Below are 57,671 nucleotides of genomic sequence, written 5' to 3' on the forward strand. Positions count from 1 at the left end.
CTATAAAATAATTAAGAAAGGGTTTATACTGGCGGAAGCTACCCGCTAATATAAATATAAGGGGGATACTGTATGACAAAATGGACTGAACATCAAAACTCGCCGTATAATGTTAGTGACGTTTTAGACGATAAAGGAGTAAAACTTTACAAACGCGGATTTCGTTTGTTGGAAGAGCAACTGGCAACTTACATTAAAGAGCACTATTCAGGAGTCAGTAAAATAGAATTTTCACCTATACTAGTTCGAGGAGGTGACGGACGATATATGTTTCATGCCAATATTGTTCCGATAGTTTATGATGAATATGGAGATAAGGCGTATTTAGGTAAAAAAATTAGAAATCAAACATTTGCTCATTATGATGATTTTAGTAGTATTAGACTCGATTTTGATGTATTGGATGAAGAAATCATTGAAATAAGAGTTGGTAGTGAATTTATTGATATATCTGATAGTAAATGTTTACCTGAAAATGCAAAACTTAATTCTGTTAAAGAAATTGATGAAAATATTGAAGCGCTTGTCAATGCTGGTCACCTAAAAGATGTGGTAAAAAGTGAAAAAGGTAGTCAAAAAGTGGAAATTCTCTATAATACAGAAATTAGGAAAGGAGACCATTTGGAATGGCGTTGACAGATGAAAAAATGCAAGAGCTACAAGTCAATGTGCTTGATATAATAAAAGAAAGCGATGCTGGAAAAGACTATACAATCCCCAGAACTAATCATAAGTATAGGTTAATCAATGAGGTCAACGAAACAACCCAAGCCATTGCTTTTGCTGGAACTTAAGTTTTTGGCGGAGCCATTAATAATCATGTTATAGAGTCTGGATTTAATGCAGCAACAGCAAGAGTTTAATTAATAGAACAGACAAAAGCAACACCGAAATCAAAATGGAAAGTTAATAAAATGGTATTTATGTTATAATTCAGGTATATAGTTGCTGTTACACAGTTTTCACGAAATATAAAAGGAGGAGACTGATGAAGAAAAAAATTTTTGTAATCGGCGCAGTTCTTATAGTTTTAATTTCGGGAGGAGTATATTGTATGACAAAATGGATTGAACATCAAAATTCGCCATATAATGTTAGTGACGTTTTAGACGATAAAGGAGTGAAACTTTACAAACGAGGATTTCGTTTGTTGGAAGAACAACTGGCGACTTACATCAAAGAACACTATTCAGGAGTTAGTAAAATAGAGTTTTCACCAATTTTTGTTCAAGGTGGGGATGGACAGACTATGTTCGATGTTAATATCGTTCCCGTAATTTATGACAATTATGGGAATAAGGCTTATTTAGGGCGGAAGGTTGGCAAGCATGGATATGCAAGCTACGGTCTTTTAGGAGATCTACGGTTAGATTTTAATGGATTTGATGAGGAAGTGATTGAAATTGATGTAGATGGTAAATTTCTTGACATAACGAATTACAAAAGTTTTCCTCCAAAAGCTAAATTAACAATCAACCCCTCAATGGATGAAAATATTGAAGCGCTTGTTAAAGATGGACAACTAAAAGATGTGGTTAAAAGTGAAAAAGGCAGTCTAAAAGCAGAAGTTGCCTATAATACAGAAATTAGGAAAGGAAATGAGTGGGAATGGCGTTGATAGAATGACATTGTTTATATTAAATAGCACTTAGTAAGGCTAAAAGATGTTAAGAAATCAGATGTAGGAAGTCCGAATGATGAAATAGACTACAACTTAGAAATTAAAAGAGGGAGCTACTCAGAATGGGAATAATCTTTGATTAAACAGGGAAATTTCTGTTTATGGATAATATGGCAGGAAAAATCGTCAAGAATATAAATATTGTTATATACTATAAACAGGGAAAATGGATTCGTTTTCATTTAGATATAGAGGTGACAGTTAATGAAGAAAAAACAACTTGTAATTATAGCTGTATTAAGTACCTTAGTTTCAGGAGGGGGATACTGTATGACAAAATGGATTGAACATCAAAACTCACCGTATAATGTTAGTGATGTTTTAGACGATAAAGGAGTGAAACTTTACAAACGCGGATTTCGTTTGTTGGAAGAACAACTAGCGACTTACATTAAAGAACACTATTCAGGAGTTAGTAAAATTGAGTTTTCACCAATTTTTGTTCAAGGTGGGGATGGGCAGTATATGTTTCATGCCAATGTTGTTCCTGTCATTTATGATACTCATGGTAATAAAGTCTATTTAGGTCGAACAGTTCAAAATTTCGGTTATGCTAGTTATGGAGATTATGGTGATGTCAGATTGGATTTTAATGGATTTGATGAAGAAATAATTGAGCTAAGAGTAGGAGATGATTTTATTGATATTGCAGGCAATAAAAAACTCCCTGAGGAAGTCAAATTATCATCTAAACCCAAGATGGATGAAAACATTGAAGCGCTTGTTAAAGATGGACAGCTGAAGGACGTGGTTAAAAGTGAAGAAGGCAGTCCAAGAGCAGAGGTTATTTATAATACAGAAATCAAGAAAGGATATCATTGGGAATGGCATTAAATGATGAACAGGTACAGGAATTACAAGTTGATGTGTTAAAAATAATAAAAGAAAAAAATGTCAATGAACAATTTCGTCTTGAAAGAAGCGGAAAGAAATATCAATTAATCAACGAAGTCAACGAAACCACCCAAGCCATTGCCGTTGCGCCTCTTAATAAGCAAGGACAACCAGACTTCAGTCAAACGACCATCGTGGTAGCTGGAACTCAGGCACCTAACGGAGATATTAATAATCATGTTTTAGAATCTGGATTCAATGCAGTAATGGCAAGAAATCAATTAACAGAACAGACAAAGGACGTTCGGGATTTTTATAACCAATCATTATCTAAGGCTAAAAAAATGGCTGGAACAGGACAAGCAGTTGATATTAGTAATATGTCGGGATTTAGTCAAGCGGGACCAGCAGTTGCTAAAGTAGCTGCGGAGATGAAAGTCCAGAAGATTACAAATTTCATGGACTGGGGTGCGTGGAATTCGTTGACAAAAAATACAGCCGATTATAGAGGTATTAGTGATGAAGAATTAGCATATCTTAATAAACACTTACATTCATACAGTGATCAAGGGAAAGATTTAACAAGTTGGGATGGTCATGGAGGGATCATTCCGTATGGAAAAGTATTTACTGTAGAGGGAAAACATCATAATGCTGGCTTACCAAAGATTAAAGGTAATAGTCTAGATATTAAATGGTATATAAAAAATAGTCTTTTCTGTTCTGGCATGACTGAAAAACAAGTGAGGGAGATTGCTAAAAGAAAAGCTAAGGCTGCTGAAAAATTTGACTTGTCTAAGCTAGAGACATGGTTTGATAGTACAGATCCAGAGTCTTATATCAAAGAATATTTAGAAAAATATGGTTCTTTTGCTCCTGAGCCTTCTAAGCAAGAATTACTCACTTTAAATAGACAACGCATTGGTGAACTGCACGCTTCTTTGAAAACGAGTTCAGGCAGTCAAATGATTAGCTTGAGAGAGGAATTAGTTCGTACAAGCGCGCAAACTGCTCAGCTACAAGCTGAGGAATATGAGCAGGCGATCAAAGATAGACTTGCAAATGCCAAGGAAAGTGTCTCTCAGCACATATCAGAACTACGATCGGCAGCGTATACGCTGGCTCATAACCTTTCTGGTGGAGAGATAGAGGATTTACTATCCGAGCTGAGCTTTGAACTAGCTTGGAATACTGGAATAGAAGCAGCAACTCTTTCCTCGGCCAACTCATATCAGACGAAAATGACAAGTATAGCAGGAAAATTAAACAAGGCAGCTGATAGAATCGTAGAAATTGACCAAGAAGGTAGCCAGATTTTTGGGGAATTATAGGAGGAAGTGTATGATTGAACCAATTATAGAAGATCGAGCAGAAGCAGAGCGTATCAAAAAAGAGTATCTGAGGATACAGGAACGTCTGGCTATTCGAGGATTAATCTCAGCCAAAAGAGCCACTCTCCTTGAAGAAAGTCGTCTATTGCAAGAATGGCTTACCAATCAGGCTGAGACGATGAAATCATTCTCATCAGTTCAAGTTCCTGCCGATTTGGAAGGTGCTTTTTCCGGTTTAGCAGCCGATTCGGTCAAGAATGTTTTAACTGAAATCTCAACACCTCATTTGATGAGTCCAATTCTATAGAAGGGGTTATGGATACAAAAAAACGGATGGCACAATTAGACGATGAACATATAGCATTTCGAAGAAAAGCCAGTGAATTGGAATGGGATTATCACGATATGAAACGGGAGGCTAGAAATTTTTCGGAGGAAATGAGTAATTGGGTTCTATCATTTTGTCGTCACAGTTCGCCTGTTGATTCATCTTATATATTAAATCAAATCGAGGAAAATCGAGAAGATTTTGAGCGGAAAATGAGGCGTTACGAAGATCGACTGAATGAAGTCTGTCAAGAAGAAAATCGCTTGTACAATAAAAAATTGGACGCACTGAAGAAAGAAACAAAGCAAAGATGAACTTCACTTTTCCTTTGAGACGAATCTATCAGGCAGGCTAAGCTTGTCTTTTTTTTTGTTTTTGGGAGGAGAAAAAGAAAGACGAGGTGAGTTTAAAAGGATTGCTTTATGTTTAAAATCAAAAATCAATTTTGAATCAGTTGATGAGAGTATAAAGTCACTAATTATGGTAAAATAGTAACAGATGAATTTTGAATGGAGGTTGGTTTAATACCAGCCCCTTCAATTAGATGAGGAGAAAAACATGCAAGCAGTTGCACATTTTATTGATACTTTTGTTCCAGAGCGCTATGATCTCTTTTTGGATTTAAATCGTGCGGATAAGACTTTCTCAGGGAAAGTTACCATTACCGGTGAAGCCAAAGCTGAGAAAATTTCCTTACACCAAAAGGATTTGACGATTGAGGCCGTAGAAGTGGCTGGACAAGCTCGTCCCTTCACTCTTGATAATAATAATGAAGCTCTTTATATTGAATTGGCATCAGCAGGCCCTGTGGAAGTAACCTTGACCTATACAGGTAAGATTACAGATAATATGACAGGGATTTACCCATCTTACTATACTGTGGATGGAGTGAAAAAAGAGATTATTTCTACGCAGTTTGAGAGCCATTTTGCCCGCGAAGCCTTTCCGAGTGTGGATGAGCCAGAGGCTAAGGCAACTTTTGATTTGGCTTTGAAATTTGACCAAGCAGAGGGCGAACTTGCTTTGTCTAATATGCCTGAAATCGACGTTGAAAACCGTAAAGCGACAGGCATTTGGAAGTTTGAAAGAACCCCTCGCATGTCTTCCTATCTCTTGGCCTTTGCTGCAGGCGATATGCAAGGCATTACTGCTAAAACTAAAAACGGTACTTTAGTAGGTGTTTATGCAACCAAAGCCCACCCAGAGAGCAATCTAGAGTTTGCTTTGGACATTGCTGTTCGCTCAATTGAATTTTACGAAGAATATTACGGTGTCAAATATCCGATTCCTCAGTCACTGCACGTCGCTCTGCCGGACTTTTCATCTGGTGCTATGGAAAACTGGGGTCTGGTGACCTATCGCGAAATTTACCTTTTGGTAGATGAAAATTCTACGGTATCCAGCCGTCAAGATGTGGCACTTGTTATCGCTCATGAGTTGGCTCACCAATGGTTTGGTAACTTGGTTACTATGAAGTGGTGGGATGACCTTTGGCTCAATGAAAGCTTTGCCAACATGATGGAATACGTCTGTGTCAATGCGATTGAACCAAGCTGGAATATCTTTGAGAATTTTCAAACAACAGGTGTTCCTTTGGCACTTAAGCGGGATGCGACAGACGGAGTCCAGTCTGTCCATGTAGAGGTGAAGCACCCTGACGAAATCAATACTTTGTTTGATCCGGCTATCGTTTATGCTAAGGGAAGCCGCCTTATGCACATGCTTCGTCGTTGGTTGGGAGATGAGGCCTTTGCCAAAGGCTTGAATGCTTACTTTGCTAAGCATCAGTATGGAAATACTATCGGTCGTGACCTTTGGAATGCCTTGGGAGCTGCTTCTGGTCGTGATGTAGCAGCCTTTATGGATTCTTGGCTGGAGCAGCCAGGCTATCCTGTCTTGACAGCTACAGTAGAAAACGATACGCTCAAACTCTCTCAAAAACAATTCTTTATCGGAGAGCACGAAGATAAGAAACGCACTTGGGTCTTGCCTTTAAATAGCAACTGGAAAGGTTTGCCAGATACACTGGAAACAGAAACGCTGGAAATTCCAAATTATTCTGCCTTGGCTGCTCAAAACCAAGGTGCCCTGCGCTTCAATACGGAAAATACGGCCCACTATATCACGGACTATCAAGGTGTCTTGCTTGAGCAGATTTTAGAGACCATTACAGACTTGGATAGCACGAGCAAGCTTCAAGTGGTGCAAGAGCGCCGTCTCTTGGCTGAAGCAGGCAGCATTTCATTTGCTGATTTGGTTCCAGTTATTGAAAAACTGACAGAAGAAACCTCTTATTTAGTTGTTTCAGGAGTTAAAGCTGTTCTGAACGGCCTCAAGCTCTTTGTGGACGAAGGAAGCGAGTGTGAGAAAGCCTATCATGAATTGGTTGTTAAACTTAGCAAATTCAACTTTGATCGTCTAGGCTTTGAAGCAAAAGAAGGCGAAAGTGATGAGGATGAGTTGGTCCGTCAGATTGTCATTGGAAATCTGATTGCAGCTGATGACCAAGCAGCAAGTCAAGAAGCAAGCCGCATTTTTGCCGCCCATCAAGAGGACTTGGAGAAATTACCTGCGGCTATTCGCTTGCACATTCTCATCAACCAAATCAAGCATTGTGAGAGCAAGGAATTGGCTGACCAATACTTGAATGATTATGTTTCAACGGTTGACGGTAGCTTCAAACACCAATTGGCATCTGCTTTGGCTTACACTAAGGATGCAGAAACACTTGCTCGTATTTTGGAATCTTTGAAAAACAAGGATATCGTAAAACCACAAGATTTGGCTATGAGTTGGTATTTCCCTCTCTTGAATCACCAATTTACTCAAGCTACTGCTTGGACTTGGGCGCGTGAGAATTGGGATTGGATTAAGGCGGCTTTGGGTGGTGACATGAGCTTTGATAAATTCGTCATTTATCCAGCTAATGCTTTCAAGACAGCAGAAACGCTAGCAGAATACAAGGCCTTCTTTGAGCCACAGTTGGACGATATGGCTATCAGCCGTAACATCAGCATGGGAATCAAGGAAATCGCGGCGCGTGTTAACTTGATTGCCCGTGAAAAAGCAGCGGTTGAGAAAGCAATTCAGGAAGGTTTATAAATAATTATATAGAGTTATGAAAGACGAATGTATGCTCATTTTGAGTAGTATATGTTCGTCTTTTTTCTTATTTTTCATAACGTATACAAATTGGAAACGCTAACACTTTATGCTATAATATAACTAAAAATCATTTAATTTATTTGTATAATAATATCGGAAGGAGTTTTAGAATAGATGTTACATGGAGTGCCAAGTCCCTATTCCTACTTTAATATTAGTAAGACTAAATTTTAGAAATGTAGTTAAAGAAGCATATCGTTAGATAGCAGGTATTAGGAAGTTTTATGTTTCATCTTCAGTTGTTTATTGGGATATTTTAGTATCAATAGTTCAAGTTAGATTATAATTTTTTGAAACTTATATTTTTACGTTTCTAATCCCAATGAGCGATTGAGATATATTCTTAGGAAGAGTTTCCTATATGGTATTCTCTTTTATGAAGAAAGCTTTACATGTCAGCTGAGTTTATAGAAGGTGGGGTGGCTCCTGTAACATCAGTCAAAACAAGATTAGACAACAATTGAGGTTATAAGCTTTATGCAAGTTATATATCACTATTTCCTAAGAATAAAAAGAATAAACTATTTGTAATAAGAAAACTTCTATCAAAGCTTCTATGAGAAATCTTCACCTGTTTGCCAGTCCTGAACCTATGCACTTGCTTTATAATATCAGTCTTGGTGAAAAGAATTCTCGAGATTTTGGAATATTTAGAATGGAGGAAATGAAATGACAGAAGGAATTTTAGTTGCTTTTTTAGGTGCCATTAGACCCACAGAAGATCAAATTAATGATGCAGAGTCTATTGAAAAAAATAAGTTCGGTTACACTGAAACGAATTATTATGATCCTATCTCAGAAAACGAAGTGACATCAAAATTTACTTATGAATACTATCTCACTAAGCGGACTGAAATCAATGTCAGTAAGGTTTTGTTGGTTGGAACTGATACATCTTCTTGGGAAGAGGTATATAGACATTTTGCTATAAAAAATAGATCTTTTTCAATGAAGGATTATCAGGGTTTTCGAAATGAGTTCTCCAATACCAATAAAATCAGTCTAAAGGAAGATTTACTAAAAAAAGCTATTGAACCAGCAACTGACTATTTCACAATTTTAAGAGGTAACTCAGTCACATTTCATCCTCTTATAATAACTCTTGGTTCAACTAATCAAGAGTTAAACCAAATATTTGAAAATATTAAAACTAAGTTAGTTAAGGAGGCAGCAAATCTTTTCGATAATAAGCAAAAAAATAAAATTATTTGTGATATTACAAATGGATTTCGTTCCTTTCCTGTCTTTACCTATATGTTGTCAAACTATGTATCTAAGGTCTTGAATTGGAAGGCGGAGTTTGAAGTGTTTTATGGTATGTTTGAGGATAAAACATACCCAGGTAAGACACCGATCGTCAATCTTAATAGCGTAGATAATCTAATGGCATGGATCAATGCAGCTAATGAATTTCGTTCCTATGCAAGTGTCAAAACTCTTCTAGAACTATTAGATAGAAGGGCTAATGATCCATACTACGACAACCTAAGAGAAATCTTCAATCAGTTTGAGTATGGAACAAATCGTAATGATCTTTACCATTTGCACCAATCAATTACACGCTTAGCGGAAGATACTAATCTTTTACAAGGAATCGGGGATCCAGCAGTAAAATTTATAATGAATGAAATTGCGAAAGATTTAGGAGAGCATTTTAAAAAATCTTTGTTTATACCAAAAGATGAAAAAATGAAACGCCTTGCCTACTTTCAATTTGAATTAGGGAAATGGTACGCTAGACAAGGACGTATTGGCCAAGCAGCTGTGACAACACAAGAAGCTTTAGTAACACTATTGATGTGGTTAGTAAATAATGATATCAAAGAAGATGATTTATTTAAATATGAGTTTAGAAACTATTTTAAGAATACTGTCATAGGAACTATGGATTCCAAAACTTATAAACCGATAAAAAAAGCTGAAGCAAATGTTAGAACAGAAATCCGCAATACCTTTTCTCATTGTAATTTCAACATATCTGGAGATATAGACAATTTACAGAAAAAAATAACACAGCAAGAGAGTTATTTAATTAAGTTTCAAAAAGAGATCGAGAAGCTACTAAGCAACGATGACTCTGGCAAGAAACTACAAGATAAAATTGTAGCTGATATTAAAAAGCGTCTAGCAAGACTGTTTTCAAATAATAAGAGATCTACAAAATTTTTTGAAGCACTAAATTTTACTTCTAGAGATGATTGAGAGGATTAAGAAATGCCAAATGAAATTAGAATTACAAACTTCAGAGATTTTGTCGAAAAAGTTCAAATGCTAGAAGCGGATACCTATCGTCATCGATATGTTTTTCGTGGAGAAGGAAAATATCCTGGCTTTGAAAAATGGAAGCTCACCCCCAAGATTTTTCGTCAGATGAAAGATAGTTGCGGAGATAAACAAATTTATCGGGAAAGTGATCTAATTGATGCTGTTATAAGTCGCTATCCAAATATTTTTAAAGAATGTAAAAGTAATCTAGAAATTTTACTCCTCATGCAACACTATGGTTTGCCAACAAGACTCTTAGATATTAGTTTTAATCCCTATATCGCTTTATTTTTTGCTTTGTCTGGGGACTCCAGCATAAAGAAACACTATATCTATGTTATTGACACAGAAAAGATTAATGAAGAGAATAATAAATCTGAATCTAAGCTGGGAAAAAGACAGAATAAAGGCTGGGATGCTCAAAAAAGTGTTTTTGACAATACCGTTGCTGTTATAGCTGCATTATCAAGATTATCTACAGCAGAACAGGATGAAATTAAAAATTTAAAAAATAACTATGAAGCTATGAAGAAAGAGCTTCAAAAATTTGTAGAGGGTAATTCATCAATCAAACCAAGCACTTATACGAATTTGATGAACTTTATAAACAGCAAAAGAAATAATATAGATCCAATTCCTTATATTAATAATTATAAAAATATGCAAGCGGCCTTTAATGCTAAAACATTAAATAAAGAAGCGTGGGATTTAATCCTCATAGATGTCCTAAATTCTGTTATTGAGAATTATGATGTTATGAAAAATCTAGCTAATAAAACCAAGTATTATAATCCCGGATTTGATCAAAAGATAAAATTTGAAGATTTAGATAATGACTACATTATTCGACCTCATTTTTCGAATGATCGCATTAAAAATCAAAATGGGGGATTTTTGCTATTAAATGCTCTAGACAAATCAAACAATAATAATGTACCAGAGGAATACATAGATACCGTTTGGATAATAGATTTGGAAAATGAAGATGATAGAGATTCCGAAGTATCTCGTCAGGAATTTTTAGAGCAATTACGCTACATGGGGATTGATCAGAGTTTTGTTTATCCCGAATTAGAAAATTTTATTTGTACAGATTATCTTGAAGTAGTAGATAATCCTTTAAACAAAACAAAAGGAGAGTAATATGGCACAGTGTATTGCGATTTATGATATTAGTGGTATTCAGAACTTCATATTCTCAACGAATAAGTTACGTGAAATGGTAGGTGGATCGAAAATTGTACACAAGATACTATTTGAACTACTACCTGAAAAGTTAGGATATAAAGAAGATAACTGGAAAGATGAAAGATTTTCAAAAGAGATTCTTGAGAATCGTCTTGGCAACGTCATCTATATTGGTGGCGGTAATGCTTTTGTGCTTTATAAGAATGAAGAGGCTTACAATTGGGTAACGATTGAATTACAAAAAGAAGTTTTTGAACTTTCTGGTGGAGGTATCCGTCTTTGCCATGCCAAAATTGAAATAGACTATTTAGATCAAAAGGGAAGCTTTGTAGAAAAAATTCAAAAACCATTAATGCAAGCTCTAACAACCTACAAACAAAACACAGCTCCAATTCAGACTGCTCGCGGTTTTGCATTTGGTGCTCAGGATAATGAAACTAAAGAGCCGATAGTATTAGTCCCAACATTGAAAGATAGTCATTGCAAGTATGCTAGTTATGGTCGATTTAAAAAAAATGAAATATTTTATTCAACGAGAGATGAAAAAAGCAGCGAGGAAATTAGCCAATATTATGCGGATAATTTTGAGCAGTTTCGAGACGAGGAGGAAAAAAGTTTTGTTGCTGTGATCCACATTGATGGAAACACAATGGGAAAACAGATAATTGATTTTGCAAATAAAAATCAAGAAGAAGAAGAGACATTATTTGAACAACTGAAAGCAATGCGTGAGCTCTCTAAAGAAATTAGCAAAATATACAGAGATACTTTAGATAACACGGTTAATGAGATATTCAAAAAAGAAATTGGAACTGAAAAAGCTTACAGGGAAGCTCAAGAATTGACTAAGAGTATACCATATCGAGAAATCATCTCAGATGGAGACGATATTACTGTTATTATCAAATCAAATAAGGCCTTACAATTTTGTGATTTATTTGTGAAAACATTAGAAAAGGAAAAAGAAGGTGGAAACTATTCTCATCTCAAAGATTTCCATATTTCTGTTGGGATAGGCATTGCCTTTGTTCACGATAAGTTCCCTTTCAGTACGGCTTATGACATAGCAGAGCAACTATGTAAAAATGCTAAAAAACGAGGATTAGAATATCAGTTTAGAAAAAATAATATAGATGTTACTCATTCGAGCATGGATTTTCAAATTATCAAAAGTGGTATGACTACAGACATAAAAAATTTCCGTTCCTCTAATTACTATTTGGACAAAAATAATCAAGAGCCCAAATGCTTATTAAGAAGACCATATTTGTATATAAAAGAAAATAATAATACTATCCCAAAAGAGTATACTTATTCAAATTTCATAGATACCCATACGGAATTAGTCAATCTCGGAATTGCTAATAATAAGCTTAAAGCTTTGCAACACGCCTACGCAACGAGTGAGATGGAAATTGATTATGTAATACAAATGATTAAGGCTAGGAAAAAGTGTGAGTTGCAACCTTGGATGGGAAATAAAGCGACATATTTTGATATATTAGATGTTTGGGATTATTTAAAAGGGGGGCAAATAGATGAAAATCTTACAACTGACGATTGAGTTAAAATCTGACATGTGCTGTGGTACAGGTACAGGTGATGGTGTCCAATTTGATACAGTTTCTGCTTATAATGATTATGGATTGCCCTACATTCCAGCTAAACGTCTGAAGGGGTTGCTGCGAGAACAAGCAGAATTTCTGATAGCTTGTGTTCCTGAAAATAAGAATTTTGTTGAAATATTGTTTGGAAAAGGAGAACAGGCTGGTGCTCTTATCGTCAATAACGCAGAGATTAAAAATGTGAGAAATCTAAAAGAGGACTTAGATAAGCTTTTTAAGAGTCAGCCGTCCTTATATAATCCGTCCGCGGTTGCTGAGTATTATACAGTAGCTAGACACGCTACTCAAATGAAAAATGGTGTTGCTAAACCCAAATCTTTACGAACAATTGGAGCCGTACCAAGTGGCACAATATTTGAAGCGGAGTTGTATTTGGCTGATGATTCTTGTGAGGAAGGACTAAAATTTTTGCAAGACTGTGCAAAACTTCTTCGTCACATCGGGCTCAATCGTACAAGAGGCTACGGGGAAGTCGTATGTAGCTTAAAGGGGAAGCAGGAAAATAGTTTGAATCAAAAAACGAATGGTTCAAAAAATAGTCAGGGAAAGCCAGCTATTTGTCGTTATAAAATTACTTTGAAAACAGATGTAGTTTCAGAGAAGGATTATATTACAGGTACGGCTTTACAAGGCTGGTTTGCAGGTAGGATTGGTCAAAATAAAATACAAGAATTACTAACCCAAGTAAAATTTAGCAATGCCTATCCTTGCCTAGATAATACGGTTTTTTACCCAATGCCTTTAAGTTATATCAGTGTGAAGAATAAAGAGGAAATTTATTCTCAAGCAGATGGTTTTAAAAGATGTGAAGGAGAGCAATACGTTAAAAGAACAGGCTATGCTTATTTTGATTATACTGAATGTTCCTACGATCCTTATGATGTTCAAAAGAGTATCAGTTATCATGTTACAACGAAAGGAGAAAATGACCTCTTTACCCTTCCTTTATTAAAGGCTGGACAATCCTTTGCAGGCTTTATTGTTGCCGATCAGAGTATGTTGGACCAACTGAAAGAGATTCTTACCAAATACAATGGGGAAATCCGTCTGGGAGGCTCAGCTAATATTCAGTTTGGAAAATGTGTTTTGACGCTTGTACCTAACAGAAATGTAGAAGGCGACTTGAGTTCTAACACTAGTAAGGATGCTAGCCCATCAGGCGAAGAAACACACGTTTATATTGTCAATCTCTTATCAGATACCATTCTCTGTGATGAATATGGCTTAAATTCTGTCTCGCTAGATGTTCTAAAAAGATCCGTTGAAAAATTGTTTAATATAGATGAGGAACCAATCATTGGTGACATCTATACAGGCACAACAACGACAGGAGGCTATAATGGTAAATGGAAGATGCCACGCCGTCGGTTTAGTGCCTTTTCAATGGGAACACAAATATGTGTTGAATCAAAGATTGAGCCCAAGCGTTCTGAAGGCTTTATGGGTTTGCTTCAAGCAGAAGGCTACGGACAGTACCGTATACAAAAAATTAATCCTGAGTTGTTCATTATAGGATTTAAAAAGTCTGAAAACCAAGAAAAAAATGTAGAAGGTGAAGTTGGATTTGAACTCACTTTAGCTGGTAAAGACTTAAAAGAGCAGATTGACTACAATCATCTCCTTAGAGAGCTAGAAAAGTCAGCCTATGAGATAATAGAAACACAGTCCTCTCTTTTGAAAAAAACGAGTAGTTCGTCACTCATGCGACTCAATGCCGTCTATCAAAACTTAAATAGAGAGGGTGGTGAAGCTACACTTGAAGTTTTAGGCTCTGTTTTTAAAAACAGCAATGATAAAAATAACAACGAACAGAAGATTTGTGAGGCAATTCTTAAAAGGTTTAAAGAGTTTAAAATGGATGACATTGTTGACACAGACAAAAGGGTCAGAGCTTCTCTACACTATTTGCAATATATTCTAACAGCTATCAAGTTCTGGTATAAAAATAATAAGGGGAGGGAGAACTAATATGGGCGATAGTATCTATTTGTTTAAGGGAATCTTGAAAGCTGAAACTCCTTTTATGATTGGTAATGGTGATGATACTTATTCTGATATGGATTTGCTTAGGAATCATAAAAAAGAACCATTTATACCTGGTACGGCTTTAGCAGGAGTTTGTAGAGCCTACTTGGAAAAAGATGATAACTTTAAAGATAAGGTGAAGAACTATTTTGGTGAAGGTAAGAAGGGACATGAATCAACGAAATATAGGCAGAGTCAAGTCATTGTCTACGATGGACAATTAGAGGGAGCTGAGAAACCGCCCACTCGTATTCGTGACTCTGTAAAGTTGGAAAATAAAGTAGTAGTTGATGAAAGTAAGTTTGATTTTGAGATTGTTGAAGCAGGAGCTGCCTTTTCCTTCCGACTAGAATTTAAAGTAGATAAGGAAAAAAGGAATGAAGTAGAGAGTCTTGTAAGAGCATTGATTGCAGGTTTTCATCATGGAGAGATTCGAATCGGTGGAAAAAGTAATCGAGGATATGGCTATTTTAAACTCCTTCCCTCTCTAGATTTAGATACAGCGGGAGTAAAATGCAAATATTTTGATTTGACAGATTTAGGTAAATTAAAAGATTACATCAATTGGGACTGGTCAAAGGCGACATTTACTGAAGAACTATCTCTGAAAGAACTACCACAAGAATCACAAAATAATGCCTTTAAATCTATACCACTTCAGTTGCATAGTTTTCTTTTCATCCGTGATTACGCTCACAATGAGGAGTATGAGGATGGGACTATTGATGCAGTCCCACTTAAAAATAGTAAAGATGAAGTAGTGATTCCAGGTACTACTTGGGCAGGAGTCTTCCGACACCATATGGAGCGAATTTTAAATCAGTTAGATAGAAAAGTAATTGGTAAGATTTTTCCTAAATGTAACATCAATAAAGAATCTTGGCCTAAAGCGCTTATAGAATATTTATTTGGCTATGTTCATGAGGAAAAAAGTGATAAGAATGACGAGCCTCAGGCTTCTAATAATCAGGCTTCACATATTTTTTTTAAAGAGAGTCATTTTGAAAAGGGAAACGTTTCAGAAATCTTAAGAACCCGAACAGCTATAGATCGCTTTACTGGTGGAGCTTCAAAAGGTTTGTTATTTAATAACAAACTAGCATATACTCAGGGGGATAGATCTAGTTGCTGTTTAGAGATCGGCCTATCGCGAGAGTTGAAAGATGAAGAAAAACAGTATGATTTTGTAAAATCCTTACTTGATGTCTGTTTTGAGGATTTACAGGAGGGATATCTAGCTGTTGGTGGTCAAACTGCAGTCGGAGGGGGAATTTTTAGAAAAGGAGAGGTGAAAGATGACGAAGTTTGAAACGATAAAGAGTAAGATAACGCCTTTAACCCAGTTTGATAGCCTATCCCTATCAGGCTATACTTATGCTGTCTATTATTGGAGTGATGGAGTCGAAATAAAGGAATGCTCTTCGGGGAACAAGATCGAAACGAGTAGAACGGGAGCCTATCTTCTAGAGTTGCGTGCTTTTAATAAGAAACAAGAACTCTATCTTATCCGAGTGGAAGCTGGTGAACATGCTTATCAAGGTCGTATCAGACAAGATGAGACGGGGGATGATATTCTTATTTTCGATGAAGAACATAAAATTTGGGGAGATCCAGAGAAAAACAGTAGCGAAAATGGTAGTACCACTTTAAAAGAAGACCGTGGCATTGAAGTTACTCTGCCTATTTCTGTTGACAAAGGAGAGACTGCCTTTATCACTGTACGGAATTATTTCAAGACCGCTGATGGAGACTTACAGTCAGTCGACTGGCGTTTTGTTGCTTTGAGTAAAAAAGAAGCAACTCCTTACCTATCAGAAGTTAAAGGAGAAAATGATGGCTGACAATACATATAAATTTATCAATCCCTATACTTTCTTGCCTATCAAAGATGAAGCTCCTAATCGAACCAATCTTCGAAAAGGCTCCCTATCAGGAAGGATTCACTGTAAACTAAGCATAGAGTCTCCGACTTTTATCCCTAATACCAGTAAGACTTTTGAAGAAAAATTCGACAAGGATACTTTAAAAGGGCAAGATTTCTTTTCTTACCAAGACTTGAGCCAAGAAAGTAAATTTCCTTCAAATGTTCCAGAAGACCCCCGGATTCCAGGGAGCGAAATCCGAGGCATGATTCGCAATGTCTACGAACAATTAACTAATTCGTGTCTATCAGTTATTGATGAAAAAATGCAGGTAATCATTTCTAAGCAACCAGGCTTATGGAATAGAAAAACGAATATCGTAATGCCTTGTGATAGAGCTGAAATCTCTCAAAAAATAATAGAAAGAAAGAAATATAAGAATCTAAAAGCTTGTTGTCGTCCTGAAGCCTCCTATGCTACTGGCTATGTGGTATTTGAAGAGGATTCTCCACGAACGGAGTCAGAATCTTTTTTCTATTTTAAAAAGAATTATCAGGAGTTTAAACAAAATGGTAAGATAATAAATCTATACAGAGCCGGCACTCAGCAAATAGAAGATATACAAAAAGAGAATTCATTCCCATCCTTTTTTGTACAAACGAATGATATTCTAATGTTTGAAAAGGTGTTGGAAGAATACGGAAAGACAAATGAACCAGCACATGTGGAATATAAGGCAGCATACGAAAATATCAATGAGTGCCCATTATTACCTGTATACTATGCTCAAGTTGATAATGCTCTCTATATGTCCCCTGCCTGTATCACGAGTGAAGTTTTTTATCATACTTTTTCCAATATACTCCGAGACAATCATTCTGGACACCAGCCTTGTGATGGAGCTGGCGATCAGTGGTGTCCAGCCTGCTGTCTGTTTGGTAAGATAGGGCAAGATGGAGAAGGACATGCTCTGGCTTCACGTTTGCGTTTTTGTGATAGCGAGCCTATCAGGGAAGCGGAATTTGAAGCCCCTTTGGTTTTACCGATACTTGGGGAACCTCGCTATACTACGACTGAATTTTATTTACAATCCCCTAAAGATAAAGATGTCCTTGTTTGGAATTATGAATACTATATTGAAGTGGAAGCTTCTGATGCAACTGAGGTACGGCAGTTATATACTCCTCGCTTAGCGGGACGTAAGGTTTATTGGCTCGGCCGGGATATACATGCCAAGGATAAAGATAATAAAAACAATTACAAAATGCGAAATAAGGTCCGCTGTTTGACCCAAGGTAAGTGTGAATTTGACATTTTTTTTGAGGATATGACCAAAGAAGAGCTGAAGCTCTTACTCTGGTGCCTGAAGCTTGAACCTGATTGCTTCCATAGGATTGGGCGTGGTAAGCCATTCGGTATGGGGAAGGTTAAGATAATTGTTGAAAGGGTGGACGAAATCACTTATAGCTTAGATGAGAATCATAAATTAAAAAGAAACACTCGCGATATTAAGTCGGATTATGAAAGAATAAGCTACTCCGACAAACAGAAGGATATCATGGAGCATCTTTCTAGCTATATGAAAGTGATTAGTGAAACCGTTGACTATCCAAGACTTGAGGAAAACGGACCAATTTACGAATGGTTCTCTAACAATAAAGGTAAGAACTTAGGAAAAGTCTATATTCGAGAAGTTTTGGCTCCATATCCTGAAACGGGGGTCGTTAGTCGAGATAACTAGCTACAATAAACTGATCTTAGGTAGTCGTGAGCTATCCATGACTGGTTCTTGTTTGAATAAAAAAAGACGAATTGCATCAGCAATCGTCTTTTTCGTTCTCTTGCTAATGCGCTAGCGTTTATTCCTATTATTTTCCCTTCTAGCGAAACCTACTATTTAGCTGGAGCTCTTTCTAGTGTATTTATCACTCCATAATTTCAGCCTTCTTTAAGAAAAAATTCAGTCCCGTTTAAGCAAGCCTCCCTATAATAATCCTAGCATGTGAAAGGATATAAGCTTGTGTGCTCAAGATTTATATTACTTCATCATGTTAAAATCCATGAAAATATGAAATTTAGAAAGAGGAAAACTTTTAAATGGATATGGAAAAAATGATTGTGGTTGAGAAGAGTACTAAGTGGTGGATGACCGTAGTAGCTAGTGCATCCTTAGCTGTCGGAGCGGTCGGTGGCTATGGGATTGCTGCTTTGACTCAAAGAAGTCCGCAGCAAAGCTTGGTGCAGGCTACTATGCCACAGCAAAACAATCAAGAGGGCAAGATGCCAGGTCAAGGTGGACAACCTCCTCAAGGTCAGGGACAGGGAAATGAAAATGGCATGCCGCCTCAGATGGGTGGACAAAACGGTCAAGATGGACAAGGCGGTCCTGGAGGTCAGCACCCTCAAGGAAACGGTCAGCAGGGTGACTCGCAGCAAGAAAATAAATCAAAAAAGAAGCCATCAAATGCTGACGGTACAACAAAAGATGACAAAAGCAGTGAGACAATAGAAAATAATTCGAAAACAACAAATTCTTAAAGTATTTTCAATAAGTCATGATATAATAGAAAAAGATAGGTTAAGATAAGATGAGAAGTGCTTGTCATGTCTCTATTAAACGAAACGACATAAGCTTTTTCTAAAAAGGGAGGAACAGGATGATTAAGATTTTATTAGTAGAGGATGACCTTGGTCTGTCAAACTCAGTATTTGATTTTTTAGATGATTTTGCAGATGTTATGCAGGTCTTTGACGGTGAAGAAGGCTTATACGAGGCAGAAAGTGGCGTGTATGACCTGATTTTGCTGGACTTGATGCTTCCTGAAAAAGATGGCTTCCAGGTACTCAAAGAATTGCGTGAAAAAGGGGTTACCACTCCTGTCCTCATCATGACTGCCAAGGAAAGTATCGATGATAAAGGCCATGGTTTTGAACTTGGTGCAGATGATTACCTGACCAAGCCATTTTACCTGGAAGAGCTTAAAATGCGGATTCAGGCCTTGCTCAAACGGTCTGGCAAGTTTAATGAAAACACCCTGTCCTATGGCGATGTAGCGGTCAATCTTTCGACCAATTCGACCTTGGTAGACGGAAAAGAAGTAGAGCTGCTGGGCAAAGAGTTTGATCTGTTGGTCTACTTCCTTCAGAATCAAAATGTCATTTTGCCTAAGACTCAAATATTTGACCGTTTATGGGGCTTTGACAGCGATACGACGATTTCTGTGGTGGAAGTCTATGTATCCAAGATTCGGAAAAAATTGAAAGGAACGACTTTTGCGAATAATCTACAAACCCTTCGCAGCGTCGGTTACATTTTAAAGAATGCTGAATAAACTCAAACAAACCTTTTATGCGGATGATTTTTCTTATTTCATTCGCTATTTTGGTGTATTCACCCTGATTTTCTCAGCTATGACTTTGATTATTATCCAAGTCATGCGCTCCAGTCTTTATACGACCGTTGATGATAATCTAAAAAGTTTAAGTCAAAGTCCGGCTTCTGTTGCGAGTTTGGCTTATCGGACAACAGGCCAGCAAGAGCAAGATCCGAAGAACCTAGAACATGACCAAGCTCCTGATATCAAGATTGAGGAACCGGGCAGGGCAAATGTCAGTGCCAACACTTTTGCTATTCTTTTGGATGATGATTACCACAATTTGACGGCGCAGAATGGTTTTTTGAACTTTGATTCGGTCAAATTTAACAAGCGTTTCCTTAATCAAATCAAACAAATTCAGCTGACCAATAGTTATGGGCAGGTCGAAAGTTACCGGGCCTATCTGTTTGATATTGACCCAGATGATGAAATTGAACATGTCAAATATGCAGTGGTCATGACTAGTATCAGCCAGCTGGAGCAGACCAGTGAAAAGCATGAGAAGCTGATTGCGATTGTCATGATTAGTTTTTGGGGCATTTCTTTGATTGCTAGTATTTACCTAGCACGGATGAGCGTCAAGCCTCTCTTGGACAGCATGCAAAAGCAGAAGTCCTTTGTTGAAAATGCTAGCCACGAATTGCGGACGCCTCTAGCTGTGCTGCAAAATCGACTGGAATCTCTCTTCCGTAAGCCTGAGGCTACAATTATGGAGTCTAGTGAGAGTATCGCATCCAGTTTAGAGGAAGTGCGAAATATGCGTCTACTCACGACCAACTTACTCAATCTAGCAAGGCGAGATGACGGCATAAAGCCAGAATACGGTGAAGTCACGCCAGACTTCTTCACGACAGCTTTTTCTAACTATGCTATTATCGCGGAGGAAAGTGATAAGGTCTTTCGATTTGAAAATCTAGTGTCAAAATCAATCACGACGGATAAAGTCTTGCTCAAGCAGCTCATGACCATCCTTTTTGATAATGCCATCAAGTACACTGAAGAAGATGGAGAGATTCATTTTATGGCTTTGGCCAGTGACCGAAGTCTGATTTTGCGGATCTCTGATAATGGTCCAGGAATTGCTGGTGATGATAAGAAAAAAGTTTTTGATCGCTTTTATCGGGTGGACAAGGCTCGAACCCGTCAGAAAGGCGGCTTTGGACTGGGACTATCTCTAGCGAAACAAATCGTGGATGCCCTGAAAGGAACTATCACAGTCAAAGACAATAAACCACGCGGCACCATCTTTGAAATCAAAGTGCCTCTAAAGTCGGATATCAGAAAGCGAATCAGCAAAGGCTGAAAAAATTTTCATTTAATTTACAATTTTGACAGATTCTGCGGTATAATAGAGGGAAGAAAATAAAGAGGTGAAGATTATGACAGCAAAAATGCTACACACTTGTTTACGGGTAGAGAATTTGGCGGCTTCTATTGCCTTTTATGAAGAGGCATTCGGTTTCAAGGAACTGCGTCGTAAGGATTTTCCAGAATACGCTTTTACCATTGTTTATCTAGGTTTGGAAGGCGATGACTATGAGCTGGAGCTGACCTATAATTACGATCACGGGCCTTATGTGATTGGTGATGGCTTTGCTCATATCGCACTTAGTACGCCTGATTTGGAAGGATTGCATGCTGAGCATGCTGCCAAGGGTTATGAAGTGACTGAGCCGAAAGGCCTGCCGGGTAATCCGCCAAATTACTACTTTGTCAAAGACCCTGACGGCTACAAGGTTGAAGTGATTCGAGAGAAAAGTCTTTAAAAATAGGTTAAACTTGTATTTTAGCACTTGTAAAATACAAGTTTTTTAACATCAGAATCACTTTGTGATAGACAGCTTAGGGGAAAATAGATGAAAAGACAAGATAAAAGGAAGCATACTCAAAAAAGGAGATTTTTTCTCAGTCTCCTGAATGTGTTTTTCTTAGGGCTCCTGATTTTAGGTGCTGTGCGAATCCATGCGATTTTTCAAGAAAGGGATTTTCAGAAAAAGGTCGCAGAAGTGATTGCAAAGGAAGAAAAAGAGCATGCTGGCAATGCTGAGAAGCAGGCTGGAATGATAGGCAGCCATTATGTGGCAGCTTTTTATCCTCTTATGAATGGCCAGCCTTTTCAAAGCGCTAAAGAGCAAATGTTACAAGATAGTCAGAGCATTACAGATGACAAGAAAGAGGCTGGAAATATGACTGCCTTGACCTTTTACTACACAGAAGAAAGGTCATCCAGTCTGGCAAATACAAAGGAAATTGTTATTCAAAGGAAAGATTACGATATCATAAAGAGAACCATCAAGTCTGAGGATGTAAGAGAAATTGCTTCAACTTATATAAATCAAGAGGGAGCAGTAGTGACCTTGGACAAGCTGTTTCAAAATCCAGAAGCCACAAAGGAAATCTTTATAAATGAGCTGACTAGTCAGTTGACCTTTCGGCAGGTTAATGAAACAGATCAAACGGCAGCTTTGAATGCCCTCCGAGAAATGGATATGAGTCAGTGGAACTTTCATTATGAGGCTGGCTTATTCTCTATTCGTTTGCCCAAAGAAATTCACGGGGTGACGAGCTTGATGGTGCCTCTCTCAAATTTCTACGACCAAATCCATTCTGAATATCTGCAGGGCGATGATTTGGAGGCTTATCATCAATACGAAATCAAACGGCATGAGAAAATGGTGGCTCTGACCTTTGACGATGGCCCAGACAGTAAGACCACCCCTCAGGCCTTGGAAATTCTGAAAAGATACAATGCTAAAGCGACCTTCTTTATGGTGGGACAAAATGTTGCAGCCAATCCAGAGTTGGTCAAACGTGTTCATGAGGAAGGTCATCAACTTGGCATTCATACTTGGAGCCATCCAGTCCTGACCAAGCTGCCTCTGGACCAAGCCAAAAAGGAAATCACAGACACGCAGGAGGCTATTTATCAAGCCGCAGGCATTCGGCCTTTGATTACACGGCCGCCTTATGGAGCGGTTAATGCAGCATTGCAAAACGCAGTAGATCAGTCCTTTATCATGTGGAATGTGGACAGTCTGGATTGGAAAAATCGTAATACCAGCGCTATCATGCAGGAAGTGGCCAAAACCCAGCCAGGTTCCATTATCCTCATGCACGATATTCATCAGACGACCATTGATGCTCTACCAAGTGTTCTTGAGTATCTAAAGAATAATGGTTATACACTAGTGACAGTTGATGAACTGCTGGAAAATCAGCTTCAACCACATCAGATTTACTATAGCAGAAATTAAGAAAAGCATTGGAAATTCAAGATTTCCAATGCTTTTTGCTTTGCTATCATCAGATAATAATATCGATTACTGTAATTCTCACTCAAGGCTGCACATACAGTTCTTGTTTTTTCAGGATAATTTCTCGAACAGAGGCGTATTTTTTGAGAGTTTTTAGTTCTTCCGGGTGGCTGATGAAGGTGATGACATAGCCTTCCTTGCCCATGCGACCTGTTCGGCCAGAACGGTGGGTGTAGGTTTCCAAATCGCGCGGCACTTCGTAATTGACCACGCATTCTAGAGAATCAATATCAATGCCACGGGCAACCAAGTCCGTCGCCAGCAAGAGCGTGATATCGTAATTTTTAAATTTTTCAAGAATAACCTTGCGGAATTTTACATTGACATCGCTGGCCAGGGAGACTGCACTAGCTCCTCGGTATTGAAGCTTTTCTTCGGCGGCGCCCAAATCTGACAGACTATTGAAAAAGACTAATCCACGAAATTCCTCGACATTGGATAGCTTGCGCAAGAGTTCGACCTTGTCACGTTTTTCCACCTGCATATAGAAGTGCTGGATATTGTCCAAAGTCTGGTCGTCAATGCTGATGCGCAAGGTATTTTCGGCGATCTTATCTTGGTCGAACTTAGCCGTAGCACTCATGTAAATCAGCTGGTGGTCACGCGGTGCATAATGCAGAATCTTATCAACAAATGCATACTGGGAATCACTGAGAAGCTGGTCAAATTCGTCTAGGATAATAGTGTCGACATTCATCATCTTGATTTTCTTTAGCTTGATGAGCTCAAAAATCCGCCCCGGTGTACCAATGAGGATTTCCGGACCTTTCTTAAGACGTTCGATTTGCCTTTTCTGGCTATTACCAGAGAGGAAGAGTTGGCTGCTCAAGCCCAAGGGCTCCGCCCAAGATTTACAAACATCAAAAATCTGTCCCGCAAGCTCTGTATTTGGAGCTAAAATCAAAAGCTGCTGCGCTTTTTTAGGCTTCAATTTCAATAAGCTAGGAAAGAGATAGGCCAATGTCTTGCCCGTACCGGTCGGACTGATGCCTAGCACCGTCTGACCCTGAGAAATGGGCTGGAATATTTTTTCTTGGATGGCAGTCAGTTCAGCAAAACAGAGCTGATTTAGCTGTTCCTGCCAGACTGTTGGAAATGTTTCTTTAATCATGGTCAACCTCAAATCTAATGCCAGCATCTTTTCTCATGGCAAACATGCACTCATGAACAGTAGCAGCAGCCTGCAAATAGTCACTGTAAAGCTCTTCTTGGCCACCTTTAAGCACCTGAGCAAAAGCCTGAGCCTCTTCCAGCATTTGGTGGTCTGCTTGGCGGATAGCTAGACTTTCCGTCTCTCCATTGAGCTTTTGGAAAATAGCAGAGCGGATATATTCGATACCGTCTAAGGTCAGGGTGCCTTGGTTTGTGTAGATTTCAGCCGGCAGCTGGCTGTTGATATTTTTTCCAGCCTGAATGCGGACCTGAAAATCAGGATAAATCAGACTGCCTGAACCGTTGAGATCAACACTATTTGGCAGTTGCTGAGCTGTGTAGCAGACGCTTTGTGGAGCGTCAAAAAGCCGGACAGCAGCATAAATCGTATAGACCCCCAGGTCCATCAGAGCACCGCCTGAGAATTTAGCTGAAAAAACATTAGGTTCTTGTCCACTCAACAAGGCTCCCATTTTGGAGGAGTATTTGGCATAGGTGAAGTTGGCTCCCCAGATTTTCTTATCCTTGAGGAAGTCGCGGATGACTGTAAAAGCTGCTTCATGGTAGTTTCTGGCTGCTTCAAAGATATAAACCTGATGTTCAGCTGCCAGCTTGACCAATTCTTGCCATTCTTCAGGTCTTGATACAGCCGGCTTTTCAACAATGACATGTTTTCGAGCCAAAATGGCTACCTTGGCATGGTTGAAGTGGAGGCTATTGGGACTAGCGACGTAGACCACATCTAAGTCAGCTGATAGGAATTCAACCATATCGGTGTAGAGGGCGACATTTTCATAGGCTTCTGCAAAACGCTCCGCTGCACTAAGTGTCCGTGAATAGACAGCTGCTAACTCATACTCACTACTCAGTCGGGCTGCTTTGATAAACTCATGGGAAATAAATCCCGTGCCAATGATACCGAGTCTTAACATGCTTTCTCCTTTTATAATGATTTTCCTAATTTTTCTTGATTCACCCTTTCATTATATCATGAATTGCGGTAAAATAGATAGGATAACAAGTAATGGAGAGAACAATGCAAAACAGACCTATTATTATCGGTGTTACAGGTGGCTCAGGTGGCGGGAAAACCAGTGTTTCTCGAGCGATTCTTTCTAATTTTCCTAATGAAAAGATTGCCATGATTGAACACGATTCCTACTACAAAGATCAGTCCCACCTGACTTTTGAGGAGCGGGTTAAGACCAACTATGACCATCCTTTTGCTTTTGATACAGACCTCATGATTGAGCAAATCAAGGAACTTTTGGCTGGTCGTCCAGTGGACATTCCAACCTATGATTATACGGAGCACACTCGCAGCAGCAAAACCTATCGTCAAGAACCGCAGGATGTCTTCATTGTGGAGGGAATTTTGGTCTTGGAAGATCAACGTTTACGCGATTTGATGGACATCAAGATTTTCGTCGATACTGATGATGATGTACGGATTATCCGCCGGATTAAGCGGGATATGGAAGAGCGCGGCCGCAGTCTGGATAGTGTCATTGAGCAGTATCTTGGTGTCGTTAAGCCCATGTACCATCAGTTTATCGAGCCGACCAAGCGCTATGCGGATGTTATCATTCCAGAAGGCGCTTCTAACAAAGTTGCGATTGATTTGATTACCACCAAGATTGAAAAGATTTTGGAGGAAGCAAGAGAAGGATAGAAAGGAAGTCTGGTGTTACACTGGACTTTTTGGGTCAATGATGAAAAAGTTAGTCAAAAGAGAATTTCATTCGCGATCGAAGTTTTTTGCCTGTCTGCTGACCTTTTGCGCAGGCTTTGTGGATGCCTACACTTTTATGGAGCGTGGGGGTACCTTGGTCGCTGGACAAACAGGGAATGTCGTCTTTTTGTCCGTTGAGCTGATTCACCATAAAACTGGAGAAATTGAAGTGAAACTGGCTACCATGCTGGCTTTCATGCTGGGTATTTTCCTGATAACTGTTTTCCGCCCCATTTTCGAGCAGTCTTTATGGCGGGTAACCAGTATCTCGCCTCTGGTGCTTATCTGTACCTTGGTAGGTTGTATGCCAAATACAGTGCCAAATATGTTTATCGTTCCTCCAATCGCTTTCTGCATGGGAGTTGTTGCGACAGCCTTTGGCGAAGTAGATGGCATTGTCTATAATAATTCTTTTATGACAGGAAATATCAAGAAAACGATGGTAGCTTTTGGAAATTTTGTCCGAACTAGCGAAAAGCCGTATCTGAAAGAAGGTATCTTTTTCGTTGCTTTGTTAGGAAGCTTCATCACCGGAGCTATTATTTCTACTTACCTCATCCAATTTTACGCTTTGCGAACGATTTGGATTGTTGCAGTGATTCTTTTTGCTTTCATGATGTTCAGGCTCACTCAGTATGTGAGAAGGAGTCGCTAAACATTTCACCAGTACGAGTGTTGCTCTGCTGGTTTATTTTATCTTCAATAGTTGAGAATTTTCTATACTGAAAAAATATTCTGAAAATGCTAGGTTATTTGTTGACAGTTCGATTCTACTGTGTTAAAATACTAGCAATAACATTTCAAAAGGAGTCAGTCAAACATGAAGTCAACCCAATATTCAAACTTTGCTTTGTTGTTGCGTTACTCGGGCTAGTGCGAAAGCATTAGTCCTGTTTGGCTTACCAAGCGGGAGTAAATCAACATCTCGCTTGGTTTCAAGCGAGATGTTTTTTGTTTTATACTCTTCGAAAATCTTTGGATAGGATGCACTGCGCTAGGGCGAACTTAAAGTTCCCTTCACAGTTTCATTTCTTAGCGACATTGATTTTCATTGACTATTTCCAGTAGCTATTTTAAACGCTATAGAAAGAGGGATGTTTATGCGCAAAATTGAATTTCTAGATACCAGCCTTCGGGATGGTGAGCAGACACCGGGAGTGAATTTCTCTATTAAGGAAAAGGTAGCCATTGCCAAGCAACTAGAAAAATGGGGAATTTCCGCCATTGAGGCTGGTTTTCCAGCTGCTAGTCCAGATTCATTTGCGGCGGTGCAGGAGATTGCCAAAGTCATTACTAGGGCTTCTGTGACTGGTCTGGCGCGTTCGGTTAAATCTGATATTGATGCCTGCTACGAGGCGCTCAAGGATGCCAAGTATCCACAAGTCCATGTTTTCATTGCGACCAGTCCCATTCACAGAGAGTTCAAGCTGAAAAAGTCTAAGGAAGAGATTTTAGAAGCCATTAAGGAGCATGTTTCCTATGCTCGTTCTAAGTTTGAGATTGTTGAGTTTTCACCCGAGGACGCGACACGAACAGAGCTGGACTTCCTCCTTCAAGTTGTCCAGACAGCAGTTGATGCGGGCGCTAGCTACATCAATATTCCAGATACGGTTGGTTTTACCACTCCGGAAGAGTTTGGCAATATCTTCAAGTATCTGATTGACAATGTCCAAACGGATCGTGAGATTATCTACAGTCCTCACTGTCACGATGATTTGGGAATGGCAGTAGCAAACAGCCTGTCTGCGGTCAAATACGGAGCTAGGCGGGTGGAAGGCACGATCAACGGTATTGGCGAGCGTGCTGGTAATGCTGCGCTGGAAGAAGTAGCAGTTGCTTTAGAAATTCGTCAAGACTATTATCAGGTTGAGTCGGATATCGTCCTTAATGAAACCATCAACACTTCTGAGCTGGTGTCCCGCTTCTCAGGTATTCCAGTGCCTAAAAACAAGGCGGTCGTTGGTGGCAATGCCTTCTCTCATGAGTCCGGTATCCATCAGGATGGTGTTCTTAAGAATCCACTGACCTATGAAATCATCACACCAGAGCTGGTTGGGGTCAAGAGCAATTCACTACCGCTTGGCAAGCTGTCTGGCCGCCATGCCTTTGTCGAAAAACTCAAAGAACTGGCTCTGGACTTTGCGGAATCTGAAATCAATGATCTCTTTGCTAAGTTTAAGGTCTTGGCTGATAAGAAAAATGAAGTCACAGATGCTGATATTCGGGCTCTGATTGCCGGAACGACGGTCGAAAATCCTGAAGGCTTCCACTTTGATGATCTGCAGCTGACGACCAACGACGACCATACCATCACAGCGGATGTGCAGTTGGTTAATGGGGACGGCGAGACGGTCAGCTGTGTGGCGGAAGGTAAAGGAAGCGTCGAAGCCATCTTTAATGCCATCGACCAATTCTTTAACCAATCTGTTCAGCTTTTATCTTATAACATAGAGGCGGTGACGGACGGTATTGACTCTCAGGCTCGCGTCTTGGTAGCTGTTGAAAATACGGATACTGATACAATTTTCAACTCCTCTGGTATTGACTTTGATGTTCTTAAAGCCAGCGCCATTGCCTATATCCATGCCAACACCTTTGTGCAAAAGGAAAATGCTGGTGAAATCGGCCATCAGGTATCCTACCGCGATCTGCCTGCAAATAATTAGAAGGAAGCGACTATGACAAAAGAAATTGTAGCTCTGGCGGGTGACGGTATCGGCCCAGAAATCATGGAAGCCGGTCTCCAAGTTTTGGCTGCTGTTGCGGACAAGTTCGGCTTTGCTTATCATATCACGGAGAAGGCTTTTGGAGGTGCTGGGATTGATGCGGAAGGTCATCCTCTGCCTCAGTCAACGTTGGCAGCAGCCAAGGAGGCGGATGCTATTCTCTTGGCAGCTATCGGCAGCCCCCAGTATGATAATGCACCGGTTCGGCCTGAGCAAGGTTTGCTAGCTCTGCGCAAGGAACTTAAGCTCTATGCCAATATCCGTCCGGTTAAGATTTTCGATGCCCTTAAGCATTTGTCGCCTTTGAAAGCTGAAAGAATTGCTGGTGTGGACTTCGTGGTCGTGCGCGAGTTGACAGGTGGGATTTACTTTGGTGAGCATATTTTGAAGGATAAATCTGCGCGTGATATCAACGACTACAGTTATGAAGAGGTGGAGCGGATTGTCCGTAAGGCCTTTGATATTGCGCGTGGTCGCAGAAAGCGCGTGACCAGTATTGACAAGCAAAATGTGCTAGCGACATCCAAACTCTGGCGCAGAGTAGCGGATGAGGTGGCCAAGGATTATCCAGATGTGACCTTAGAGCACCAATTGGTGGACAGCGCAGCTATGCTCATGATTACCAATCCTGCTAAGTTTGATGTCGTAGTAACGGAAAATCTCTTCGGGGATATTCTCTCAGACGAGTCCAGTGTCTTGTCAGGGACGCTGGGAGTTATGCCATCGGCCAGTCATTCGGCTGCTGGGCCAAGTCTTTATGAGCCCATCCATGGTTCGGCTCCCGATATTGCGGGGCAGGGTATTGCCAATCCTATCAGCATGATCCTTTCTGTAGCTATGATGCTGGGGGATAGCTTTGCGGAGCTTGAAGCTGCAGAAGCGATTGAAGCAGCGGTTGAGAAGACTTTGGGTCAGGGTGTCTTAACCCGAGATCTGGGCGGTCAGGCAGGAACAACTCAAATGACGGAGGCAATTATTAATAACTTATGAAATGGATATTAACGGGTATTTGCCTGCTATGGAACCTTGTCGTTTTCCTGCTTTATGGCTGGGATAAGCGAAAGGCTAAGAAAAATCACTACCGCATTCCAGAGAAAACCTTGCTCTTATCAGCTCTGGCAGCCGGAGGTTTGGGCGCTTTCTTGGGTGGTCGCCTCTTTCATCACAAGACCAGAAAATGGTATTTCTGGTTGGCTTGGATTTGCGGAATGATAGTGGAAATCGGAATTTTATATTACATATGGAGAAGCTAGTATGGCTGGAAAATCGATTTTTGATAAGCTTTGGGACAGGCATGTCATAACAGGCCAAGAAGGCCAGCCCCAGCTTATGTATGTGGATCAGCATTATATTCATGAAGTAACCAGCCCTCAGGCTTTTCAAGGCCTTCGAGATGCAGGGCGCAAGGTCAGACGGCCGGATTTAACCTTTGGAACTTTTGATCACAATGTCCCCACTGTCAATATCTATGACATCCGAGATGCGATTTCTAAGGCTCAGATTGATAAGCTTTCTGACAATGTCAAGGAGTTTGGCATTGAGCACGCAGCTCACGGATCGGAGTTGCAGGGGATTGTCCATATGGTTGGACCCGAAACTGGCAAGACTCAGCCGGGCAAATTTATCGTCTGCGGTGACAGTCACACGGCCACTCACGGAGCTTTTGGAGCTATTGCTTTTGGAATCGGTACTTCGGAGGTGGAGCACGTTTTTGCCACGCAGACCATTTGGCAGGTCAAGCCTAAGAAAATGTTGGTCAAATTTACCGGAGTGCCACCTAAAGGTGTCTATTCCAAGGACTTTATCCTCGCTCTGATTGCCCGCTATGGTGTGGCCGCTGGTGTCGGTCATGTGGTCGAGTATGTTGGTGATGCGATTGACCATCTGACCATGGAAGAGCGCATGACTATCTGCAATATGTCCATTGAGTTTGGCTCCAAGATGGGCATTATGAATCCCGACCAGAAGACTTATGATTACGTTCAAGGGCGGCCGGGCGCTCCCAAGGACTTTGAGGCGGCGGTAGCTGATTGGAAGACTCTAGTCAGTGATCCTGATGCTGTCTATGATAAGATCATTGAGATGGATGTTTCCGAGCTGGCACCTATGGTGACTTGGGGAACCAATCCTTCTATGGGAGTAGAGTTCGGCGCGGCTTTTCCAGAAATCTGTGATATGAACGACGAGCGGGCCTACAATTACATGGATCTCTCCCCAGGTAAGAAAGCAGAAGATATTGACCTAGGTTATATCTTTATCGGATCCTGTACCAATGCCAGACTCAGCGATTTGCAGTTGGCAGCTAAGTTTGTCGCTGGCAAGCATATCGCTCCCAATCTGACAGCTATCGTCGTACCAGGCTCTCGTCCGGTCAAGCGGGCTGCTGAAAAGATGGGGCTGGATAAGATTTTTATGGAAGCGGGCTTTGAGTGGCGCGATCCGGGCTGCTCCATGTGTCTGGGAATGAATCCAGATAAGGTGCCAGACGGAGTCCACTGTGCCTCTACTAGTAATCGGAACTTTGAGGATCGTCAGGGATTTGGCGCTAAGACCCATCTTTGCAGTCCAGCCATGGCAGCAGCGGCAGCTATTGCCGGACACTTCGTAGACGTCCGCCAGCTACCGGAGGTCCAGTAAGGAAGTTTTATGGAAAAATTTACAATCTACACGGGGACAACAGTCCCCCTCATGAACGATAATATCGATACGGACCAAATTTTGCCCAAGCAGTTTCTCAAGTTAATTGATAAAAAAGGCTTTGGCAAGTACCTCATGTACGCTTGGCGCTATCTGGACAATCAGTACACCGAAGATCCTGATTTCGTCTTTAACAGACCAGAGTACCGTAAGGCGACTATTCTGATTACAGGGGACAATTTCGGTGCGGGTTCCTCTCGGGAGCACGCTGCCTGGGCCTTGGCTGACTATGGCTTCAAGGTAGTTATTGCCGGATCTTTCGGGGATATTCACTATAACAACGAGCTTAATAACGGTATGCTGCCTATTGTCCAGCCGCTGGAAGTGCGGCAAGCCTTGGCTAATCTGAAGCCGACGGATGAAGTGACGGTGGATTTAGAACAGCAGAAGATTTTTTCACCAGTGGGAGAATTCTCCTTTGACATTGATGGAGAATGGAAGCACAAGCTTCTCAACGGTCTGGATGACATCGGCATTACCCTGCAATATGAGGATTTGATTACAAAATATGAAAAAAATCGTCCATCTTATTGGCAGTAACCTTATTTTTGCTATATTGAGAAAATTCTGAAAAAGCTTGTATCCGATAAAAATATATGGTAAAATAAATCTTAATTTAATAGAAAAGGAAGAAACTTATGACAAAACACATTCAATGGAACGGACAGCTTTCACAAGAAGGTTATGACATCTTGAAAGGTGATGGCGGCTGTATCGTTTGCCCGACCAAGGTGGGTTACATCATCATGACCAGCGATAAAGCTGGCTTGGAGCGTAAGTTCGAAGCTAAGGCTCGTAACCGTAATAAGCCAGGTGTTGTTCTATGTGGCAGTATGGATGAGCTCCGTGCTTTGGCTCAGCTGAATCCGGAAATTGAAGCTTTTTATCAAAAGCATTGGGATGAAGACATCCTCTTGGGCTGTATCCTTCCATGGAAGCCAGAAGCTTTTGAAAAGCTCAAAGCTTATGGCGACGGTCGGGAAGAGCTGATGACAGATGTTCGTGGCACTAGCTGTTTTGTTATTAAGTTTGGTAAGGCGGGCGAGCAGCTGGCAGCTAAGCTTTGGGAAGAAGGCAAGATGGTCTATGCATCCTCAGCCAACCCATCCGGTAAAGGAAACCGAGGCAAGGTCGAAGGAATTGGCGAGCGTATCGAAAATGCTGTTGACTTAGTCATTGAAGCAGATGACTATGTAGCCTCTATCCAGCCAGATAAGACAATCGAAACTCGCTATGAGCAAGGCGTTATGGTCTCAATGGTTGACAAGGATGGAAAACTGATTCCAGAACAAGGTGGCCAACGTTCCATCTCACCAGCACCAGTAGTCATCCGCAAAGGCTTGGACATAGACAAAATCATGATGCACCTGTCCGATACTTTCAACTCATGGGATTATCGTCAGGGTGAATATTACTAAGATAAAAAGAAGCTCAGTGTGAGAGGGGATTTCCTCTTTACACTGGGCTTTTTAGTTTGGAACTTTAAGTTCAAAATCTTTACCCATTTTAAAATTATTTCTAAATAGAACAAAACCCTTGACAGATGTAATATCCGGTGTTACAATTTATGAAAACGATTCGATATAGAAATAAATTGGAGTAAGGAATGAATCAAGTTAAAGAAGCAAAGAAATTACTGGATGAGGCAGATGCGGTTTTGATAGGGGCTGCTGCTGGATTATCAACCGCTGCAGGTTTAGATTATGCTGGTCAGAGATTTCAGCAACATTTTTCAGACTATATAGAAAAATATGGAATGACTGATATGTATTCTGCTGGATTTTATCCTTTTCAAACTTTGGAAGAAAAGTGGGCATATTGGTCACGACATGTATTATTAAACCGTTATGGCGAAAGTTTGCCTCTATATCAGGATTTATATAATCTTGTAAAAGATAAGGAATATTTTGTCATGACGACGAATGTGGACGGTCAGTTTGAAAAGGCTGGATTTGATCGAGAACGATTGTTTGAAATTCAGGGGAACTATGGTGAGTTTCAATGCTCAGTTCCTTGTCATCAAGAAGTATACTCAAACGAGGAAGCCATCAAGAAAATGGTGAAGGCAAGTCAAAATTTAAAGATTCCAAGTGAGTTGATTCCGTATTGTCCGCGTTGTCAGGCACCCATGAATATGCATTTGCGGATTGATTCAACCTTTGTAGAAACGACGCTCTGGCACCAAGAACAAGAGGCTCTACAAAAATTCGTAGAGCGCTATGAAGATAAGAAATTAGTCTTACTTGAACTTGGAGTTGGCTATAATACGCCTACAATTATCAAATATCCTTTTGAAAGAATGACAATTTACTTTCCAAATGTTAATTTGATTCGTTTGAATATAGAAGACAAACCCAAAAAAGGCATCATCACGATTAATCAAGACATCAAGGAGGTACTGGCAGCATGGAAAGAGTAAAGAAATTGATTCACTATTTGGCACCAGATATCCCTACCCCAGAAAGCAAAGAGGAATGTGATTATCTATTTAAGGCTCTAAGGACAGTTTGGAAGCCACAAGAACTCCCTGCAGATTTTTGGGACTTACAGGATGCTTATCTGAAAGAGCAGGCGGAAAAGAAGGGGCAGACCTTGCTTTTAGAACTGGAAGAGGTAGCGCCTAACCTCTATCTCTGGCAGGGAGATATTACGACCTTGAAGGTTGATGCTATTGTTAATGCGGCTAATCATCAGCTTTTAGGCTGTTTCATTCCTCATCATCGCTGTATTGATAATGCAATCCATTCCCAAGCGGGTCTGCAGTTGCGCTTAGAATGTTATCAATTGATGGAGGAACAGGGGCATTTAGAGCCTACTGGGCAAGCTAAGTTGACAAAGGCTTATAATTTACCTGCTAAATATGTTATCCATACAGTTGGTCCTATTGTTCAAAAGGAACTGAGAAAAAATGACGAGGATTTATTGGTTTCTTCTTATCAGTCATGTTTAAAGTTAGCTGTTGAAAATGGGATTGAAAGTTTAGCTTTCTGCTGCATTAGTACTGGTGAATTTCATTTTCCAAATCAACGGGCTGCAGAGTTAGCAGTGAAGACAGTTCAAGATTTTATGATAAAACATCCTCAAATCAAGATTGTCTTTAATGTATTTAAAGATGAAGATTTAAACATCTATAAAGAGATTATTTCTAAATCGAAATAGTTGACAGATGTAATAAAAATGATTACAATAACTTTATAAAGTTCGATATAGAAGAAAAAGGAGACGAAATGGATAAGATGATAGGGGGCTATCAAGCTCTACAGATTCGTTTATTGAATGGGCGTATCTTTCAAAAACTATTGAGGAAGGAACCAGAAGCTCAATACAGAAGTGAACAAGGGAAAATTTTAACAGTGCTTTGGCAAAAAGAAGATGGTAGAGCAACTGCTACGGATATCGCCCTTGCTTCAGGACTAGCTAACAATACCCTGACCAGCATGATTAAGAAGTTAGAAGACCAAGGCTTGGTTACTGTAAAACCTTGTACTCAAGATAAGAGAAGAAAATTTGTTAGTTTGACCGAATTGGGTTGGGTACAAAAGGAAATTGGAGATCGTGTTAGTAAAGAGTTGGGCGATATTTTCTACCAAGGCTTTTCTGATCAAGAAATCCGAGAATTTGAGGCTTATCAAGAGCGAATTATCTCAAATCTAAAAGCTAAAGAAAATGAAATATAGTAGAAGGGAAAATGCTTATGATTGGTATTACGGGTGTAACAGGGAAATTAGGCTCCTATGTGGCTGATCTTGTCGACAAGAAAGGAATCGCTTCCGTCCATCTAGCACGAAGCCCTGAGCGTGCAAAAGTCTATGCGTCTGCGGAAATCCGTAAGATGGTGTATGCCAATACTCCAGAGGTGGTTGAGGCCTTAAAGGGTATCGATGTCCTGTTGATGGTCTCTGCTCGGGAAAATCCAGAGCGTGTAAAGGAACACAAGAGTTTTTTGGATGCTGCAAAGCTAGCGGGGGTGCAGCATATCGTCTATACCTCCTTTTATGGGGCAGATGAGAAGGCAACTTTTACCTTATCTCGGGATCATGCCCAGACAGAGGCTTATATCAAGGAGTTAGGATTCACCTACACTTTTCTCAGAGATAATTTTTACTTGGACTTATTTATTGATATTGCGCTTGAAAATGGAGAAATTCGTGGTCCGGTCGGCAGTGGCCTTGTGTCAGCTGTTGCCCGTAAGGACACATCTAGGGTTGCAGCGGAGATTCTCTTACATGCTAAGAAATGGGAAAATCAAACCTTGAATCTAACAGGACCAGAGGATCTTTCCATGGAAGAGATCGCGACACTCCTTTCAAGAGCAACCAAACAAATAATCACGTATGTAGATGAATCAGTAGAAGAAGCCTATGAGTCACGGAAAAAATGGCCAGCACAAACTTGGGAGTACGATGCCTGGGTCAGTACCTATACAGCTATAAAAGTTGGGGAACAAGCTGGGGTTTCAACAGATATCGAAAAAGTCCTAGGGTATCCAGCAAGTAGCCTATTGGATATTCTTAGAGACAGAAAACTTATTGAGGAAGAACATGATTGAATATAAAAATGTAGCGCTACGCTATACAGAAAAAGATGTCTTGAGAGATGTCAACTTACAGATTGAGGATGGTGAATTTATGGTTTTAGTGGGTCCTTCTGGTTCCGGTAAGACAACCATGCTCAAGATGATCAACCGCCTTTTGGAACCTACGGATGGCGATATTTACATGGATGGCAAGCGCATTAAGGACTATGATGAGCGTGAGTTGCGCCTTTCTACTGGCTATGTCTTACAAGCTATTGCCCTCTTTCCCAATCTAACAGTGGCAGAAAATATCGCTCTCATTCCTGAAATGAAGGGATGGAGCAAAGCAGATATTCAGCAGAAGACCTATGAATTGCTGGAGCTAGTAGGCTTACCTGCAGAAGACTATGCTCAGCGCATGCCGGGTGAGCTGTCTGGTGGTGAGCAGCAACGGGTGGGCATTGTCCGTGCCATTATCGCCCAACCCAAAATCCTACTGATGGACGAGCCTTTTTCAGCTCTTGATGCTATCTCGCGTAAGCAATTGCAGAGCTTGACCAAGAGTATTCATGACCAATTTGGGATGACGACAATCTTTGTGACCCATGATACGGACGAGGCTTTAAAGTTGGGGAATCGGATTGCTGTTCTGCAGGATGGGAAGATTCGTCAAGTGGCGACACCTGAGGAAATCCTATCTGCACCTGCGACCAGCTTCGTAGCAGATTTATTTGGAGGTGTTCAACATGGCTAATTTGTTTTCTACCTTTCAGGAGCGCTTTGGTGAATGGTTGGCAGCCTTAGGGCAACATCTCCAGCTATCTCTTCTGACCTTACTAGTGGCCATCTTCCTGACCATTCCGCTCGCTATCTATCTTCATAGTCACAAAAAGGCAGCCAATTGGGTGCTGCAAATTGCGGGAATCTTTCAAACCATTCCTTCAATGGCTTTGTTGGGACTCTTTATCCCTCTTATGGGGATTGGTACACTGCCGGCACTGACTGCTCTGGTGATTTACGCTATTTTCCCGATTTTAGAAAATACTGTCACAGCCTTGAATGGGATTGATCCTAGTTTAGAAGAAGCTGGAATTGCCTTTGGGATGACCAAGTGGGAGCGACTCAAGAAGTTTGAACTGCCTCTAGCTATGCCCGTCATCGTATCAGGAGTTCGGACGGCAACGGTAATGATTATCGGAACAGCAACTCTAGCAGCTCTTGTAGGAGCTGGTGGATTAGGTTCTTTTATCCTTCTAGGAATTGACCGTCGCAATGCCAGTCTAATCTTGATTGGAGCAATTTCCTCCGCAGTTTTGGCTATTCTTTTCAACAGTCTCCTTAAATGGATGGAAAAGGCTAAGCTTCGCACAGTATTTACAGCTTTTGCGGTCTTAATCCTCGGCCTCGGTGCTTCTTACACACCGAGTCTAATTCCCAAGCAGGAGAAGGATCATCTGGTTATTGCTGGGAAATTGGGTCCAGAGCCAGAAATTCTTATGAATATGTATAAACTCCTCATCGAGGAAAATACGGATATGACTGTGACAGTAAAACCTAATTTTGGGAAGACCGACTTCCTTTATCAAGCTCTGAAAAAAGGTGATATTGATATCTATCCTGAATTTACCGGTACGATTACTGGAACTCTTTTGCAGCCTACTCCAAAGGTCAGCAATGATGCAGAAGAGGTTTTTGAAGCAGCACGTGATGGAATCAAAAAACAAGACAATCTAATCTTGCTCAATTACATGGCTTATCAAAATACCTATGCGATTGCAGTGCCAAAGACTATCGCTCAAGAATACAATCTTAAAACGATTTCCGACCTCAAGGCGGTTCAGGATAAACTCAAAGCGGGCTTTACCCTAGAATTTAACGACCGTGAAGATGGAAACAAGGGTTTACAATCTCTATATGGTCTTAATCTTAATGTAGCGACCATGGAGCCAGCCCTTCGCTACCAAGCTATCCAGTCGGGTGATATTCAAATCACGGATGCCTATTCGACTGACGCAGAACTTGCGCGTTATGATTTACAAGTTTTAGAAGACGATAAGCACCTTTTCCCTCCTTATCAAGGTGCCCCTCTCATGAAGGCTGAATTGCTAGAAAAACACCCTGAGTTGGAAGATATTCTCAATAAGCTGGCTGGCAAAATTACGGAAAGCCAGATGAGCCAGATGAATTATCAAGTCGGCATTGAGGGTAAAAAAGCGGAAGCTGTCGCGCGTGATTATCTGGTCAAGGAAGGACTTTTAAAAAAATAATAAGTAAAAGAGTTAGACTTGTAAGATCTAGCTTTTTTGCTTACTTGAGGATAGCCAGACTACGGATTGGAGGAGATGAGTTGATCTCTTAGTCAGGAAATCTTCATCTATTTTTGGTATAATCAAGTATCAATGCATGGAGGTGTTTCGATGGCATCTAGTCAAGAATATTTGGATTTTATTCTGAAGCAACTGGAGGGCTTAGGGCAAGAAATTAGCTTTCGCAAGATGATGGGAGAGTATTTGCTCTATTATCGGGGGCGCTTATTCGGCGGGATTTATGACAATCGCCTGATGGTCAAGCCGGTCCAGCCAGCTCTGGATTTTTTTGAAAATCCGATTTATGAGTCTCCTTATCCAGGCGCAAAACCAATGCTTCACATAAAAGAAGTAGAAGATGCTGCCTTTCTCTGTAATCTGATTGAAGCAGCCTACCCTGCATTACCAACAGCTAAAAAGAAAAAATAGTCTTTCCTTTACAATAGATATTCTAAAAAATTGCCGTTTGAATAGACATTTTTAAAATTTTCCTTTATAATGGACTTAAAGGAGGTTTGGTATGCTTTATATTGCTCTTATTGGAGATTTAATTGAATCCAAACAGCTAAAAAATCGTAAGCAAGCCCAGAAGGACCTGCAGGACATGATGGCGGTGCTAAATCAGGATTATCAGGATTATCTGGTGTCACCTTTCACGGTAACGACAGGAGATGAGTTTCAGGCTTTGTTGCGCCTTAATCCTGAAGTCATGCGACTCATTGATCAGATTGCATTAGGATTTCCCCACCCGATTCGCTTTGGACTTGGTCTGGGTGAGATTGTGACCGAGATCAATCGCGAGCAGAGTATTGGTGCCGACGGTCCGGCCTACTGGAGGGCACGCGCAGCTATTAACGCAGTCCATGAGAAAAATGATTATGGCAGCAGTCGTTTGGCGGTATCCTTGGGCGATGACGAGCTCAGTCAGGCGGTAAATACAGTGCTGGCGGCTGCGTCCTTTATCCAGAGTAAGTGGAATAGCAGTCAGAGAGAAGTTTTGGAGCAGATGCTCATGGAATATGTCTATGATGAAAATTTTTCTCACGGGGAAATAGCAGAGCTGCTGCAGATTAGTCCCAGTGCGCTTAGTAAGCGACTCAAGTCGTCTGGCCTGAAGATCTATCTGAGAAATCGCCGTTTAGCTATGAGAATGATTTTACAGGCCGCAAAGGAGGCTGAACAATGACAAATTTTATGGGATTTTCAGAATTTTTCATGCAGAATCCGATTCTTGTATTGATTTTGCTGGCTCATGTACTAGCTGATTTTCAGCTTCAAAGTCAGAAAATGGCCGACCTCAAAAGCCGGCGGATGAATTTCTTAATTCTCCATTTGGGAATTGTTCTCTTGCCCTTGTTGCTCTTGGGGCTCATCTTACCTAATTATCTGCTATATTTCACCTTGGTCTGGCTCAGCCATGTACTTATCGACTTTTTGAAATACAGATTAAATTTTTTGATCGTCCCTCGCCATGCGCAAAAGTTTGCCTTTATAGTGGATCAGGTCTTGCATCTGATAAGCATTTTTGCTCTTTATTTTCTCTTAGGGCAGCAGCAAATTTCGTCTCCTCGCTGGCTGTCTGAACACTATCTCATGTTGCAGGCTTTCTTTTTCTTTACCCTCACTGGTAAGCCAGTCAATATTCTCTTTAAACTCTTCTTCAGCAAGTATCAGGCAGGGGAAGACAGTGGAGAGACTATTGCGGGGGCTGGTGCCATGATTGGGATATTAGAGCGCTTGATTATGGGACTTTCTCTTATTTTCGGGCAGTTTACTGCCATTGGGTTAGTTTTTACGGCTAAGTCTATTGCCCGCTATAATAAGATTTCAGAAAGCCAGTCCTTTGCAGAATACTATCTGATTGGCTCACTCTTTAGCATGATCAGCGTTTTACTGACTTATGGCTTGCTTTATTGGTAATAAAAAAGGAAGACTGGGATATGATGCTCAGTCTTTACTTTAATTCTTATTTTCTATAAAGAAAGGAGAAGGCACATGGCCAAAAACTTAGAAGATATGTCGTTAGAAGAATTATGGCAGTTGTTCCCAATTTTCTTAGAGGAGCACAATAAGGACTGGTCAGCTTGGTATGTGGAGGAAAGCAGAAGAATACAAAGCTTTTTGCCACCAAATCAGTTATTTAAAATGCATCATATCGGTTCCACATCTATTGAGGGGATATGGGCTAAGTCGATCATTGATATTCTTTTAGAAATTCCTCGAAGTGAAGATATGGAGAGCATTGAGAGAGAATTGCTGGAGCAAGGCTACCTACTTATGTCAGAGTCAGAAGGCCGCATGTCTTTTAACAAGGGCTATACACTTCAAGGCTTTGCTGAGCGCGTTTTCCACTTGCATCTGCGCTACTATGGAGACCATGATGAACTTTATTTCCGAGACTATCTGCAAGACCATCCAGCTGTCGCCAAAGACTATGAGCAGTTGAAATTAATCTTATGGAAAAAGTATGAGCACAATCGGGATGCTTATACGGCAGCTAAAACGGATTTCATTAGACAGTACACTCAAAAGGCCAAAAAGCTTTATGAGGGAAGATATGAAAGAAGCCATGATTTTTAGTGTAATTTCTTGGTTTATGCTGACGCTTACTTACTTTTTCGTTAATCAATTCAGCGAACTAAGAGACCGTTAGGTTTGATTGGCTGAGCGATGATAAAATCTGGGATTGTTGCTTCTTACTGGGGCAGCAGATCTGTGCATACTTGACAATCCCCTGAGCAGTAAGTTTTTCAATCCATCAGTGTAGAGAAAGGAGCAGAGAGAAATTTGAGAAAAATTGACAACTTGACAAAGGATAAACTTGGAAGAAGACGAGAAAACATTGAAAGTTAAGCAGTCTTTTTATATAATAATAGTTATATAAAAATTATAGCGAGGTTTTTTATGCAAAAAGAAGATTGATTAGATTATTTTGAAGCTATCAATGGCCGTTCAGCGACTGAAGAAGAAATTGCCCAAGCTCTAGCAGCAGGGGAATTTCAGGTGTCATCTGAATCAGTTCAAACTCCCGAATTTACAGTATCTCAGACGAATCCGACAGTTGAAGCTGAACAGGGGCAGCCTCAAGTAAGTGCTTCCGCTCCGGCATCAGAGCCAGTAGTCTCACAAACTGCTGCTGAGCAACCTTTTAGCTCGCCAGCATTTAACCAAGCAATGCCTAAGCAAGAAGCGCAGTATGCTGAGCAGATTTACGTTAACCCTCAGCAAGTTCAGCAGCCGTTTGCTCAGCCTCAAAGCCATCCACAGCAGTACCATAACCAGCCCAACCCAGTCCAACAGCAGTTTAATGGTCAGGGGCAACAGTTTGGTCAACAACAATATAATCAGCAAGCCTATCAACAGCAGCAAGCATTTCAAAATGGAAATCAAGAGCCGTTTGGTCAGCAAGCCCAATATGCTCAGTTGCAGCAAAATCAGTTTTCACAAACAATGAAAGCTTTTTGGGCTTGGTTGCTTTCAGCTTGGAAATCACCGACTTCTGAAGTGGAAACAAAATCCAGCAATGGCTACATAGCCTTGGGATTGCTGAGTTTTCTCAGCGGAACCTCGCTCTATCTTTCTATTTTCCGTACAGCTAGCTATGTATACTCAGCTGTACCCTTTCATCTAGCTGGCAGTGCGTCGTTTGATTTCAAGCATTTCTTCTTGTCCGTTTTATCAGCAGCTTTTTCTATTTTCTCCATTATCCTAGGCGGTTTTGTCGTGAAGCGCTTGATTTACAGAGATGATAGCTTTACCTTTAACAAGGCTTTTGACTGGTATGGACGTCTTTATGCAATTGTTTTACCAATCATCACACTAGCGGTATTGATGAATCTTTTAGAAGCGCTGGCTTTGGGTATCTTGCTGAACGCTGCTGCTATTCTTTTAGTAGGTATCGGCGCCACCTTTGCTCTCATTTTCTCTAAGAACAATTCTAATTTAGATCCATTCTACAAATACCTGCTAGCTATTGTGGTAAATGGAGTGATTGTCTTTATCTGTGGCTTAATTTCTATGGTAATGCTTAGCGGACTATAAAAGAGACTAAACAAGGGAGAATATAATGGCAACAAAAGAAAAATGGGTGGAACTTTTTGAAGGGGTTATTGGTCGCAAACCTAGCCCTGAGGAATTTATGGCTGCTAAAGCGGTAGACTTTGATTTGAAAAGCATTCAATCCATTGCTGGCCGCTCACAGAAAAGTAGTGAACAGCCAACAAATAGTGAAATAACTCCAGAAGACATTCCTGGCAAGGAGAAAGTTGATGAACAGGCAGCATTTGAGCCAGCTCAGGAGTCTACTCTCAAGCAGACTTCTGAGCAGGTAGTTGCCCCTCAGGAAATCTGGCTGACAGCCTTTCAAGAGGCTTTTAAGCGACAGCCTAGTCCAGAAGAGTTTCAGATGGCTCAAAGTCAAGGTTTCTCGTCAATTCCAATTCATTCAAAATTGACTGAAAAAAATAATCCAAGCCAGCTGGATATTAAAAAGGACAAAAAGCAGATTTTTAAGAAAAAAGTGGTCTTATCCGGCTTGGGCCTACTAATCTTGATTTCCCTTATAGGATCCTTCTTCTACCTTAGTTCGGTTACTGGAGTTAAAGCGGTGACGGATAAATTTGCCATGGCAATTAAGAATAAGAATTATGACCAAGTAGCTAGTCTGCTCTCCACAGATAGTGATAGATGGACTCGGGCGGAAGCCAAGAACCTTATCTCCTATCTGAACCGGAAAGATATTAATATTGAGACTGAGTTGAGCAATATTGAAAAATCCAATGGCGAGTCTAGTTTCACTGATGAAAATGACAATCAAATCCTCGGTGTTGCTAAAACAAGCAAAAAGTTCGGAATCTTTCAAGAGTATCGAATGTTTGCCTATCCGGTCAAGGTCCGTATCACGACGAATCTTGATGGGGCGACTATCAAACCCGGCGATAAAGAAACAATTAACTTGAAAAAGGATACGCAGATTGAAATAGGTGATTTCCATTTTACCGAGCAGGACTTTCTTCTCAAAGGAAAAACGGAGATTGGCAATGTTGAAACCAAGATAAAGCTAGATTTGGACAAGGCTAAGGACAATCAGCTGGATCTCAGCCTCAAATCTGAAAAGAAACAGCTCAATATCACTATGCCGAAGGAAACTTCAACAGCGACAGGATATAAGATTATCGTCAATGGCAAGGAAGCTGGCGACAGTCTATCTCCTGAAGTTCAGGTTATCCCTGATCAGGAATTAGAAGTTTATGCTAATTTTTCTATGAATGATGTCAGCTTTACTACAAATAAGGAAAAAGTAGTGGCAAAAGATGATAGAATTGAAGTTGTTCTTACAGTATCTAACGATGTTGTAAAACGTATCAAGGAAGTGGAAGCAAGTCAAAAAGCTAAAGAAGAGGAAAAACGGAAACAGGAAGAGAAAAAAGCTCAGATTTCTATTTTTCTTAGTGATTATCGGAGCGCAGTATTCGACTCAGTTTCCAGTCGCTCTAACTATTTCTCTAAATATTATGATACCTCTAGTGCTGCCTATAAAGAAATGGTTAACTGGACTACCGGTGGTGGAGTCCAGAAGGCGAAGATCGATTACTACAAGCCGGGAGCTCTTGAAATTCGAGAAGTCAGAGAAGAAAAGGGTTCCTATATTGTCACGACCTATGAAGATTTTACAGTGTATTATATCGATAACACACCAAACAGCGTCAATCGTAAGAACAAGGTTTACTACCTCAAGCCAGTAGGAAATAGCTTTGTTATTTATGATATACAAGTATCAGAGGAGTAGAAGATGATGAGCAAATATGCAAAATTAATGTTACTTAGTTTAACGATACTAACTCTAGGAGCTTGTTCTTCTCATAAAAAAACTGAAGACAGCGGTGAAACTAGTAAAGAGCTCTCTACTAAAGTGAGTGAGTCTTCTAATGAATCTCAAATTAGCTCTAATAGCACAGATAAATCAGGAGAGACTGAGGCAGAAAAGACTCATTCTGGTCAGATTAAGTCCATAGATAAAGGTGTTTCTTACAATGGAAGTTACTATAGTATAAAAGGGAAGTATGATGAAATTGTTATTGTTAATAAACATTATCCTTTGTCTCCCAACTATAATCCTGGGGAAGATGCCACAGCAAAATCAGAATTATTGAAATTAATTGCTGCCATGCAGGCTCAGGGCTACGCCATCAGTGATCAGTACAGTGGTTTTCGTAGTTATGAGACACAAGTCGGTCTCTATCAAAGCTATGTCAATCAAGATGGTCAAGCAGCGGCAGACCGATATTCAGCAAGACCTGGTTACAGTGAGCACCAGTCAGGCTTGGCCTTTGATTTGATTGATAGCAGTGGAAATCTAGTGCAAGAAGCTAGAGCAAGCCAGTGGCTCTTGGATAATGCTCATAAATATGGCTTTGTTGTGCGTTATCCAGTTGGGAAGGAATCTTCTACAGGGTATATGCCAGAAAGTTGGCATTTGCGCTATGTTGGGAAAGAAGCCAAGGAAATAGCGGAGTCTGGCCTATCCTTAGAAGAGTATTACGGCTTTACAGGTGGAAATTACGTAGATTAAAAACGTCGGGTGCTTCAGCGAACTGATTCCACACTTGATTATCTATAAGAAAAAGAGGCTTAGAACCGTTTGTAAAGGTTCTAAGCTTTTTGGCTCTTTGTCCAACCATAGCGGGTGGCAGTGAGGGAAATCAGTCTTAGCTAGCAAAAATCAAACCGCAAAAAAAAAGCCAATCCCGATTTCTCGGAAATGGCTTTGTATCAACATTCTTTGTAATGACAATACGGTTCTTATTTGAGACCGTATTTTTTGTTGAAACGATCCACACGTCCATCTGCTTGAGTGAACTTTTGACGTCCAGTGTAGAATGGGTGTGAGTCTGAAGAAATTTCGACACGGATCAATGGGTAAGTTTCGCCTTCGAATTCAACAGTTTCGTTAGAACGCTTAGTTGAACCGCTAAGGAACTTGTAGCCAGTAGTAGTGTCCATGAATACAACTGGGCGGTATTCTGGGTGAATGTCTTTTCTCATTTTTAAAAAATCCTTTCTGCCATGGTCTCTTTGCGAGCCATAGATTCGTTACTTTGATAGTTTATCAAATTATGCTCCATTTGACAAGCCTTTTGGATGATTTTCTTACTTTTTTGCAGTTTCCTTTAATTTTTGGTAAATCAATTCTACTTCGTCTTTTGAAAAGGCCTTGGCGCCGCTGGCAAGTGGGTGGCCACCGCCATGGTGTTGCTTAGCAATATCATTGATTGGGGTGAACTTACTGCGCATGCGGACACGGTAATGTCCATCCGATTGCTCGACAAAGATTGCCCACATCCGGACATCTTCGATGCGTCCAGGTGCAGCTACGATAGCTGAGGTATCTGCATCCGTCAGGTGATTGTCTTGTAGAAGTTGCTGTGATAGGATAATCCGCGCAGCACCATTTTCATCGATTTCCAGATTATCATAAACATAGCCTTGTAGTTTAGCAACTCGATAAGTGATGGAATCCATTTTACGAGAGAGCTCTGAAAAATTAAAGGGATATTGACGGAGTTTTGCAGCTACTTCAAATGTACGAGAACTGGTAGCTGGATAAAGGAATCGTCCTGTGTCACCGATAATTCCAGCATAGAGGAGCTTGGCTATGTAGTCATTTACCTCTAAGCGGTTTTCAAAGGCGAAAAGAGCGATAATCTCGCTGGCGCTGCTGGAAGCTGTATCGACCAGACGAAGATCTCCGTAAGCATCATCGTTGGGGTGATGGTCAATTTTAATCAAGAAGTCCCCCTTATTGTAGCGTTGATCATCAATACGGGGCGTGTTAGCCGTATCACAAACGATTACAAGGGCCTGTTCATAGTCAGCATCTGTCACTTGGTCCATCTTGGCCAGCCAGGTAAGGGTTGGCTCGTCGTAACCAGCTACTTTGATAGATTTTTCTGGGAAGTTGAGCTGGAGGAGTTTTTGCAGGCCGACCTGACTGCCAATAGCGTCTGGATCGGGTCTAACATGACGATGGATGACGATTTTATCGTATTCCTTGATTTTTTTCAAAATTTTGTTGTAGGTATTCATAGCTAACCTCGTAGACTTTCTCTATTTATTATAGCATAAGAGTTTTTATTTTTAAAATAAAAAAGATGTGTTATAATGAATGAAGATTATAATTTGGAGGAAACTATGACCTTAGCGAAAATTGTATTTGCCAGCATGACTGGAAACACCGAAGAAATTGCCGATATTGTGGCGGATAAGCTAAGAGAACTGGATGTAGAAGTTGAAGTGGATGAGTGTACCACTGTCGATGCAGAAGATTTCTTGGAAGCAGATATTACGATTGTAGCGACCTATACTTATGGAGATGGCGAGCTGCCTGATGAGATGATGGACTTCTATGAAGACTTGTCTGGACTAGATTTGTCTGGTAAGGTCTATGGAGTAGTTGGTTCTGGAGATACTTTCTATGATGAATTCTGTAAAGCTGTAGATGATTTTGACGCAGTTTTTGCTGGGACAGGTGCTGAAAAAGGTGCGGAAAGTGTCAAAGTGGACCTATCAGCTGAGGACGAAGACATTGAGCGTCTGGAAGTTTTTGCGGAAGAGTTGGTTAATAAAGTTTAAAATGATAAATACATGAAACGGCTAGGGCCGTTTTTGTTTTGCACAACTCTTATTTTCTGACAATTCTCATGATTAGGAGTATAATATAGGTAAGCGCTATCCATAGTACAAAGGAGGACCCTCTATGAAAGAACGCGACTATGCCTTTGGCTTTCATGATGATGTTAAGCCGCTCTTTTCAACTGGTAAAGGTCTGACCGAAGAAGTGGTTCGAGAAATCTCAGAAATCAAGAATGAACCTCAGTGGATGCTGGACTATCGTCTGCACTCCTTGGAACTCTTTCATAAGTTACCTATGCCCGACTTTGGCCCTGATTTGTCAGGGATTCGCTTTGATGACATTATCTATTATCAAAAGCTAAGCGGAGATCGGGCTCGCAGCTGGGATGAAGTGCCAGATGAGATTAAGAAAACCTTTGAACGTTTAGGTATTCCTCAGGCTGAAAGGGAGTTCCTATCTGGTGCAGTGGCCCAGTATGAGTCGGAAGTGGTTTACCACAATATGAAGGAGGAGTTTGCCAAACAAGGCATTATCTTCACTGATACGGACACAGCTGTTCAGGAATATCCAGACTTGGTCAAGCAATATTTCGGGACAGTAGTTTCAAATGCAGAACATAAGTTTGCTGCTTTAAATGGAGCTGTTTGGTCGGGCGGCACCTTTATCTATGTGCCCAAGAATGTTCAGTGCCAAATTCCTGTTCAGACCTATTTTCGTATCAATAGTGAAAATGCTGGCCAGTTTGAGCGCTCCTTGATGATTATCGAGGAGGGATCATCTATCCAGTATATCGAGGGTTGCACAGCACCGACTTATACGACCAACAGTCTGCATGCTGCGACAGTCGAAATCATTGTCAAAAAGGACGCTTTTTTCCGTTATACGACCATTCAAAACTGGTCGGACAATGTCTATAATCTCGTAACGGAGCGGGGCATTGTCGAAGAAGGCGGCACCTTGGAGTGGATTGATGGTAACTTAGGCAGTAAGGTCAATATGAAATATCCTTGCAGTATTCTCAATGGTCGAAATGCAAGGACTTCTGTCCTTTCCATGTCTTTTGCAAACTACGGTCAGCATTTGGATGCGGGCTGCAAGGTCTTTCACAATGCTCCTAAGACATCCAGTACCTTGATTTCCAAATCGGTGGCCAAGGATGGCGGTAAGACGGACTATCGTGGTCAAGTTCGATTTGGCAAGAATAGTGCTGGCTCCAAGTCCCACATCGAGTGTGATACCATTCTCATGGACGGCGAGTCCAGCTCTGACACCATTCCTTTTAATGAAATCCATAATTCCAATGTTACTTTAGAACACGAAGCCAAAGTCTCCAAAGTGTCGGAAGATCAGCTTTATTACCTGATGAGTCGAGGTATCAGTGAAGAAGAAGCCACGGCTATGATTATCAACGGATTTATGGAACCCATTACCAAAGAACTTCCAATGGAATACGCCGTTGAACTCAACCAACTCATCAACATGAGTATGGAAGGCTCAGTTGGCTAAAACAGTCCGGGGGACTGTTTTAGGTTGCGGATAAGCACTCGGTTAGGCGAGTTCCCTTTAATAAGGTTCGGGGAACCTTTTTAATCTGTAGATAGGGACTCGCCTTTGCGAGTTCCCCTTAATCTAAGGTCCGGGGGACTGTTTTAGGTTGTAGATAAAAACTCGTTTTGTGAGTTTTCTTTAATTAAGGTCCGGGGTATCTTGAAATCTGCGGATAAGTAGCGAGGCTAGTCGCTTTACTTCTTAGCAAATCTGAGAGACTGTTTTAGATTTCAGATAGGAGGCAAAATCAAGTGAGATAATAGGAATTTTCAATTATTTGACCTTGCTGTTTATTTGGAGTAATGCTAGAACATTTTCCTAATTTTTGATATGATAGATAGAACACAAGGAGGAAGCTGATGAATTTAGAAGAAATTAGACAGGAAATTGACCGAGTGGACGATGCCCTAGTTGCCTTGCTGGAAAAGCGCATGAATTTAGTTAGACAAGTAGTGGATTTTAAAAAATCAACTGGAAAGGCTGTTTTGGATAATAAGCGCGAAGAAGTGATTATTTCTAGGGTTGCGGATAAAGTGGAAAATAAGGACTATCAAGCAGCTATCGTTGCGACCTTTTCAGATATTCTGAAACATTCTCGTACCTTTCAGAAGCAGCAAATCAGATGAAAGAAATAAAAAACTCTCTGGCTATTTTCTTGGCAGCCATGCTAGGCGGTTGGCTTCGATATCAGGCTTCTTTATTGATTACATTTACAGGGCATTTTCCACTGGCCACGCTTTTAGTCAACTATTTAGGAACCTTCCTACTAATCTATTTGATTAAAGGTTATTTAACAAGCAAGCGGGTTACCAAACGTTTGCTCCTAGCTTTGTCGACAGGATTTTGTGGCGGCTTGACAACTTTTTCAGGTCTTCTATTAGATTCGCTCAAATTGCTGGATTTAGGCCGTTATCCGGAATTATTCGTGTATTTATCCTTGAGTATTGGCGGCAGCCTTTGCATTGCTTTATGGGCTGGAAGGAAGGTGACCGCATGATTTGGTTTTTGCTCGTTGCTTGCGGTCTAGGAGCTCTTGTCCGTTACTTTTTTTCTAAGGTCAATAGCAGAGCTGCTTTGCCAGTAGGCACCTTGATGGCTAATGTATTGGGAGCTTTTTTGATTGGGTATTTTTATAATCACATCCAAGATAAGCAACTATATACCATTTTGGCAACAGGTTTCTGTGGCGGTTTAACAACTCTTTCCACCTTTAATGCTGAATTAACAGAGCTATTTTCAGATAAGAAGAAATTTTCCCTCTATCTGATGCTGACCTACCTTTTAGGATTTTTAGCGATTCTTTTAGGAATTTTCATCTAAAATTCTTTACATTTTTTAAAATTTTGATATAATATACTTTGTGCCTAATGGAAGCACAAAAAAACGGCTAATCCGCTGCGGTCCAGAACCTTAAGATTAGTAAGATAGGAGTAGAAAAATGAATCCATTAATCCAAAGCTTGACTGAAGGTCAACTTCGTACTGATATCCCTGCATTCCGTCCTGGTGACACTGTCCGCGTTCACGCGAAAGTTGTCGAAGGAACTCGCGAACGTATCCAGATCTTTGAAGGTGTGGTTATCTCTCGTAAAGGTGCTGGCATCTCAGAAAACTACACAGTTCGTAAGATTTCTAACGGTGTAGGTGTTGAACGTACTTTCCCAATCCACACACCACGTGTTGATAAGATTGAAGTCGTTCGTTACGGTAAAGTTCGTCGTGCTAAATTGTACTACCTTCGTGCATTGCAAGGTAAGGCAGCGCGTATCAAAGAAATCCGTCGCTAATTTTAGAAATGACTCTGTCACTTGGCAGAGTTTTTCTCTAGTCCCCTTAGTTCAATGGATATAACAACTCCCTCCTAAGGAGTAGTTGCTGGTTCGATTCCGGCAGGGGACATTGAATCATGACAAAAACCCTTGTGAATCAAGGGTTTTTAGTGTCTACGCCCAAAATCTGCCCCAAAAGTTTCAAAAATTTTTCTCACTCGATTATGATTTTTTCTTTTTGTTGTTCTAACTGATGGATGTAGACTTCTAAAAGCTCAAAACAGGTTGACATATCGAAAACTAGATAGATGATGAAACCGAGCTGTATACAGTTGGTCACGGAACCCTTAATGCCTCACTTTTTGCGAAATAATTGAAGAGGAGCGTGGACAAGTGGGTGTTCATCAAATCAGTCTAGAGCAGCTACAACAAGCTCATTTTCTTCTGGTGTTAGTGCAAGTCTTCAGTCGAAAGGAGTCAGATGGCCTGCCGCCATTACTGAGTCATGAGCCTAGTATCACTCTTCCTAGCGGCAGATATGGAGATATAGAAGAATGAGAAATGAGTGCTACAGCAAATACTGTAGCGTTTTTTAGTAAAAAGTAACAAAAATCCTCATTAATCTATTGAATTTTTGAATTTTTAAGTTTACAATGATATTAATATAATGTTTAATGAGGTGGAGTTATGAACGGAAAAATTTTAGGATTAGATATCGGTGTGGCTTCCGTCGGTGTCGGAATCTTAGACAAAAAAACTGGTGAAATTATTCATGCTAGTTCACGGATTTTCCCAGCGGCTACTGCTGACAGCAATGTAGAGAGACGAGGTTTTCGCCAAGGACGGAGACTAGGACGCAGAAAAAAGCATCGAAAAGTTCGCCTAGCTGACTTGTTTAGTGATACGGGTCTTATAACAGATTTTTCAAAAGTATCCATCAATTTAAATCCATATGAACTGCGCATTAAGGGATTAAATGAGAAATTAACTAATGAAGAATTATTCATTGCTTTGAAAAATATTGTCAAAAGGAGAGGGATTAGTTATCTTGACGATGCTAATGAAGATGGTGAGTCTTCTTCCTCAGAGTATGGCAAGGCTGTTGAAGAAAATAGAAAGCTGCTCGCAGATAAAACACCGGGACAGATTCAGCTGGAACGTTTTGAGAAATACGGACAGGTTCGAGGTGATTTTACTATTGAAGAAAATGGGGAAAAACACCGTCTGCTTAATGTGTTTTCTACCTCAGCTTATAAAAAAGAAGCAGAGCGAATCTTGACAAAGCAGCAAGACTATAATCAAGATATCACTGATGAATTTATTCAGGCATATTTAACGATTTTAACTGGAAAACGTAAGTATTACCATGGACCAGGGAATGAAAAGTCTCGTACGGATTATGGACGCTTCAGAACAGATGGAACAACTTTGGATAATATTTTTGGTATTTTGATTGGGAAATGTACCTTTTATCCAGAGGAATACAGAGCTGCTAAAGCTTCTTACACGGCACAGGAATTTAATTTACTCAATGATTTGAACAATCTGACTGTTCCAACAGAAACTAAGAAGCTTAGTGAGGAGCAGAAGAGACAAATTATTGAGTATGCAAAAGGAGCTAAAACTTTAGGTGCTGCTACTTTGTTGAAGTATATAGCAAAATTGGTCGACGGATCTGTAGAGGACATAAAGGGATATCGGATTGATAAAAGTGAAAAACCAGAAATGCATACTTTTGATATTTATCGAAAAATGCAAACATTGGAAACGGTCGATGTTGAGAAACTATCTAGAGAAGTTTTAGATGAGTTGGCTCATATCCTCACACTCAATACGGAACGTGAAGGAATCGAAGAAGCGATTAAAGTATCATTTATCAAAAGAGAATTTGAGCAAGATCAGATTGCTGAATTAGTTTCATTTAGAAAGTCTAATAGTTCCTTGTTTGGAAAAGGCTGGCATAATTTTTCAATCAAATTGATGACGGAATTGATTCCAGAGCTGTATGAAACATCTGAAGAGCAAATGACAATCCTTACACGATTGGGAAAACAAAAAACAAAGGCAAGATCTAAACGAACCAAGTATATTGATGAGAAGGAATTGACCGACGAAATTTATAATCCAGTAGTTGCTAAATCAGTCAGACAAGCAATTAAAATCATTAATCTTGCTACAAAGAAATATGGTGTCTTTGATAATATCGTTATTGAAATGGCGCGTGAAAATAATGAAGAGGATGCAAAGAAAGACTATGTGAAGCGTCAAAAAGCCAATGAAGATGAGAAAAATGCTGCAATGGAAAAAGCAGCTCATCAATATAATGGAAAAAAAGAACTACCAGATAATGTCTTTCACGGGCATAAGGAATTGGCGACAAAGATTCGACTCTGGCATCAGCAGGGAGAAAAATGTTTATATACTGGAAAAAATATTCCAATCAGCGATTTAATTCACAATCAATATAAATATGAGATTGATCATATTTTGCCACTATCTCTTTCATTTGATGATAGTTTAGCAAATAAGGTACTAGTTTTAGCAACAGCCAATCAAGAGAAAGGACAGCGCACACCATTCCAAGCTCTGGATAGTATGGATGATGCATGGTCTTATCGAGAATTTAAAGCTTATGTGAGAGGAGCCAGGGCACTCAGTAATAAAAAGAAAGATTACTTGCTGAATGAGGAAGACATTAACAAAATTGAAGTTAAACAAAAATTTATTGAGCGTAATCTAGTTGATACTCGCTATTCTTCTCGAGTAGTTTTAAATGCTCTTCAGGATTTTTATAAATTAAATGATTTTGATACCAAGATTTCAGTGGTGCGTGGACAATTTACTTCTCAACTTAGAAGAAAGTGGCGGATTGACAAATCGCGTGAAACTTATCACCATCATGCAGTCGATGCATTAATTATCGCGGCTTCCAGCCAATTAAGACTTTGGAAAAAGCAGGGTAATCCTCTAATTTCGTACAAGGAAAACCAATTTGTGGATTCTGAAACAGGGGAGATTATTTCATTGACTGACGATGAGTACAAAGAATTGGTATTTAGAGCTCCTTATGATCATTTTGTTGATACGGTAAGCAGTAAAAAATTCGAAGATCGTATTTTATTTTCCTATCAAGTGGATTCAAAATATAATCGTAAGATTTCTGATGCAACAATTTATTCCACAAGAAAAGCAAAGTTGGGTAAAGATAAGTCGGAGGAAACCTATGTATTGGGTAAGATTAAGGACATATATACTCAAACGGGCTATGACGCTTTCATAAAGCTTTATAAAAAGGATAAAAGTAAATTCCTGATGTACCATAAGGATCCAATAACCTTTGAAAAAGTCATTGAGGAGATTTTAAAAACTTATCCTGATAAGGAGATAAATGAAAAAGGAAAAGAAGTTGCTTGCAATCCCTTTGAGAAATATAGACAGGAAAATGGTCCTCTTCGAAAATATAGTAAAAAAGGAAAAGGTCCGGAAATCAAGAGTCTGAAATACTATGATAACAAATTAGGAAATCATATAGATATTACCCCAGATAATAGTGAGAATCAGGTTATATTACAATCTTTAAAACCCTGGCGTACGGATGTCTATTTTAATCATAAGACGAAAATATATGAATTGATGGGATTAAAATATTCAGATTTATCTTTTGAAAAAGGAAGTGGAAAATATAGAATATCTTTAGATAAGTATAATGTTATTAAAAAGAAAGAAGGTGTACACAAGGAATCAGAATTTAAATTTACACTCTATAAGAATGATTTGATTTTAATAAAAGATTTAGAAAAGAGCGAACAACAATTATTCCGTTATAATTCAAGAAACGATACATCGAAACACTATGTTGAATTGAAACCCTATGATAAAGCTAAATTTGAGGGGAATCAGCCTCTAATGGCCTTATTTGGGAATGTTGCTAAAGGAGGACAGTGCTTGAAAGGTTTAAACAAAGCGAATATCTCCATCTACAAAGTTCAAACAGATGTTTTAGGGAATAAACGTTTTATCAAAAAAGAGGGTGATGCTCCAAAACTCGAATTTTAAAATAATCTTTAAAAAGAGTTGCAAATAGCTCTGCAATATATTATAATAGCAATTGTAAGGGACGCCTTACACAGTTACTTAAATCTTGCAGAAGCTACAAAGATAAGGCTTCATGCCGAAATCAACACCCTGTCTCTTGGCGGGGTGTTTTCGTGTTGTAAAGGGGAAATTGATGACTTGGAGAATTGTACATGTATGTCAAAGTGAAAAAATGAGGTTAAAACTAGATAATCTCTTAATCAAGAAAATGGGAGAAGAATATACCATTCCTTTGAGTGATATTTCTATCATAGTGGCGGAAGGAGGAGATACAGTTGTAACGCTTCGTTTACTGAGTGCTCTAAGTAAATACAATATAGCTTTAGTCGTTTGTGACAACGAGCATCTGCCAACCGGTATCTATCATTCTCAAAATGGGCATTTCAGAGCTTATAAGAGATTACAAGAACAATTGCTTTGGACGCAGGAGCAAAAAGACAAGCTCTGGCAAATTGTTACTTATTTCAAGATTAACAACCAGCAGGATGTACTAGCTATGTTTGAGAAGGATTTAGATTGTATTCAATTATTAGCTGACTATAAAGATCATATTGAGCTAGGTGATAAAACTAATCGAGAAGGACATGCAGCTAAAGTTTATTTTAATGAATTATTTGGTAAAAAATTTGTGCGCGTAACTCAGCAGGAAGCTGATGTTATCAATGCAGGTTTAAATTATGGTTATGCGATTATGAGAGCTCAAATGGCAAGGATTGTAGCTGGTTATGGATTGAATCCCTTGATTGGAATCTTTCATAAAAACGAATACAATCAATTTAACCTGGTAGACGATCTGATGGAACCTTTCAGGCAGATTATTGATGTATGGGTTTATCATCATTTAAGAGAAGAAGACTATTTGAAATATGAATTCCGATTAGCTTTAACGGATTTATTAAATGCAAAGATTCGTTATGGCAAGGAAAATTGCACTGTGACTGGAGCGATGGATAAATATGTGAAGGGATTTATCAAATGTATTGCGGATAAAGATACAACAAAATTTTACTGTCCAATCGTCTCAAGTTTGGAATGGAGTAAATAAGATGAGGTATGAAGCAATGAGATTGATTTGTTTTTTTGATCTTCCTATGGAAACTAATCAGGAAAAGCGAACCTACCGTAATTTTCGTAAAGAATTGATTGCAAATGGTTTTGAAATGCTCCAGTTTTCTGTATATTATCGAACTTGCCCTAATCGTAGTTTTGCTAGCAAATTCTACAAGAAATTAAAACAAAGTAATTTACCTAGTGGAAATGTTCGGTTGCTGGCTGTGACGGAAAAACAGTTTTCTGAAATGGTTCTAATCATTGGTGGCAAAACTAAACAAGAAGAAGTAGTCAGTGATAATAAGTTGGTAGTCATATGAAACTATATTTTAAGCACCCTTATAAGGAAAATCTATCCATTAATTTTGGAAAATTTACGCAGGTTGTTGGTGAAGACCAACAGTTGAAGTATTATATTTGGCAATTATTAGTCTGGTATTTTGGTGGTAAAAAATACAACATAGAGGACTTAACACTCTTTGAACAGAGCGAGCCAGAAATTTGTACAGAAGAGATGATCATAAAAAGAAGTGAGTATAAGATTGTTTCGATTTCAAATATTCAGGATTTGATTGAGCAGATGGATTACAAAAAGGGAACAGTTGCATTTGATTTTTTAAAGTCCAAACTGGATAACCTAGAAGTGATAGAACAAATTGATTTTATCAATGATAAACTAGATCAAATATCGACTATAGTAAATAAGCAACTCAATTTTCAAATTGGCGATATTGATTATCATACTGAAAGTGTCTATCTGAATGTAGAACAACTGATTTTAAAATATTTTCTTCCATATTTTGGAATGGGAGATAAAAATATTTCCTTTGAATTTGTCGAAAATGAAACCAAGTTTTTAATATTCTTGGCAATGTTGCAAGAGACACTTTTAAAAACTAATCAGAAAATAATTTTGCTTTTAAGAAGTATGGATGATTATCTGACTTATCAATCTTTTGTGAAGTGTTGTGAGCACCTCCAAATGATGACAGAAAAATTTCCTAATATTTATGTAATCTCTTTTCCTTCAAATGAAGGCTACCTTTATATCAACAGAGAAAATATGGAATTTGTCAATATTATTTCTGGTTTTATAGAGCATTACTATGAATTTCGGTTTATGTATGAAAGTTTTGTACAGCGTTATCCATCCAACGAGATTCCCAATGAAGAAGAATTTTTAATTTCCTTGCAAAAAATTTCTCCTTATTTGTTTAGCTCTGATGTGGAACATATGAGCCTTTCGATTTATGATATGGTTACTTTAAAAATTATGAATAACTTATACCAATATGATAAAATTATTGATTTTAAAGTGCAGATGGCCAATCCATTGTTAATGAGCTTTTTAAAAAGTTAGACTTGACAAGCTTTTTGGGAGAATCTATAATCAGTATGTGAGTACAAAAAGCAAAATTTTTTAATTTGAGGTTTTTGTACTCTCAAGATTTAAGTAACTGTACAACAAAATGGTGTTTATTTATATCACCCAATATGTTTTTGTACTCTCAAGATTTAAGTAACTGTACAACATGGTAAAAAATCCACTAATTAACTCAGTGTTTTTGTACTCTCAAGATTTAAGTAACTGTACAACCTAGATAAAGCTGAACCAATTAAACAAATGTTTTTGTACTCTCAAGATTTAAGTAACTGTACAACCTAATTGATTTGATAGGTAGTCCTGACTCTGTTTTTGTACTCTCAAGATTTAAGTAACTGTACAACAAAAAAATGATGATTAGAAAGAGAGTTATAGTTTTTGTACTCTCAAGATTTAAGTAACTGTACAACCTTATAATCTTTCTACTATTGTCGTAACTCGTTTTTGTACTCTCAAGATTTAAGTAACTGTACAACATACCGATAGTCTTTATTTAAAAGAAGAAGGTTTTTGTACTCTCAAGATTTAAGTAACTGTACAACAATTGGCTAGAGAAACAAGCGGGAGGAGTTGTTTTTGTACTCTCAAGATTTAAGTAACTGTACAACTTTAGCTTCTTTAGATATTTTTGAAACTTTGTTTTTGTACTCTCAAGATTTAAGTAACTGTACAACTTGGTGGCAATGGGGCTATCAAGCTTTTGTAGTTTTTGTACTCTCAAGATTTAAGTAACTGTACAACTAACTAATATCAAACATTTAAATAATACAAGTTTTTGTACTCTCAAGATTTAAGTAACTGTACAACTACAGTTTGGAATCCAAAACGCCCGTGTATGTTTTTGTACTCTCAAGATTTAAGTAACTGTACAACGGAAAACAAGCCAACAATTTTTGTAATTCAGTTTTTGTACTCTCAAGATTTAAGTAACTGTACAACCCTTTCCTTTACAATTCCTGCAGAATCTATAGTTTTTGTACTCTCAAGATTTAAGTAACTGTACAACTCCAAGGAAGGCTATAACTTTTCGGTCAAGTTTTTGTACTCTCAAGATTTAAGTAACTGTACAA

General features: G+C 39.6%; 57 protein-coding genes, 1 tRNA gene and 1 CRISPR repeat array (1 of these 59 running past the window's edge). Of the genes, 54 read left to right on the forward strand and 4 right to left on the reverse strand.

What is annotated here, in order from left to right; translation table 11 throughout:
• The first annotated feature begins 72 nt into the window (after window positions 1-72).
• The 21 genes from SSIN_RS08560 (at window position 73) to SSIN_RS08660 (ending at window position 22,935) form a co-directional block, all read left to right on the forward strand.
• Window positions 73-636, forward strand: a complete 564-nt coding sequence (locus SSIN_RS08560) for a hypothetical protein (protein WP_037617946.1) — start codon at window positions 73-75, stop codon at window positions 634-636.
• On the forward strand, window positions 627-794 hold the full coding sequence (locus tag SSIN_RS08565; protein ID WP_156956310.1) for a hypothetical protein: 168 nt from the start codon (window positions 627-629) through the stop codon (window positions 792-794). Before SSIN_RS08560 ends, SSIN_RS08565 begins: the two co-directional genes overlap by 10 nt.
• Before the next feature lie 194 nt (window positions 795-988).
• A complete protein-coding gene (locus SSIN_RS08570) occupies window positions 989-1,618 on the forward strand; it encodes a hypothetical protein (protein WP_037617949.1) in 630 nt (209 codons plus the stop codon).
• Window positions 1,619-1,885: 267 nt separating this feature from the next.
• Window positions 1,886-2,515 carry a hypothetical protein gene (locus SSIN_RS08580; protein WP_037617954.1) on the forward strand — a complete coding sequence of 210 codons (630 nt, stop codon included), beginning with the start codon at window positions 1,886-1,888 and terminating at the stop codon, window positions 2,513-2,515.
• Window positions 2,506-3,846, forward strand: coding sequence for a hypothetical protein (locus SSIN_RS08585; RefSeq protein WP_037617955.1), 1,341 nt, complete (start codon window positions 2,506-2,508; stop codon window positions 3,844-3,846). The genes SSIN_RS08580 and SSIN_RS08585 overlap by 10 nt, the downstream gene beginning before the upstream one ends.
• A gap of 10 nt (window positions 3,847-3,856) precedes the next feature.
• The gene (locus SSIN_RS08590) at window positions 3,857-4,153 is read left to right on the forward strand and encodes a hypothetical protein (RefSeq protein WP_037617957.1); all 297 of its coding nucleotides are present in this window, start codon (window positions 3,857-3,859) and stop codon (window positions 4,151-4,153) included.
• 8 nt (window positions 4,154-4,161) lie between these two features.
• Window positions 4,162-4,488 (forward strand): hypothetical protein, encoded by a 327-nt coding sequence (locus SSIN_RS08595; RefSeq protein WP_037617959.1) that lies wholly within the window; start codon window positions 4,162-4,164, stop codon window positions 4,486-4,488.
• 244 nt (window positions 4,489-4,732) lie between these two features.
• Window positions 4,733-7,276 (forward strand): M1 family metallopeptidase, encoded by a 2,544-nt coding sequence (locus tag SSIN_RS08600; RefSeq protein WP_037617961.1) that lies wholly within the window; start codon window positions 4,733-4,735, stop codon window positions 7,274-7,276.
• 586 nt (window positions 7,277-7,862) lie between these two features.
• Window positions 7,863-8,012, forward strand: coding sequence for a CRISPR-associated endoribonuclease Cas6 (locus SSIN_RS11165; protein ID WP_425314568.1), 150 nt, complete (start codon window positions 7,863-7,865; stop codon window positions 8,010-8,012).
• Window positions 8,009-9,541, forward strand: coding sequence for a TM1812 family CRISPR-associated protein (locus SSIN_RS08605; protein WP_037617963.1), 1,533 nt, complete (start codon window positions 8,009-8,011; stop codon window positions 9,539-9,541). Before SSIN_RS11165 ends, SSIN_RS08605 begins: the two co-directional genes overlap by 4 nt.
• A gap of 12 nt (window positions 9,542-9,553) precedes the next feature.
• The gene (locus SSIN_RS08610; RefSeq protein WP_037617965.1) at window positions 9,554-10,747 is read left to right on the forward strand and encodes an FRG domain-containing protein; all 1,194 of its coding nucleotides are present in this window, start codon (window positions 9,554-9,556) and stop codon (window positions 10,745-10,747) included.
• A gap of 1 nt (window position 10,748) precedes the next feature.
• On the forward strand, window positions 10,749-12,356 hold the full coding sequence (locus SSIN_RS08615) for a Cas10/Cmr2 second palm domain-containing protein (protein ID WP_037617966.1): 1,608 nt from the start codon (window positions 10,749-10,751) through the stop codon (window positions 12,354-12,356).
• Window positions 12,331-14,385: an RAMP superfamily CRISPR-associated protein gene (locus tag SSIN_RS08620; RefSeq protein WP_037617969.1), complete on the forward strand. Its 2,055-nt coding sequence runs from the start codon at window positions 12,331-12,333 to the stop codon at window positions 14,383-14,385. The genes SSIN_RS08615 and SSIN_RS08620 overlap by 26 nt, the downstream gene beginning before the upstream one ends.
• Before the next feature lies 1 nt (window position 14,386).
• Entirely contained in the window at window positions 14,387-15,751 is a 1,365-nt protein-coding gene (locus SSIN_RS08625) for an RAMP superfamily CRISPR-associated protein (protein ID WP_037617971.1), read from the forward strand.
• A complete protein-coding gene (gene csx19, locus SSIN_RS08630) occupies window positions 15,738-16,283 on the forward strand; it encodes a type III-D CRISPR-associated protein Csx19 (RefSeq protein WP_037617973.1) in 546 nt (181 codons plus the stop codon). Before SSIN_RS08625 ends, csx19 begins: the two co-directional genes overlap by 14 nt.
• Window positions 16,276-18,045: an RAMP superfamily CRISPR-associated protein gene (locus tag SSIN_RS08635; protein ID WP_037617974.1), complete on the forward strand. Its 1,770-nt coding sequence runs from the start codon at window positions 16,276-16,278 to the stop codon at window positions 18,043-18,045. The genes csx19 and SSIN_RS08635 overlap by 8 nt, the downstream gene beginning before the upstream one ends.
• 356 nt (window positions 18,046-18,401) lie before the next feature.
• Complete coding sequence (locus SSIN_RS08640) at window positions 18,402-18,842, forward strand: hypothetical protein (RefSeq protein WP_037617976.1); 441 nt, start codon at window positions 18,402-18,404, stop codon at window positions 18,840-18,842.
• A gap of 119 nt (window positions 18,843-18,961) precedes the next feature.
• Window positions 18,962-19,636, forward strand: a complete 675-nt coding sequence (locus SSIN_RS08645; RefSeq protein ID WP_037617978.1) for a response regulator transcription factor — start codon at window positions 18,962-18,964, stop codon at window positions 19,634-19,636.
• A complete protein-coding gene (locus SSIN_RS08650; protein ID WP_037617981.1) occupies window positions 19,626-20,984 on the forward strand; it encodes a sensor histidine kinase in 1,359 nt (452 codons plus the stop codon). Before SSIN_RS08645 ends, SSIN_RS08650 begins: the two co-directional genes overlap by 11 nt.
• Window positions 20,985-21,060: 76 nt before the next feature.
• Window positions 21,061-21,447 (forward strand): lactoylglutathione lyase, encoded by a 387-nt coding sequence (gene gloA, locus SSIN_RS08655; RefSeq protein WP_037617983.1) that lies wholly within the window; start codon window positions 21,061-21,063, stop codon window positions 21,445-21,447.
• A gap of 90 nt (window positions 21,448-21,537) precedes the next feature.
• Complete coding sequence (locus tag SSIN_RS08660) at window positions 21,538-22,935, forward strand: polysaccharide deacetylase family protein (protein WP_037617985.1); 1,398 nt, start codon at window positions 21,538-21,540, stop codon at window positions 22,933-22,935.
• 82 nt (window positions 22,936-23,017) lie between these two features.
• Here SSIN_RS08660 and SSIN_RS08665 read toward each other — a convergent pair whose 3' ends face one another.
• On the reverse strand, window positions 23,018-24,106 hold the full coding sequence (locus SSIN_RS08665) for a DEAD/DEAH box helicase (protein WP_342341883.1): 1,089 nt from the start codon (window positions 24,104-24,106) through the stop codon (window positions 23,018-23,020).
• The gene (locus SSIN_RS08670) at window positions 24,099-25,079 is read right to left on the reverse strand and encodes a Gfo/Idh/MocA family protein (protein WP_037617990.1); all 981 of its coding nucleotides are present in this window, start codon (window positions 25,077-25,079) and stop codon (window positions 24,099-24,101) included. Before SSIN_RS08670 ends, SSIN_RS08665 begins: the two co-directional genes overlap by 8 nt.
• A 104-nt stretch (window positions 25,080-25,183) precedes the next feature.
• Here SSIN_RS08670 and udk point away from each other — a divergent pair, with 104 nt between their 5' ends.
• From udk to ldcB, 21 genes are all read left to right on the forward strand, one after another.
• Window positions 25,184-25,819, forward strand: a complete 636-nt coding sequence (gene udk, locus SSIN_RS08675; RefSeq protein WP_037617991.1) for a uridine kinase — start codon at window positions 25,184-25,186, stop codon at window positions 25,817-25,819.
• Between the two features lie 40 nt (window positions 25,820-25,859).
• On the forward strand, window positions 25,860-26,534 hold the full coding sequence (locus tag SSIN_RS08680; protein ID WP_037618106.1) for a YoaK family protein: 675 nt from the start codon (window positions 25,860-25,862) through the stop codon (window positions 26,532-26,534).
• 445 nt (window positions 26,535-26,979) lie between these two features.
• Window positions 26,980-28,545: a 2-isopropylmalate synthase gene (locus SSIN_RS08685; RefSeq protein WP_037617993.1), complete on the forward strand. Its 1,566-nt coding sequence runs from the start codon at window positions 26,980-26,982 to the stop codon at window positions 28,543-28,545.
• 12 nt (window positions 28,546-28,557) lie between these two features.
• Window positions 28,558-29,595 (forward strand): 3-isopropylmalate dehydrogenase, encoded by a 1,038-nt coding sequence (gene leuB / locus SSIN_RS08690; RefSeq protein WP_037617995.1) that lies wholly within the window; start codon window positions 28,558-28,560, stop codon window positions 29,593-29,595.
• Window positions 29,592-29,858, forward strand: a complete 267-nt coding sequence (locus SSIN_RS08695; protein WP_037617997.1) for a DUF1294 domain-containing protein — start codon at window positions 29,592-29,594, stop codon at window positions 29,856-29,858. Before leuB ends, SSIN_RS08695 begins: the two co-directional genes overlap by 4 nt.
• A 1-nt stretch (window position 29,859) precedes the next feature.
• Complete coding sequence (gene leuC / locus SSIN_RS08700) at window positions 29,860-31,242, forward strand: 3-isopropylmalate dehydratase large subunit (protein ID WP_037617999.1); 1,383 nt, start codon at window positions 29,860-29,862, stop codon at window positions 31,240-31,242.
• Window positions 31,243-31,251: 9 nt separating this feature from the next.
• Window positions 31,252-31,842 (forward strand): 3-isopropylmalate dehydratase small subunit, encoded by a 591-nt coding sequence (gene leuD / locus SSIN_RS08705; protein WP_002930202.1) that lies wholly within the window; start codon window positions 31,252-31,254, stop codon window positions 31,840-31,842.
• A gap of 98 nt (window positions 31,843-31,940) precedes the next feature.
• Window positions 31,941-32,720 (forward strand): L-threonylcarbamoyladenylate synthase, encoded by a 780-nt coding sequence (locus SSIN_RS08710; RefSeq protein ID WP_037618002.1) that lies wholly within the window; start codon window positions 31,941-31,943, stop codon window positions 32,718-32,720.
• 188 nt (window positions 32,721-32,908) lie between these two features.
• Window positions 32,909-33,721, forward strand: a complete 813-nt coding sequence (locus tag SSIN_RS08715; RefSeq protein ID WP_037618005.1) for an SIR2 family NAD-dependent protein deacylase — start codon at window positions 32,909-32,911, stop codon at window positions 33,719-33,721.
• Window positions 33,709-34,461: a protein-ADP-ribose hydrolase gene (locus SSIN_RS08720; RefSeq protein WP_037618007.1), complete on the forward strand. Its 753-nt coding sequence runs from the start codon at window positions 33,709-33,711 to the stop codon at window positions 34,459-34,461. The genes SSIN_RS08715 and SSIN_RS08720 overlap by 13 nt, the downstream gene beginning before the upstream one ends.
• A 68-nt stretch (window positions 34,462-34,529) precedes the next feature.
• Window positions 34,530-34,979: a MarR family winged helix-turn-helix transcriptional regulator gene (locus SSIN_RS08725; RefSeq protein WP_037618008.1), complete on the forward strand. Its 450-nt coding sequence runs from the start codon at window positions 34,530-34,532 to the stop codon at window positions 34,977-34,979.
• 17 nt (window positions 34,980-34,996) lie between these two features.
• On the forward strand, window positions 34,997-35,851 hold the full coding sequence (locus SSIN_RS08730; RefSeq protein WP_037618108.1) for an SDR family oxidoreductase: 855 nt from the start codon (window positions 34,997-34,999) through the stop codon (window positions 35,849-35,851).
• On the forward strand, window positions 35,844-36,572 hold the full coding sequence (locus tag SSIN_RS08735; RefSeq protein ID WP_037618010.1) for an ABC transporter ATP-binding protein: 729 nt from the start codon (window positions 35,844-35,846) through the stop codon (window positions 36,570-36,572). The genes SSIN_RS08730 and SSIN_RS08735 overlap by 8 nt, the downstream gene beginning before the upstream one ends.
• Entirely contained in the window at window positions 36,565-38,085 is a 1,521-nt protein-coding gene (locus tag SSIN_RS08740; RefSeq protein ID WP_037618012.1) for an ABC transporter permease/substrate-binding protein, read from the forward strand. The genes SSIN_RS08735 and SSIN_RS08740 overlap by 8 nt, the downstream gene beginning before the upstream one ends.
• A 150-nt stretch (window positions 38,086-38,235) precedes the next feature.
• Complete coding sequence (locus SSIN_RS08745; RefSeq protein WP_037618014.1) at window positions 38,236-38,553, forward strand: TfoX/Sxy family protein; 318 nt, start codon at window positions 38,236-38,238, stop codon at window positions 38,551-38,553.
• Between the two features lie 91 nt (window positions 38,554-38,644).
• Window positions 38,645-39,310: a SatD family protein gene (locus SSIN_RS08750; protein ID WP_037618015.1), complete on the forward strand. Its 666-nt coding sequence runs from the start codon at window positions 38,645-38,647 to the stop codon at window positions 39,308-39,310.
• Window positions 39,307-40,044: a DUF3307 domain-containing protein gene (locus tag SSIN_RS08755; RefSeq protein WP_037618018.1), complete on the forward strand. Its 738-nt coding sequence runs from the start codon at window positions 39,307-39,309 to the stop codon at window positions 40,042-40,044. The genes SSIN_RS08750 and SSIN_RS08755 overlap by 4 nt, the downstream gene beginning before the upstream one ends.
• A 75-nt stretch (window positions 40,045-40,119) precedes the next feature.
• The gene (locus tag SSIN_RS08760) at window positions 40,120-40,704 is read left to right on the forward strand and encodes a GrpB family protein (RefSeq protein ID WP_037618019.1); all 585 of its coding nucleotides are present in this window, start codon (window positions 40,120-40,122) and stop codon (window positions 40,702-40,704) included.
• A 423-nt stretch (window positions 40,705-41,127) separates the two neighbouring features.
• A complete protein-coding gene (locus SSIN_RS08765) occupies window positions 41,128-42,165 on the forward strand; it encodes a DUF6574 domain-containing protein (protein WP_052076780.1) in 1,038 nt (345 codons plus the stop codon).
• Window positions 42,166-42,190: 25 nt separating this feature from the next.
• The gene (locus SSIN_RS08770) at window positions 42,191-43,912 is read left to right on the forward strand and encodes a TcaA second domain-containing protein (RefSeq protein ID WP_037618021.1); all 1,722 of its coding nucleotides are present in this window, start codon (window positions 42,191-42,193) and stop codon (window positions 43,910-43,912) included.
• A gap of 3 nt (window positions 43,913-43,915) precedes the next feature.
• The gene (gene ldcB, locus SSIN_RS08775; protein ID WP_037618024.1) at window positions 43,916-44,695 is read left to right on the forward strand and encodes an LD-carboxypeptidase LdcB/DacB; all 780 of its coding nucleotides are present in this window, start codon (window positions 43,916-43,918) and stop codon (window positions 44,693-44,695) included.
• Window positions 44,696-44,925: 230 nt separating this feature from the next.
• Here ldcB and SSIN_RS08780 read toward each other — a convergent pair whose 3' ends face one another.
• On the reverse strand, window positions 44,926-45,168 hold the full coding sequence (locus SSIN_RS08780) for a type B 50S ribosomal protein L31 (protein ID WP_005590635.1): 243 nt from the start codon (window positions 45,166-45,168) through the stop codon (window positions 44,926-44,928).
• Window positions 45,169-45,273: 105 nt separating this feature from the next.
• Window positions 45,274-46,209, reverse strand: a complete 936-nt coding sequence (locus SSIN_RS08785) for a DHH family phosphoesterase (protein ID WP_037618026.1) — start codon at window positions 46,207-46,209, stop codon at window positions 45,274-45,276.
• 105 nt (window positions 46,210-46,314) lie between these two features.
• Between SSIN_RS08785 and SSIN_RS08790 the strand changes: the two genes are divergently transcribed.
• From SSIN_RS08790 to csn2-St, 12 genes are all read left to right on the forward strand, one after another.
• Window positions 46,315-46,755: a flavodoxin gene (locus SSIN_RS08790; RefSeq protein ID WP_037618116.1), complete on the forward strand. Its 441-nt coding sequence runs from the start codon at window positions 46,315-46,317 to the stop codon at window positions 46,753-46,755.
• Window positions 46,756-46,879: 124 nt separating this feature from the next.
• Window positions 46,880-48,262, forward strand: coding sequence for a Fe-S cluster assembly protein SufB (gene sufB / locus SSIN_RS08795; protein WP_037618028.1), 1,383 nt, complete (start codon window positions 46,880-46,882; stop codon window positions 48,260-48,262).
• Between the two features lie 401 nt (window positions 48,263-48,663).
• Complete coding sequence (locus tag SSIN_RS08800) at window positions 48,664-48,930, forward strand: chorismate mutase (protein WP_037618031.1); 267 nt, start codon at window positions 48,664-48,666, stop codon at window positions 48,928-48,930.
• Window positions 48,927-49,301 carry a fluoride efflux transporter CrcB gene (gene crcB / locus SSIN_RS08805; protein WP_037618032.1) on the forward strand — a complete coding sequence of 125 codons (375 nt, stop codon included), beginning with the start codon at window positions 48,927-48,929 and terminating at the stop codon, window positions 49,299-49,301. The genes SSIN_RS08800 and crcB (SSIN_RS08805) overlap by 4 nt, the downstream gene beginning before the upstream one ends.
• Window positions 49,298-49,624 carry a fluoride efflux transporter CrcB gene (crcB, locus tag SSIN_RS08810; RefSeq protein ID WP_037618034.1) on the forward strand — a complete coding sequence of 109 codons (327 nt, stop codon included), beginning with the start codon at window positions 49,298-49,300 and terminating at the stop codon, window positions 49,622-49,624. Before crcB (SSIN_RS08805) ends, crcB (SSIN_RS08810) begins: the two co-directional genes overlap by 4 nt.
• Window positions 49,625-49,742: 118 nt before the next feature.
• Complete coding sequence (gene rplS / locus SSIN_RS08815; RefSeq protein WP_037618036.1) at window positions 49,743-50,090, forward strand: 50S ribosomal protein L19; 348 nt, start codon at window positions 49,743-49,745, stop codon at window positions 50,088-50,090.
• A 40-nt stretch (window positions 50,091-50,130) separates the two neighbouring features.
• Window positions 50,131-50,202 (forward strand) — tRNA-Arg (locus SSIN_RS08820).
• 263 nt (window positions 50,203-50,465) lie between these two features.
• Entirely contained in the window at window positions 50,466-50,630 is a 165-nt protein-coding gene (locus SSIN_RS10610) for a hypothetical protein (protein WP_156956314.1), read from the forward strand.
• Between the two features lie 129 nt (window positions 50,631-50,759).
• Window positions 50,760-54,128 carry a type II CRISPR RNA-guided endonuclease Cas9 gene (gene cas9, locus SSIN_RS08825; RefSeq protein WP_037618037.1) on the forward strand — a complete coding sequence of 1,123 codons (3,369 nt, stop codon included), beginning with the start codon at window positions 50,760-50,762 and terminating at the stop codon, window positions 54,126-54,128.
• A gap of 172 nt (window positions 54,129-54,300) precedes the next feature.
• Window positions 54,301-55,212, forward strand: coding sequence for a type II CRISPR-associated endonuclease Cas1 (cas1, locus tag SSIN_RS08830; protein WP_037618039.1), 912 nt, complete (start codon window positions 54,301-54,303; stop codon window positions 55,210-55,212).
• A gap of 1 nt (window position 55,213) precedes the next feature.
• Complete coding sequence (gene cas2 / locus SSIN_RS08835; protein WP_037618041.1) at window positions 55,214-55,537, forward strand: CRISPR-associated endonuclease Cas2; 324 nt, start codon at window positions 55,214-55,216, stop codon at window positions 55,535-55,537.
• Window positions 55,534-56,577 carry a CRISPR-associated protein Csn2-St gene (gene csn2-St, locus SSIN_RS08840; protein WP_037618043.1) on the forward strand — a complete coding sequence of 348 codons (1,044 nt, stop codon included), beginning with the start codon at window positions 55,534-55,536 and terminating at the stop codon, window positions 56,575-56,577. The genes cas2 and csn2-St overlap by 4 nt, the downstream gene beginning before the upstream one ends.
• A 70-nt stretch (window positions 56,578-56,647) precedes the next feature.
• Window positions 56,648-57,671: direct repeats of the CRISPR family, unit length 36 nt; unit sequence GTTTTTGTACTCTCAAGATTTAAGTAACTGTACAAC (it continues 463 nt past the right edge of the window).

The organism is Streptococcus sinensis (genome assembly GCF_000767835.1).
Lineage (GTDB): Bacteria > Bacillota > Bacilli > Lactobacillales > Streptococcaceae > Streptococcus > Streptococcus sinensis.

What these genes read in the sequence shown, in the direction of transcription:
- SSIN_RS08560 (WP_037617946.1), top strand. Translation starts at nt 73, where the DNA reads ATGACAAAATGGACTGAACATCAAAACTCGCCGTATAATGTTAGTGAC.
- SSIN_RS08565 (WP_156956310.1), top strand. Translation starts at nt 627, where the DNA reads ATGGCGTTGACAGATGAAAAAATGCAAGAGCTACAAGTCAATGTGCTT.
- SSIN_RS08570 (WP_037617949.1), top strand. Translation starts at nt 989, where the DNA reads ATGAAGAAAAAAATTTTTGTAATCGGCGCAGTTCTTATAGTTTTAATT.
- SSIN_RS08580 (WP_037617954.1), top strand. Translation starts at nt 1,886, where the DNA reads ATGAAGAAAAAACAACTTGTAATTATAGCTGTATTAAGTACCTTAGTT.
- SSIN_RS08585 (WP_037617955.1), top strand. Translation starts at nt 2,506, where the DNA reads ATGGCATTAAATGATGAACAGGTACAGGAATTACAAGTTGATGTGTTA.
- SSIN_RS08590 (WP_037617957.1), top strand. Translation starts at nt 3,857, where the DNA reads ATGATTGAACCAATTATAGAAGATCGAGCAGAAGCAGAGCGTATCAAA.
- SSIN_RS08595 (WP_037617959.1), top strand. Translation starts at nt 4,162, where the DNA reads ATGGATACAAAAAAACGGATGGCACAATTAGACGATGAACATATAGCA.
- SSIN_RS08600 (WP_037617961.1), top strand. Translation starts at nt 4,733, where the DNA reads ATGCAAGCAGTTGCACATTTTATTGATACTTTTGTTCCAGAGCGCTAT.
- SSIN_RS08605 (WP_037617963.1), top strand. Translation starts at nt 8,009, where the DNA reads ATGACAGAAGGAATTTTAGTTGCTTTTTTAGGTGCCATTAGACCCACA.
- SSIN_RS08610 (WP_037617965.1), top strand. Translation starts at nt 9,554, where the DNA reads ATGCCAAATGAAATTAGAATTACAAACTTCAGAGATTTTGTCGAAAAA.
- SSIN_RS08615 (WP_037617966.1), top strand. Translation starts at nt 10,749, where the DNA reads ATGGCACAGTGTATTGCGATTTATGATATTAGTGGTATTCAGAACTTC.
- SSIN_RS08620 (WP_037617969.1), top strand. Translation starts at nt 12,331, where the DNA reads ATGAAAATCTTACAACTGACGATTGAGTTAAAATCTGACATGTGCTGT.
- SSIN_RS08625 (WP_037617971.1), top strand. Translation starts at nt 14,387, where the DNA reads ATGGGCGATAGTATCTATTTGTTTAAGGGAATCTTGAAAGCTGAAACT.
- csx19 (WP_037617973.1), top strand. Translation starts at nt 15,738, where the DNA reads ATGACGAAGTTTGAAACGATAAAGAGTAAGATAACGCCTTTAACCCAG.
- SSIN_RS08635 (WP_037617974.1), top strand. Translation starts at nt 16,276, where the DNA reads ATGGCTGACAATACATATAAATTTATCAATCCCTATACTTTCTTGCCT.
- SSIN_RS08640 (WP_037617976.1), top strand. Translation starts at nt 18,402, where the DNA reads ATGGATATGGAAAAAATGATTGTGGTTGAGAAGAGTACTAAGTGGTGG.
- SSIN_RS08645 (WP_037617978.1), top strand. Translation starts at nt 18,962, where the DNA reads ATGATTAAGATTTTATTAGTAGAGGATGACCTTGGTCTGTCAAACTCA.
- SSIN_RS08650 (WP_037617981.1), top strand. Translation starts at nt 19,626, where the DNA reads ATGCTGAATAAACTCAAACAAACCTTTTATGCGGATGATTTTTCTTAT.
- gloA (WP_037617983.1), top strand. Translation starts at nt 21,061, where the DNA reads ATGACAGCAAAAATGCTACACACTTGTTTACGGGTAGAGAATTTGGCG.
- SSIN_RS08660 (WP_037617985.1), top strand. Translation starts at nt 21,538, where the DNA reads ATGAAAAGACAAGATAAAAGGAAGCATACTCAAAAAAGGAGATTTTTT.
- SSIN_RS08665 (WP_342341883.1), bottom strand. Translation starts at nt 24,106, where the DNA reads ATGATTAAAGAAACATTTCCAACAGTCTGGCAGGAACAGCTAAATCAG.
- SSIN_RS08670 (WP_037617990.1), bottom strand. Translation starts at nt 25,079, where the DNA reads ATGTTAAGACTCGGTATCATTGGCACGGGATTTATTTCCCATGAGTTT.
- udk (WP_037617991.1), top strand. Translation starts at nt 25,184, where the DNA reads ATGCAAAACAGACCTATTATTATCGGTGTTACAGGTGGCTCAGGTGGC.
- SSIN_RS08680 (WP_037618106.1), top strand. Translation starts at nt 25,860, where the DNA reads ATGAAAAAGTTAGTCAAAAGAGAATTTCATTCGCGATCGAAGTTTTTT.
- SSIN_RS08685 (WP_037617993.1), top strand. Translation starts at nt 26,980, where the DNA reads ATGCGCAAAATTGAATTTCTAGATACCAGCCTTCGGGATGGTGAGCAG.
- leuB (WP_037617995.1), top strand. Translation starts at nt 28,558, where the DNA reads ATGACAAAAGAAATTGTAGCTCTGGCGGGTGACGGTATCGGCCCAGAA.
- SSIN_RS08695 (WP_037617997.1), top strand. Translation starts at nt 29,592, where the DNA reads ATGAAATGGATATTAACGGGTATTTGCCTGCTATGGAACCTTGTCGTT.
- leuC (WP_037617999.1), top strand. Translation starts at nt 29,860, where the DNA reads ATGGCTGGAAAATCGATTTTTGATAAGCTTTGGGACAGGCATGTCATA.
- leuD (WP_002930202.1), top strand. Translation starts at nt 31,252, where the DNA reads ATGGAAAAATTTACAATCTACACGGGGACAACAGTCCCCCTCATGAAC.
- SSIN_RS08710 (WP_037618002.1), top strand. Translation starts at nt 31,941, where the DNA reads ATGACAAAACACATTCAATGGAACGGACAGCTTTCACAAGAAGGTTAT.
- SSIN_RS08715 (WP_037618005.1), top strand. Translation starts at nt 32,909, where the DNA reads ATGAATCAAGTTAAAGAAGCAAAGAAATTACTGGATGAGGCAGATGCG.
- SSIN_RS08720 (WP_037618007.1), top strand. Translation starts at nt 33,709, where the DNA reads ATGGAAAGAGTAAAGAAATTGATTCACTATTTGGCACCAGATATCCCT.
- SSIN_RS08725 (WP_037618008.1), top strand. Translation starts at nt 34,530, where the DNA reads ATGGATAAGATGATAGGGGGCTATCAAGCTCTACAGATTCGTTTATTG.
- SSIN_RS08730 (WP_037618108.1), top strand. Translation starts at nt 34,997, where the DNA reads ATGATTGGTATTACGGGTGTAACAGGGAAATTAGGCTCCTATGTGGCT.
- SSIN_RS08735 (WP_037618010.1), top strand. Translation starts at nt 35,844, where the DNA reads ATGATTGAATATAAAAATGTAGCGCTACGCTATACAGAAAAAGATGTC.
- SSIN_RS08740 (WP_037618012.1), top strand. Translation starts at nt 36,565, where the DNA reads ATGGCTAATTTGTTTTCTACCTTTCAGGAGCGCTTTGGTGAATGGTTG.
- SSIN_RS08745 (WP_037618014.1), top strand. Translation starts at nt 38,236, where the DNA reads ATGGCATCTAGTCAAGAATATTTGGATTTTATTCTGAAGCAACTGGAG.
- SSIN_RS08750 (WP_037618015.1), top strand. Translation starts at nt 38,645, where the DNA reads ATGCTTTATATTGCTCTTATTGGAGATTTAATTGAATCCAAACAGCTA.
- SSIN_RS08755 (WP_037618018.1), top strand. Translation starts at nt 39,307, where the DNA reads ATGACAAATTTTATGGGATTTTCAGAATTTTTCATGCAGAATCCGATT.
- SSIN_RS08760 (WP_037618019.1), top strand. Translation starts at nt 40,120, where the DNA reads ATGGCCAAAAACTTAGAAGATATGTCGTTAGAAGAATTATGGCAGTTG.
- SSIN_RS08770 (WP_037618021.1), top strand. Translation starts at nt 42,191, where the DNA reads ATGGCAACAAAAGAAAAATGGGTGGAACTTTTTGAAGGGGTTATTGGT.
- ldcB (WP_037618024.1), top strand. Translation starts at nt 43,916, where the DNA reads ATGATGAGCAAATATGCAAAATTAATGTTACTTAGTTTAACGATACTA.
- SSIN_RS08780 (WP_005590635.1), bottom strand. Translation starts at nt 45,168, where the DNA reads ATGAGAAAAGACATTCACCCAGAATACCGCCCAGTTGTATTCATGGAC.
- SSIN_RS08785 (WP_037618026.1), bottom strand. Translation starts at nt 46,209, where the DNA reads ATGAATACCTACAACAAAATTTTGAAAAAAATCAAGGAATACGATAAA.
- SSIN_RS08790 (WP_037618116.1), top strand. Translation starts at nt 46,315, where the DNA reads ATGACCTTAGCGAAAATTGTATTTGCCAGCATGACTGGAAACACCGAA.
- sufB (WP_037618028.1), top strand. Translation starts at nt 46,880, where the DNA reads ATGAAAGAACGCGACTATGCCTTTGGCTTTCATGATGATGTTAAGCCG.
- SSIN_RS08800 (WP_037618031.1), top strand. Translation starts at nt 48,664, where the DNA reads ATGAATTTAGAAGAAATTAGACAGGAAATTGACCGAGTGGACGATGCC.
- crcB (WP_037618032.1), top strand. Translation starts at nt 48,927, where the DNA reads ATGAAAGAAATAAAAAACTCTCTGGCTATTTTCTTGGCAGCCATGCTA.
- crcB (WP_037618034.1), top strand. Translation starts at nt 49,298, where the DNA reads ATGATTTGGTTTTTGCTCGTTGCTTGCGGTCTAGGAGCTCTTGTCCGT.
- rplS (WP_037618036.1), top strand. Translation starts at nt 49,743, where the DNA reads ATGAATCCATTAATCCAAAGCTTGACTGAAGGTCAACTTCGTACTGAT.
- cas9 (WP_037618037.1), top strand. Translation starts at nt 50,760, where the DNA reads ATGAACGGAAAAATTTTAGGATTAGATATCGGTGTGGCTTCCGTCGGT.
- cas1 (WP_037618039.1), top strand. Translation starts at nt 54,301, where the DNA reads ATGACTTGGAGAATTGTACATGTATGTCAAAGTGAAAAAATGAGGTTA.
- cas2 (WP_037618041.1), top strand. Translation starts at nt 55,214, where the DNA reads ATGAGGTATGAAGCAATGAGATTGATTTGTTTTTTTGATCTTCCTATG.
- csn2-St (WP_037618043.1), top strand. Translation starts at nt 55,534, where the DNA reads ATGAAACTATATTTTAAGCACCCTTATAAGGAAAATCTATCCATTAAT.